The sequence below is a fragment of the Pseudomonas sp. FG86 genome (genome assembly GCF_057808775.1).
The window spans coordinates 54,975-111,148 of the sequence record NZ_JBMDIS010000009.1 but is presented as its reverse complement, the minus strand read 5'-3'; the positions used below and the strand labels follow the sequence as shown (position 1 = coordinate 111,148).

General features: G+C 60.6%; 57 protein-coding genes and 1 tRNA gene (2 of these 58 cut by a window edge). 26 read left to right on the top strand and 32 right to left on the bottom strand.

Annotated features, from left to right (window positions below; genetic code table 11):
• The 15 genes from ACODSV_RS09065 to nadA all read left to right on the top strand — a co-directional run.
• Nucleotides 1-568, top strand: partial view of a YebC/PmpR family DNA-binding transcriptional regulator gene (locus tag ACODSV_RS09065; RefSeq protein WP_024077148.1) — the 3' portion only. It extends 179 nt beyond the left edge of the window; only the last 568 of its 747 coding nucleotides appear in the window; the start codon falls outside the window, past its left edge; the stop codon is at nt 566-568.
• 156 nt (nt 569-724) lie between these two features.
• Nucleotides 725-1,249, top strand: coding sequence for a crossover junction endodeoxyribonuclease RuvC (ruvC, locus tag ACODSV_RS09060; RefSeq protein ID WP_024077147.1), 525 nt, complete (start codon nt 725-727; stop codon nt 1,247-1,249).
• Between the two features lie 67 nt (nt 1,250-1,316).
• On the top strand, nt 1,317-1,928 hold the full coding sequence (ruvA, locus tag ACODSV_RS09055; protein ID WP_003175802.1) for a Holliday junction branch migration protein RuvA: 612 nt from the start codon (nt 1,317-1,319) through the stop codon (nt 1,926-1,928).
• The gene (gene ruvB / locus ACODSV_RS09050) at nt 1,929-2,987 is read left to right on the top strand and encodes a Holliday junction branch migration DNA helicase RuvB (protein ID WP_024077146.1); all 1,059 of its coding nucleotides are present in this window, start codon (nt 1,929-1,931) and stop codon (nt 2,985-2,987) included.
• Between the two features lie 152 nt (nt 2,988-3,139).
• A complete protein-coding gene (gene ybgC, locus ACODSV_RS09045; protein ID WP_032890914.1) occupies nt 3,140-3,595 on the top strand; it encodes a tol-pal system-associated acyl-CoA thioesterase in 456 nt (151 codons plus the stop codon).
• Between the two features lies 1 nt (nt 3,596).
• Nucleotides 3,597-4,292 carry a protein TolQ gene (tolQ, locus tag ACODSV_RS09040; RefSeq protein WP_024077143.1) on the top strand — a complete coding sequence of 232 codons (696 nt, stop codon included), beginning with the start codon at nt 3,597-3,599 and terminating at the stop codon, nt 4,290-4,292.
• A 23-nt stretch (nt 4,293-4,315) separates the two neighbouring features.
• Nucleotides 4,316-4,768 (top strand): protein TolR, encoded by a 453-nt coding sequence (tolR, locus tag ACODSV_RS09035; protein ID WP_160384999.1) that lies wholly within the window; start codon nt 4,316-4,318, stop codon nt 4,766-4,768.
• A complete protein-coding gene (tolA, locus tag ACODSV_RS09030; protein WP_024077142.1) occupies nt 4,768-5,841 on the top strand; it encodes a cell envelope integrity protein TolA in 1,074 nt (357 codons plus the stop codon). The genes tolR and tolA overlap by 1 nt, the downstream gene beginning before the upstream one ends.
• A 17-nt stretch (nt 5,842-5,858) precedes the next feature.
• Nucleotides 5,859-7,139 carry a Tol-Pal system beta propeller repeat protein TolB gene (gene tolB / locus ACODSV_RS09025; RefSeq protein WP_041161007.1) on the top strand — a complete coding sequence of 427 codons (1,281 nt, stop codon included), beginning with the start codon at nt 5,859-5,861 and terminating at the stop codon, nt 7,137-7,139.
• Nucleotides 7,140-7,194: 55 nt separating this feature from the next.
• Nucleotides 7,195-7,695: a peptidoglycan-associated lipoprotein Pal gene (gene pal, locus ACODSV_RS09020; RefSeq protein WP_003209827.1), complete on the top strand. Its 501-nt coding sequence runs from the start codon at nt 7,195-7,197 to the stop codon at nt 7,693-7,695.
• A 6-nt stretch (nt 7,696-7,701) separates the two neighbouring features.
• Nucleotides 7,702-8,538, top strand: a complete 837-nt coding sequence (gene ybgF / locus ACODSV_RS09015) for a tol-pal system protein YbgF (protein ID WP_069076929.1) — start codon at nt 7,702-7,704, stop codon at nt 8,536-8,538.
• A gap of 164 nt (nt 8,539-8,702) precedes the next feature.
• Nucleotides 8,703-9,350 (top strand): 7-carboxy-7-deazaguanine synthase QueE, encoded by a 648-nt coding sequence (gene queE / locus ACODSV_RS09010; RefSeq protein ID WP_024077139.1) that lies wholly within the window; start codon nt 8,703-8,705, stop codon nt 9,348-9,350.
• Nucleotides 9,351-9,366: 16 nt separating this feature from the next.
• Nucleotides 9,367-10,041, top strand: a complete 675-nt coding sequence (gene queC, locus ACODSV_RS09005) for a 7-cyano-7-deazaguanine synthase QueC (RefSeq protein WP_162163619.1) — start codon at nt 9,367-9,369, stop codon at nt 10,039-10,041.
• Between the two features lie 63 nt (nt 10,042-10,104).
• Nucleotides 10,105-10,180, top strand: a tRNA-Lys gene (locus tag ACODSV_RS09000).
• A gap of 496 nt (nt 10,181-10,676) precedes the next feature.
• Nucleotides 10,677-11,735, top strand: a complete 1,059-nt coding sequence (gene nadA, locus ACODSV_RS08995) for a quinolinate synthase NadA (protein ID WP_024077137.1) — start codon at nt 10,677-10,679, stop codon at nt 11,733-11,735.
• A gap of 135 nt (nt 11,736-11,870) precedes the next feature.
• Here nadA and ACODSV_RS08990 read toward each other — a convergent pair whose 3' ends face one another.
• From ACODSV_RS08990 to arcD (ACODSV_RS08935), 12 genes are all read right to left on the bottom strand, one after another.
• The gene (locus ACODSV_RS08990; protein ID WP_024077136.1) at nt 11,871-12,359 is read right to left on the bottom strand and encodes an RDD family protein; all 489 of its coding nucleotides are present in this window, start codon (nt 12,357-12,359) and stop codon (nt 11,871-11,873) included.
• A 107-nt stretch (nt 12,360-12,466) separates the two neighbouring features.
• Nucleotides 12,467-12,679, bottom strand: coding sequence for a cold-shock protein (locus ACODSV_RS08985; RefSeq protein WP_024077135.1), 213 nt, complete (start codon nt 12,677-12,679; stop codon nt 12,467-12,469).
• 387 nt (nt 12,680-13,066) lie between these two features.
• Entirely contained in the window at nt 13,067-14,191 is a 1,125-nt protein-coding gene (gene gcvT / locus ACODSV_RS08980; protein ID WP_069076931.1) for a glycine cleavage system aminomethyltransferase GcvT, read from the bottom strand.
• Between the two features lie 39 nt (nt 14,192-14,230).
• On the bottom strand, nt 14,231-15,607 hold the full coding sequence (locus ACODSV_RS08975; protein ID WP_024077133.1) for an L-serine ammonia-lyase: 1,377 nt from the start codon (nt 15,605-15,607) through the stop codon (nt 14,231-14,233).
• Between the two features lie 173 nt (nt 15,608-15,780).
• Nucleotides 15,781-18,630, bottom strand: a complete 2,850-nt coding sequence (gene gcvP, locus ACODSV_RS08970; protein ID WP_150056014.1) for an aminomethyl-transferring glycine dehydrogenase — start codon at nt 18,628-18,630, stop codon at nt 15,781-15,783.
• Nucleotides 18,631-18,640: 10 nt separating this feature from the next.
• Nucleotides 18,641-19,024: a glycine cleavage system protein GcvH gene (gene gcvH / locus ACODSV_RS08965; RefSeq protein ID WP_024077131.1), complete on the bottom strand. Its 384-nt coding sequence runs from the start codon at nt 19,022-19,024 to the stop codon at nt 18,641-18,643.
• Nucleotides 19,025-19,437: 413 nt separating this feature from the next.
• On the bottom strand, nt 19,438-20,946 hold the full coding sequence (locus ACODSV_RS08960; RefSeq protein ID WP_024077130.1) for a sigma-54-dependent transcriptional regulator: 1,509 nt from the start codon (nt 20,944-20,946) through the stop codon (nt 19,438-19,440).
• A gap of 189 nt (nt 20,947-21,135) precedes the next feature.
• A complete protein-coding gene (locus ACODSV_RS08955) occupies nt 21,136-21,498 on the bottom strand; it encodes a DUF5064 family protein (protein ID WP_024077129.1) in 363 nt (120 codons plus the stop codon).
• An 18-nt stretch (nt 21,499-21,516) separates the two neighbouring features.
• Nucleotides 21,517-22,446 carry a carbamate kinase gene (gene arcC, locus ACODSV_RS08950; protein ID WP_024077128.1) on the bottom strand — a complete coding sequence of 310 codons (930 nt, stop codon included), beginning with the start codon at nt 22,444-22,446 and terminating at the stop codon, nt 21,517-21,519.
• 171 nt (nt 22,447-22,617) lie between these two features.
• The gene (locus tag ACODSV_RS08945) at nt 22,618-23,628 is read right to left on the bottom strand and encodes an ornithine carbamoyltransferase (protein WP_024077127.1); all 1,011 of its coding nucleotides are present in this window, start codon (nt 23,626-23,628) and stop codon (nt 22,618-22,620) included.
• 69 nt (nt 23,629-23,697) lie between these two features.
• Complete coding sequence (gene arcA, locus ACODSV_RS08940) at nt 23,698-24,954, bottom strand: arginine deiminase (protein ID WP_024077126.1); 1,257 nt, start codon at nt 24,952-24,954, stop codon at nt 23,698-23,700.
• 24 nt (nt 24,955-24,978) lie between these two features.
• Nucleotides 24,979-26,406 carry an arginine-ornithine antiporter gene (arcD, locus tag ACODSV_RS08935; RefSeq protein WP_454843163.1) on the bottom strand — a complete coding sequence of 476 codons (1,428 nt, stop codon included), beginning with the start codon at nt 26,404-26,406 and terminating at the stop codon, nt 24,979-24,981.
• Nucleotides 26,407-26,852: 446 nt separating this feature from the next.
• Here arcD (ACODSV_RS08935) and arcD (ACODSV_RS08930) point away from each other — a divergent pair, with 446 nt between their 5' ends.
• Entirely contained in the window at nt 26,853-28,280 is a 1,428-nt protein-coding gene (gene arcD / locus ACODSV_RS08930) for an arginine-ornithine antiporter (protein ID WP_024077124.1), read from the top strand.
• A gap of 185 nt (nt 28,281-28,465) precedes the next feature.
• On the opposite strand, the gene ACODSV_RS08925 is transcribed toward arcD (ACODSV_RS08930), so the two are convergent.
• From ACODSV_RS08925 to ACODSV_RS08895, 7 genes are all read right to left on the bottom strand, one after another.
• Nucleotides 28,466-29,815, bottom strand: a complete 1,350-nt coding sequence (locus ACODSV_RS08925; protein ID WP_150055627.1) for a CoA transferase — start codon at nt 29,813-29,815, stop codon at nt 28,466-28,468.
• 40 nt (nt 29,816-29,855) lie between these two features.
• On the bottom strand, nt 29,856-31,199 hold the full coding sequence (locus tag ACODSV_RS08920; RefSeq protein WP_024077122.1) for a sensor histidine kinase: 1,344 nt from the start codon (nt 31,197-31,199) through the stop codon (nt 29,856-29,858).
• Nucleotides 31,200-31,266: 67 nt separating this feature from the next.
• Nucleotides 31,267-31,731, bottom strand: a complete 465-nt coding sequence (locus ACODSV_RS08915) for an LTXXQ domain-containing protein (RefSeq protein ID WP_024077121.1) — start codon at nt 31,729-31,731, stop codon at nt 31,267-31,269.
• 166 nt (nt 31,732-31,897) lie between these two features.
• Nucleotides 31,898-32,575 carry a response regulator transcription factor gene (locus ACODSV_RS08910; RefSeq protein WP_024077120.1) on the bottom strand — a complete coding sequence of 226 codons (678 nt, stop codon included), beginning with the start codon at nt 32,573-32,575 and terminating at the stop codon, nt 31,898-31,900.
• A 7-nt stretch (nt 32,576-32,582) separates the two neighbouring features.
• Nucleotides 32,583-32,990 (bottom strand): SH3 domain-containing protein, encoded by a 408-nt coding sequence (locus ACODSV_RS08905; protein ID WP_150056203.1) that lies wholly within the window; start codon nt 32,988-32,990, stop codon nt 32,583-32,585.
• A 106-nt stretch (nt 32,991-33,096) separates the two neighbouring features.
• Nucleotides 33,097-33,396: a YciI family protein gene (locus ACODSV_RS08900; RefSeq protein ID WP_024077118.1), complete on the bottom strand. Its 300-nt coding sequence runs from the start codon at nt 33,394-33,396 to the stop codon at nt 33,097-33,099.
• Between the two features lies 1 nt (nt 33,397).
• Nucleotides 33,398-33,994, bottom strand: a complete 597-nt coding sequence (locus tag ACODSV_RS08895; protein ID WP_024077117.1) for a septation protein A — start codon at nt 33,992-33,994, stop codon at nt 33,398-33,400.
• Between the two features lie 87 nt (nt 33,995-34,081).
• Between ACODSV_RS08895 and ACODSV_RS08890 the strand changes: the two genes are divergently transcribed.
• The 5 genes from ACODSV_RS08890 to rluB all read left to right on the top strand — a co-directional run bounded on the left by ACODSV_RS08890 (nt 34,082) and on the right by rluB (nt 38,940).
• Complete coding sequence (locus tag ACODSV_RS08890; protein WP_150056201.1) at nt 34,082-34,945, top strand: PHP domain-containing protein; 864 nt, start codon at nt 34,082-34,084, stop codon at nt 34,943-34,945.
• A 13-nt stretch (nt 34,946-34,958) separates the two neighbouring features.
• Nucleotides 34,959-35,588, top strand: a complete 630-nt coding sequence (locus ACODSV_RS08885; protein ID WP_024077115.1) for an L-threonylcarbamoyladenylate synthase — start codon at nt 34,959-34,961, stop codon at nt 35,586-35,588.
• A complete protein-coding gene (locus ACODSV_RS08880; RefSeq protein WP_024077114.1) occupies nt 35,589-36,407 on the top strand; it encodes a segregation and condensation protein A in 819 nt (272 codons plus the stop codon).
• 12 nt (nt 36,408-36,419) lie between these two features.
• On the top strand, nt 36,420-37,388 hold the full coding sequence (scpB, locus tag ACODSV_RS08875; RefSeq protein WP_150095277.1) for an SMC-Scp complex subunit ScpB: 969 nt from the start codon (nt 36,420-36,422) through the stop codon (nt 37,386-37,388).
• A 307-nt stretch (nt 37,389-37,695) separates the two neighbouring features.
• Nucleotides 37,696-38,940, top strand: a complete 1,245-nt coding sequence (gene rluB / locus ACODSV_RS08870; RefSeq protein ID WP_024077112.1) for a 23S rRNA pseudouridine(2605) synthase RluB — start codon at nt 37,696-37,698, stop codon at nt 38,938-38,940.
• A 190-nt stretch (nt 38,941-39,130) separates the two neighbouring features.
• Here rluB and ACODSV_RS08865 read toward each other — a convergent pair whose 3' ends face one another.
• Both ACODSV_RS08865 and ACODSV_RS08860 read right to left on the bottom strand, forming a co-directional pair.
• Nucleotides 39,131-40,090: a CgnE/CgnB domain-containing protein gene (locus ACODSV_RS08865; RefSeq protein ID WP_150056086.1), complete on the bottom strand. Its 960-nt coding sequence runs from the start codon at nt 40,088-40,090 to the stop codon at nt 39,131-39,133.
• A 73-nt stretch (nt 40,091-40,163) separates the two neighbouring features.
• A complete protein-coding gene (locus ACODSV_RS08860; RefSeq protein ID WP_003237751.1) occupies nt 40,164-40,301 on the bottom strand; it encodes a hypothetical protein in 138 nt (45 codons plus the stop codon).
• A gap of 646 nt (nt 40,302-40,947) precedes the next feature.
• Here ACODSV_RS08860 and ACODSV_RS08855 point away from each other — a divergent pair.
• Nucleotides 40,948-42,369, top strand: coding sequence for an amino acid permease (locus ACODSV_RS08855; protein ID WP_102623785.1), 1,422 nt, complete (start codon nt 40,948-40,950; stop codon nt 42,367-42,369).
• A gap of 84 nt (nt 42,370-42,453) precedes the next feature.
• Here the strand turns inward: ACODSV_RS08855 and ACODSV_RS08850 are convergent, their stop codons facing one another.
• The gene (locus ACODSV_RS08850) at nt 42,454-42,828 is read right to left on the bottom strand and encodes a c-type cytochrome (RefSeq protein WP_024077109.1); all 375 of its coding nucleotides are present in this window, start codon (nt 42,826-42,828) and stop codon (nt 42,454-42,456) included.
• 69 nt (nt 42,829-42,897) lie between these two features.
• Between ACODSV_RS08850 and arfB the strand changes: the two genes are divergently transcribed.
• Nucleotides 42,898-43,311, top strand: coding sequence for an alternative ribosome rescue aminoacyl-tRNA hydrolase ArfB (arfB, locus tag ACODSV_RS08845; protein ID WP_024077108.1), 414 nt, complete (start codon nt 42,898-42,900; stop codon nt 43,309-43,311).
• On the opposite strand, the gene ACODSV_RS08840 is transcribed toward arfB, so the two are convergent.
• The 3 genes from ACODSV_RS08840 to ACODSV_RS08830 all read right to left on the bottom strand — a co-directional run bounded on the left by ACODSV_RS08840 (nt 43,308) and on the right by ACODSV_RS08830 (nt 45,466).
• Nucleotides 43,308-44,504 carry an MFS transporter gene (locus ACODSV_RS08840; RefSeq protein ID WP_024077107.1) on the bottom strand — a complete coding sequence of 399 codons (1,197 nt, stop codon included), beginning with the start codon at nt 44,502-44,504 and terminating at the stop codon, nt 43,308-43,310. The genes arfB and ACODSV_RS08840 overlap by 4 nt on opposite strands.
• Nucleotides 44,505-44,608: 104 nt before the next feature.
• Nucleotides 44,609-44,791 carry a hypothetical protein gene (locus ACODSV_RS08835; RefSeq protein ID WP_024077106.1) on the bottom strand — a complete coding sequence of 61 codons (183 nt, stop codon included), beginning with the start codon at nt 44,789-44,791 and terminating at the stop codon, nt 44,609-44,611.
• 363 nt (nt 44,792-45,154) lie between these two features.
• Entirely contained in the window at nt 45,155-45,466 is a 312-nt protein-coding gene (locus ACODSV_RS08830; RefSeq protein ID WP_069076941.1) for an Mpo1-like protein, read from the bottom strand.
• Between the two features lie 160 nt (nt 45,467-45,626).
• On the opposite strand from ACODSV_RS08830, the gene ACODSV_RS08825 reads away from it, so the two are divergent.
• On the top strand, nt 45,627-46,685 hold the full coding sequence (locus ACODSV_RS08825; protein WP_069076942.1) for an AraC family transcriptional regulator: 1,059 nt from the start codon (nt 45,627-45,629) through the stop codon (nt 46,683-46,685).
• Here the strand turns inward: ACODSV_RS08825 and ACODSV_RS08820 are convergent.
• The 7 genes from ACODSV_RS08820 to ACODSV_RS08790 form a co-directional block, all read right to left on the bottom strand.
• On the bottom strand, nt 46,642-48,096 hold the full coding sequence (locus ACODSV_RS08820; protein ID WP_024077102.1) for a TrkH family potassium uptake protein: 1,455 nt from the start codon (nt 48,094-48,096) through the stop codon (nt 46,642-46,644). The two genes, ACODSV_RS08825 and ACODSV_RS08820, sit on opposite strands and share 44 nt — an antisense overlap.
• 248 nt (nt 48,097-48,344) lie before the next feature.
• Nucleotides 48,345-49,688, bottom strand: coding sequence for an imelysin family protein (locus tag ACODSV_RS08815; protein ID WP_024077101.1), 1,344 nt, complete (start codon nt 49,686-49,688; stop codon nt 48,345-48,347).
• Nucleotides 49,689-49,814: 126 nt separating this feature from the next.
• Nucleotides 49,815-51,866, bottom strand: a complete 2,052-nt coding sequence (locus tag ACODSV_RS08810) for a putative bifunctional diguanylate cyclase/phosphodiesterase (protein WP_150095313.1) — start codon at nt 51,864-51,866, stop codon at nt 49,815-49,817.
• 238 nt (nt 51,867-52,104) lie between these two features.
• Entirely contained in the window at nt 52,105-52,278 is a 174-nt protein-coding gene (locus tag ACODSV_RS08805) for a hypothetical protein (RefSeq protein ID WP_158244156.1), read from the bottom strand.
• Between the two features lie 149 nt (nt 52,279-52,427).
• Nucleotides 52,428-53,024, bottom strand: a complete 597-nt coding sequence (sodB, locus tag ACODSV_RS08800) for a superoxide dismutase [Fe] (RefSeq protein WP_024077098.1) — start codon at nt 53,022-53,024, stop codon at nt 52,428-52,430.
• Between the two features lie 178 nt (nt 53,025-53,202).
• Complete coding sequence (locus ACODSV_RS08795) at nt 53,203-53,802, bottom strand: LysE/ArgO family amino acid transporter (protein WP_069076944.1); 600 nt, start codon at nt 53,800-53,802, stop codon at nt 53,203-53,205.
• Nucleotides 53,803-53,807: 5 nt separating this feature from the next.
• Nucleotides 53,808-54,209: an ACT domain-containing protein gene (locus ACODSV_RS08790; RefSeq protein WP_150053883.1), complete on the bottom strand. Its 402-nt coding sequence runs from the start codon at nt 54,207-54,209 to the stop codon at nt 53,808-53,810.
• Nucleotides 54,210-54,307: 98 nt separating this feature from the next.
• Here ACODSV_RS08790 and ACODSV_RS08785 point away from each other — a divergent pair, with 98 nt between their 5' ends.
• The gene (locus tag ACODSV_RS08785) at nt 54,308-55,201 is read left to right on the top strand and encodes a LysR family transcriptional regulator ArgP (RefSeq protein WP_024077095.1); all 894 of its coding nucleotides are present in this window, start codon (nt 54,308-54,310) and stop codon (nt 55,199-55,201) included.
• Between the two features lie 52 nt (nt 55,202-55,253).
• Nucleotides 55,254-56,174, top strand: the 5' portion of a protein-coding gene (locus ACODSV_RS08780; protein ID WP_150053884.1) for an NAD-dependent epimerase/dehydratase family protein. The gene runs 78 nt beyond the window's last position; 921 of the gene's 999 nt are visible here — the first part of the coding sequence; its start codon is at nt 55,254-55,256; its stop codon lies beyond the right edge, outside the window.

The window sequence follows — 56,174 nt, the reverse complement described above, 5'->3', positions numbered from 1 at the left end:
CATGAGCCGCGACATCATCGACCGCGCCGTGGCCCGTGGTGCCGGGGCGGCCGATACCGACGACATGGTCGAGCTTACCTACGAAGGCTACGGCCCGGGTGGCGTGGCGGTGATGGTCGAGTGCATGACCGATAACCGCAACCGTACCGCGGCGGCGGTGCGCCATGCGTTCAGCAAGTGCGGGGGTAACCTCGGCACAGACGGTTCGGTAGCCTACCTGTTCGAGCGCAAGGGGCAGATCTCCTTCGCACCGGGTGTGGATGAAGATGCGCTGATGGAAGCGGCAATGGAGGCGGATGCCGACGACGTGGTGACCAATGAAGACGGCTCCATTGACGTGTTCACCTCGTTCGCCGGGTTCTACGCCGTGCGTAACGCGCTGGAAGCGGCCGGTTTCAAAGGTACCGACGCGGAAATCGTGATGCTGCCAACCACCAGCGCCGAGCTGGACCTGGACGGCGCGCAGAAAGTACTGAAGATGCTGGATATGCTCGAAGACCTGGATGACGTGCAGAACGTGTATTCGAATGCCGACATCCCTGAATCTGTAGCCGAACAGCTAGGCTGAAGGGCGATGTAGTTTTAAATGTGGGAGGGGGCTTGCCCCCGATAGCGGTGGTTCAGTCGATTGAGAGATAACTGACACACTGCCATCGGGGGCAAGTCCCCTCCCACATTGGGCCTCCCTGTATCAAAAATTGTGTTTACCCGACCTGCAGGCCTTATGACTTTAATCCTAGGTATCGACCCCGGTTCGCGCATTACCGGCTTTGGCGTGGTGCAACACACCCCGCGTGGCTGCGTCTATGTCGCCTCGGGCTGTATTCGTACCGGCGCGGGCGAGTTGGCTGAGCGCTTGCAGATCGTCTATCGCGGCGTGCGTGAAGTGATCCAGACCTACGGGCCAGTGACCATGGGCATCGAAAAGGTGTTCATGGCCAAGAATGCCGACTCGGCCCTCAAGCTCGGCCAGGCCCGTGGCGCTGCCATCGTGGCCGGTGCCGAGGAAGGCATGGAAATCGCCGAATACACCGCGACCCAGGTCAAGCAAGCAGTGGTTGGCACGGGGGCGGCGAATAAAGAGCAGGTGCAGATGATGGTGATGCACATGCTCAAGCTCACCTCAAAACCGCAGATCGATGCCTCCGACGCCCTGGCCATTGCCATTTGCCATGCGCACACGCGCTCCAGCCTGCTACCGCACGGCTTGGGGACGGCACGCAGTCGTGGCGGGCGCCTGCGTCTCTGATAGCATCAGCGCAATCGTTATTTCCGGTCAGGCCTCGATCTGACCCCACGCTTTAAGGATCTGAACCGTGATTGGACGCTTGCGCGGCACCCTGGCTGAGAAACAGCCGCCGCACCTGATTCTGGATGTCAACGGGTTGGGGTATGAGCTGGAAGTGCCCATGACTACCCTGTATCGCCTACCGTCGGTCGGTGAACCCATAACGCTGCACACCCACCTGGTGGTGCGCGAAGACGCGCAACTACTCTATGGTTTCATCGGCAAGCGCGACCGCGACTTCTTCCGCGAGCTGATTCGCCTCAATGGCGTGGGGCCGAAGTTGGCCCTGGCGTTGATGTCGAGCCTGGAAGTGGACGAACTGGTGCGTGCCGTTTCGGCCCAGGACACCTCGGCGTTGACCAAGGTGCCGGGCGTGGGCAAGAAAACCGCCGAGCGCCTGCTGGTGGAGCTCAAGGACCGCTTCAAGGCCTGGGAAGTGGTGCCGAGCATGTTCGCCCTGGTGCCGAACCAGCCGGATATGCCGGCAGGCCAGGTGGCCAGCGCTGAAAGCGATGCCGTCAGCGCGCTGATCTCCCTGGGCTACAAGCCGCAGGAGGCGAGCAAGGCGGTGTCGGCCATCAAGGACAAGAACCTGAGCAGCGAAGACATGATCCGCCGAGCCCTGAAGGGAATGATTTAAGTGATTGAAGCTGATCGTCTGATCGCGGCCACGGGCCCCCGTGACCGCGAAGAAATCCAGGACCGTGCCATCCGGCCCCTGAGCCTGGCCGACTACATCGGCCAGCCTACCGTGCGCGAGCAGATGGAGTTGTTCATCCAGGCCGCGCGCGGGCGCAGCGAGTCCCTGGATCACACCCTGATCTTTGGCCCGCCGGGGCTGGGTAAAACCACCCTGGCCAACATCATTGCCCAGGAAATGGGCGTGTCGATCAAGTCGACTTCCGGCCCGGTGCTGGAGCGTCCTGGCGACCTGGCGGCGCTGCTGACCAATCTTGAACCCCATGACGTGTTGTTTATCGACGAAATCCATCGGTTGTCGCCGATCGTCGAGGAAGTGCTGTACCCCGCCATGGAAGACTTCCAGCTCGACATCATGATCGGCGAAGGCCCCGCGGCCCGATCGATCAAGCTCGACCTGCCGCCGTTCACCCTGGTGGGGGCGACCACGCGTGCGGGCATGCTGACCAACCCGCTGCGAGACCGTTTCGGTATCGTTCAACGTCTGGAGTTCTATAGCACCGCAGACCTGGCGACCATCGTCAGCCGTTCGGCCGGCATTCTCGGCCTGCCCCTGGACCCGGAAGGCGCGTTTGAAATCGCCCGTCGGGCCCGGGGCACGCCACGTATTGCCAACCGCCTGCTGCGCCGCGTGCGTGATTTTGCCGAGGTGCGGGCCAAGGGGCATATCACCAAGCCGGTGGCCGACCTGGCCTTGAACCTGCTGGATGTGGACGAGCATGGCTTCGATCACCAGGATCGACGTCTACTCTTGACCATGATCGAGAAGTTCGACGGTGGCCCGGTGGGGGTAGACAGCCTGGCCGCGGCCATCAGTGAAGAGCGCCATACCATTGAAGATGTGCTGGAACCGTACCTGATCCAGCAGGGCTACATCATGCGCACGCCAAGGGGGCGGGTGGTCACGCGCCATGCCTATTTGCACTTCGGGTTAAACATTCCGTCACGATTGGGTGAGATGCCCGTGGTAGACGAATTCCTGGATGCAGTGGACGATTAAAAAGACCACGTGGATCGATTTATTCAAGGTTTGTGCTGTCCTAGTGGCTGGTGTCGTCATTCAGTCACTGGAAATATTCTCGAACGCAAAAAGCGAGAATGAAAAAACAGTTGCTAAGCCGGATTGGCAACCTGAGGAGTAAGCACTAGAGTATGCGCGCGCAAAACGGGGATCAGTCGTTCGCACATCGCTGTCGCGTTTATTACGAGGACACCGATGCCGGCGGTATCGTGTATTACGTCAATTACCTCAAGTTCATGGAGCGGGCTCGAACCGAGCGGCTACGGGAGCTGGGCTTTGCCCAATCCCAGCTGGCAGGGGAGGACCTGTTATTCGTCGTGCATTCCAGCGAGGCTCGCTATCACGCGCCGGCGCGACTGGACGACGAACTGCTGGTCAGCGCTGAAGTAATCGAATTGAACCGTGCCAGCCTGCGATTCAAGCAGCAGGTCAGGCGGGCTACGGATGCAACGCTGCTCTGCGAGGGGCAGTTCCTGGTGGCGTGTGTACGCACCAACAGTTTGAAACCTCGGGCCATTCCCGAAACTCTACGTGCGGCCTTTGCCGCCGTGAGCGGCGCGGGTAAACAATCAAAGCAGGAGATTTAGCGTGGAACCTACCGTCGTCGACCATTCCTCCATGTGGAGCCTGGTCAGTAATGCCAGTGTCGTGGTTCAACTGGTGATGCTGATCCTGGTAGCCGCATCGGTTACCTCTTGGGTCATGATTTTTCAGCGCAGCAACCTGCTGCGTGCCGGTCGACGTGCCCTGGAGAGCTTCGAAGAGCGCTTCTGGTCGGGTATCGACCTGTCCAAGCTCTACCGCCAGGCCGGCAGCAACCCAGATCCGGATTCGGGCGTCGAGCAGATCTTCCGCGCCGGCTTCAAGGAATTCTCCCGTCTGCGCCAGCAGCCAGGCGTTGACCCGGAAGCGGTCATGGAAGGCGTGGCCCGTGCCATGCGCGTGGCCATCTCCCGCGAAGAAGAGAAGCTGGAGCAGAGCCTGCCGTTTCTCGCCACCGTCGGTTCCGTCAGCCCGTACATCGGCCTGTTCGGTACCGTGTGGGGGATCATGAACTCGTTCCGTGGCCTGGCCCAGGCCCAGCAAGCGACCCTGGCCACCGTGGCCCCGGGTATCGCCGAAGCCCTGGTCGCCACCGCGATCGGCCTGTTCGCCGCTATCCCCGCAGTAATTGCCTACAACCGTTTTGCCGCGCGCGGCGAGACCTTGATCAGCCGTTACTACACCTTCGCCGATGAATTCCAGGCGATCCTGCACCGTAAAGTGCACACCAGCGAAGAATAAGCAGGTACTCCCCGATGGCTTTAATCACTCGAGCTCGAACCAAGCGCAAGCCGGTCGCCGAGATGAACGTAGTGCCTTACATCGACGTGATGCTGGTGCTGCTGGTGATCTTCATGGTGACCGCGCCGATGCTCAACCAGGGTGTGAAAGTTGATCTGCCCAAGGTTTCCAGCGAAGCCTTGCCCCAGGACAACAACACCCAGGTGCTGACCATTTCGATCAAGGCTGACAAGACCTACTACTGGAACCTTGGCAGCGAAGTCGATACCCAGAAGCAGCAGGACAAGGCCCTGACCTTGCCGGCGATGACCGACGCAGTGACCAAGATCATTCGCTCCGGCAACGAAGGCGGCAAGCACACCCAAGTCTTCATCCGCGGTGACAAATCGGTCGACTACGGCTCCGTCATGGGCGCCATGGGCGGGCTGCAGAAGGCCGGCGTCGGCAACGTTGGCTTGATTACCGAGGCGCCCTGATGCACCAACAGCGAGAGCCGTCCGCCTCGGAAAGCTACTTCTGGCCTAGCGTCTGGGCAATTGCCCTGCATGTCCTGGTGTTTGGCATGTTGTTCGTCAGCTTTGCCATGACCCCGGACCTGCCGCCAGCCAAGCCGATCGTGCAGGCGACCCTGTATCAGCTGAAATCGAAAAGTCAGGCCACTACCCAGACCAATCAGAAGATTGCGGGTGAGGCCCAGAAGTCGGCTGCGCGCCAGACTGAAGTCGAGCAGATGGAACAGAAGAAGGTCGAGCAGGAAGCGGTGAAGGCTGCTGCGGAACAAAAGAAAGAAGAGGCGGCTCAAAAGGCCGAGGAATCGAAAAAGGCTGACGAAGCGAAGAAGGCCGACGAGGCGAAAAAGGCTGATGAAGCCAAGAAAGCCGAGAAAGCTGCCGAAGCTAAAAAAGCTGAAGAGAAACAATTGGCTGATATAGCCAAGAAAAAATCTGAAGAAGAAGCCAAAAAAGCAGCCGAAGAAGAGGCCAAGAAAAAGGCCGCTGAAGACGCCAAGAAAAAGATTGTCGAGGACGCGAAGAAGAAAGCCGCCGAAGACGCCAAGAAAAAAGCTGAAGCAGACGAGGCGAAGAAGAAAATCGCCGACGACGCGAAGAAGAAAGCTGCCGCCGACGCCAGCAAGAAAAAGGCCCAGGAAGCAGCGCGTAAATCCGCCGAAGACAAAAAGGCCCAGGCCTTGGCAGATTTGCTTTCCGACACGCCTCAGCGTCAGCAAGCATTGGCCGATGAACGTGGTGATGAAGTCGCGGGCAGTTTCGACGACCTGATTCGGGCACGAGCAGCAGAAGGCTGGACACGTCCACCTTCGGCACGCAAAGGCATGACAGTAGTGCTGCAGATCGGCATGTTGCCGGACGGTACGGTGACTTCGGTCAGCGTGGCCAAGTCCAGTGGTGACGGTTCGTTCGACAGTTCGGCGGTTGCCGCGGTCAAGAACATTGGCCGGTTGACCGAGATGCAGGGAATGAAACCAAGCGACTTCGCTCCCTATCGTTCATTCAAGATGACATTCACACCTGAGGATCTAGCCTTGTGAGAAACCTTCTTCGAGGAATGCTTGTCGTTATTTGCTGTATGGCAGGGATAGCGGCGGCGGATGAAAAGAACATCCTGGTCACCAGCGGTAGCGATCGGGCCACCCCGATCGCGGTTGTGCCGTTCGGCTGGCAGGGCGGCAGCGTGCTGCCGGATGACATGGCCCAGATCGTCAGCGACGACCTGCGCAACTCCGGTTACTACGCGCCGATTCCGAAAGGCAACATGATCAGCCAGCCTACCCAGGCCAGCGAAGTCATCTTCCGTGACTGGAAGGCCGTGGGTGCCCAGTACCTGATGGTCGGCAACATCCAGCCTGCCGGCGGTCGCCTGCAGATCCAGTACACATTGTTCAACGTGGCCACCGAGCAGCAGGTATTGACCGGCAGCGTGTCGGGCACCGCCGAACAACTGCGGGACATGGCCCACTACATCTCGGACCAGTCGTTTGAAAAGCTCACCGGTATCAAGGGTGCTTTCTCGACGCGCATGCTCTATGTCACTGCTGAACGTTTCTCTGTAGACAACACCCGCTACACGTTGCAGCGTTCGGACTACGACGGTGCGCGCGCCGTGACCTTGCTGCAGTCCCGGGAGCCGATCCTGTCGCCGCGCTTTGCGCCGGACGGCAAGCGTATTGCCTATGTGTCTTTCGAACAGAAGCGTCCGCGTATCTTCGTCCAGCACATCGATACTGGCCGTCGTGAGCAGATCACCAACTTCGAAGGCCTCAACGGTGCACCTGCCTGGTCGCCGGATGGTTCGCGCCTGGCATTCGTACTGTCCAAGGACGGTAACCCGGATATCTACGTGATGAACATGGCTTCGCGCCAGATCACTCGCGTCACCAGCGGCCCAGGTATCAACACCGAACCGTTCTGGGGTAAAGATGGCTCGACCATCTATTTCACCTCCGACCGCGGTGGCAAGCCACAAATCTACAAATCGAGCATTGGCGGTGGGGGCGCGGAACGCGTGACCTTTATCGGTAACTACAACGCCAATCCGAAGCTTTCGGCTGATGAAAAGACGTTGGTGATGATTCACCGTCAGGATGGTTTCACTAATTTCCGGGTTGCGGCCCAGGATTTGCAGCGCGGAACCGTAAAAATCCTTACAGATACCAACCTTGATGAGTCAGCCACTGTTGCGCCCAACGGCACCATGGTAATCTACGCCACCCGCCAGCAGGGCCGGGGAGTCTTGATGCTCGTGTCCATTAATGGACGCGTAAGGCTCCCGCTTCCTACCGCACAAGGCGAAGTCAGAGAACCATCCTGGTCCCCTTACCTGAACTGACGCGGCGCTACAAAAAGATTTGCTTAACACACTGGGGTTCATTAGGAGTTTCACGATGGAAATGCTGAAGTTTGGTAAGTTTGCTGCTCTGGCTCTGGCTCTGTCCGTAGCCGTTGGTTGCTCGTCTAAAGGCGGCGACAATGCCGGTGAAGGCGCAGCTGTTGATCCAAACGCTGGTTACGGTGCTAACACTGGTGCAGTTGACGGCTCCCTGAGCGAAGAAGCTGCTCTGCGCGCAATCACTACTTTCTACTTCGAATACGACAGTTCGGACCTGAAACCAGAAGCCATGCGCGCTCTGGACGTTCACGCGAAAGACCTGAAAGCTAACGGCGCTCGCGTTGTTCTGGAAGGTAACACTGACGAACGTGGTACTCGTGAGTACAACATGGCTCTGGGCGAGCGTCGTGCGAAAGCCGTTCAGCGCTACCTGGTACTGCAAGGTGTTGCTCCAGGCCAACTGGAACTGGTTTCCTACGGTAAAGAGCGTCCAGTTGCTACTGGCCACGACGAGCAGTCCTGGGCTCAAAACCGTCGCGTCGAACTGCGTAAGTAATTCGTCATGCGAACGTGCCGTCGTGCTCTAACTGTACTGACTCTCAGCCTCGCGCCGCTCTCGGTGTGGGCTGCGGCTCCTGTGGTCGATAGCAACTCTGGCTATAACAATAGCGGAAGTGCTTATCCGCCAGCGGGTTATGGCACGAACGGCGCCTATGCTGGGGGGGCGGCTACGTCAGCCCCCTCGGCACAGGGCGAACTGTTCAACCAGCTGCAACGCATGCAGGATCAATTGTCGCAGCAACAAGGCGCCATTGAGGTTTTGCAGAACCAAGTGAACCAGCTGAAGCAAGAAGGCCTGGAGCGATATCAGGATCTTGACCGACGTATTGGAGCCGGCGTTACACCTGCCGCAACTCCTGATAATTCTTCTACCGGTGGCGCACCCAGTGCCGCCGCCGGTGGTGCAGCAGCAGGGGCCGCGGCCGCCAGCCAAGCCCCTGCCGCCAGCAGTGAACCGGGTGATCCGGCGAAGGAAAAGCTGTATTACGATGCCGCCTTCGATCTGATCAAAGCCAAGGATTTCGACAAGGCCAGCAAGGCTTTCACCGCATTCCTCGGTCGTTACCCAAACAGTCAGTACGCAGGCAATGCCCAGTACTGGTTGGGTGAGGTAAACCTGGCAAAGGGTGATTTGCAGGGGGCAGGCCAGGCATTTGCCAAGGTCAGCCAACTCTACCCTAAGCACGCCAAGGTGCCGGACTCGCTGTACAAACTCGCTGACGTAGAACGCCGCCTGGGTCATACCGACAAGGTCAAAGGCATTCTGCAGCAGGTGGTTGCCCAGTATCCGGGTACTTCCGCTGCCCAGTTGGCCCAGCGCGATCTGCAACGCTTGTAAGCGATGCAGCCCGTTTGGAAGAAACCCGCGCCTGGCGCGGGTTTTTTCGTTAGAATCCACGCCCTTTTATGAAACACGCTTCCTGGGGTTTACGCGTTGGCGGAATTCCTTGAAGTGCCTGACGGAGGCGGACAGCCTGTTTAGCTGTTACGCCCGTGGCGACTATGCAAGACACATTACGCATCACCGAAGTTTTTTACTCGTTACAGGGTGAAACGCGCACCGCTGGCCTGCCCACAGTATTTGTGCGCCTGACCGGCTGCCCATTGCGTTGCCAATACTGTGACAGCGCCTACGCCTTCAGTGGCGGCACCGTGCGCACCCTCGATGACATCCTCGAGCAGGTTGCCAGCTATCGACCGCGCTACGTTTGTGTGACGGGTGGCGAGCCGCTGGCGCAGCCAAATGCCATTCCCCTGCTCAAGCAGCTGTGTGACGCCGGTTACGAAGTGTCCCTGGAGACCAGTGGTGCCCTGGACATTTCCGCGGTAGACCCGCGCGTAAGCCGCGTGGTCGACCTGAAGACCCCAGGCTCCAAAGAGGCGCATCGCAACCTCTACGAGAACATCGATCTGCTGACGGCCAACGACCAGGTCAAGTTCGTGATCTGTTCCCGCGACGACTACGATTGGGCGAGCTCCAAGCTGATCCAGTATGGCCTGGACCGTCGCGCGGGCGAGGTGCTGTTCTCGCCGAGCCACCACGACCTGAACGCACGCGACCTCGCCGACTGGGTGGTGGCTGATAACCTGCCAGTGCGCCTGCAATTGCAGCTGCATAAATATCTTTGGAACGACGAGCCAGGACGCTGAAATGACTGAACCTACGATTGCTCAAAAACGCGCTGTCATCCTGTTGTCCGGTGGCCTGGACTCCGCCACCGTGGTCGCCATGGCACAGGCTGAAGGTTATACCTGCTACACCATGAGCTTCGACTACGGCCAGCGCCATCGCGCCGAGCTGAACGCTGCTGCCCGTGTTGCCCGTGAGATGGGCGTGGCCGAGCACAAGGTGATTGGCCTGAACCTCAACGGCATTGGTGGCTCAGCCCTGACCGACAGCAGCATCGATGTGCCGGAAGCGCCGAGTGAAGGTATCCCGGTGACTTACGTGCCAGCACGCAACACCGTATTCCTATCCCTGGCCCTTGGCTGGGCAGAGGTACTGAATGCCCGCGACATCTTTATTGGCGTCAACGCGGTGGATTACTCCGGTTACCCGGATTGCCGCCCGGAGTTCGTGGAGTCGTTCGAGCGCATGGCCAACCTGGCCACCAAAGCCGGTGTCGAAGGGCAGGGCTTTCGCATCCTGGCGCCGCTGCAAAACCTGAGCAAGGCCGATATTGTGAAGGCTGGTGTAGGACTAGGCGTCGATTATTCGCTGACTGTTTCCTGCTACCAGGCAGACGATGACGGCCGTGCTTGTGGGAAATGTGACAGCTGCCGACTGCGTGCTGAGGGCTTCCAAGCGGCCGGAATTACGGACCCAACGCGTTATTTCTGATTTATTTCAAATAAGGTGTTGAATAATCCTTAGAAATCAGTATTATACGCGCCACCACACAGCGGGTCGTTAGCTCAGTTGGTAGAGCAGTTGGCTTTTAACCAATTGGTCGTAGGTTCGAATCCCACACGACCCACCATTTTTGGCGGTTTAGAAAATCCGGAAGGCCCACGCAAGTGAGGATTTCCGGGTTTTTTTTTGTCTTGTGAAAAAGTCGATGTGTAATATGCCGTCCGTGAGATGCCGAGCCATACGGCCCCGTGGAGAAGGCGATTCTCGCCCTCCAGCGGTCGGCTCATGCGGCCCTTGACGAGCTTTTGTAACAGCAAGGCTAGTGTCTCGGTCGCGTACCGCTTCTGACGTTTGTCGCCTGGCCTGAATCAACCCTGTCGGCGTTGAGCGAGATAAAAAAACGGGAAACACCAGCGATGGTGTTTCCCGTTTTTTTACCCGCTTATCACGGCCTCGAACGCCAGATTAGGCTTTTGAAACCATTCGATATTCTGTAGCCTTGCCCAGCTTCACTTTAACCCGTGCTTGATGAACACCCTCACTTCGTCCGGCGGCGCCCGAAGGGCTCCAGAGCCGGTGGTACACTCGACTTTCGCGCAACTGCGCCTGCAGGTCTTGCGAACATGACGCAAATTTCCGAACGCCTACTGGTTCAAGCCCACCTCGACGCCAAGCAGCCCAAGGTCCTCAGTGCCGATGAAGAGGCTGGCCTGCGTACCGCCATCGCCGCCGAGCTGAAAGCTCAGGACGCGGTGCTGGTCGCTCACTTCTACTGCGACCCGGTGATTCAGGCCCTGGCCGAAGAAACCGGCGGCTGTGTCTCCGATTCCCTGGAAATGGCACGCTTCGGCGCCGCCCACCCGGCCAAGACCGTGCTGGTCGCCGGTGTGCGTTTCATGGGCGAGACCGCCAAAATCCTTACCCCTGAAAAACGCATCCTGATGCCGACCCTGGAAGCCACGTGCTCCCTCGACCTGGGCTGCCCAGTGGATGAGTTTTCGGCGTTCTGCGATCAGCACCCCGAGCGCACCGTGGTGGTGTATGCCAACACCTCGGCGGCGGTCAAGGCGCGGGCGGATTGGGTGGTGACCTCCAGTTGTGCGCTGGAAATCGTCGAAAGCCTGATGGATAACGGCGAAACCATCATCTGGGGCCCGGACAAGCACCTGGGTACCTACATCCAGCGCCAGACCGGAGCCGACATGTTGTTGTGGGACGGTGCCTGCATTGTCCATGAAGAGTTCAAGTCCAAGCAGTTGGAAGATATGAAGGCGCTGTACCCGGACGCCGCGATCCTGGTGCACCCGGAGTCGCCGACGTCGGTGATCGAGTTGGCGGATGCGGTGGGTTCCACCAGCCAGTTGATTGCCGCGGCGCAGCGTCTGCCCAACAAGACCTTCATTGTCGCCACCGACCGCGGCATCTTCTACAAGATGCAGCAGTTGTGCCCGGACAAGGTCTTTGTCGAAGCGCCTACCGCCGGTAACGGCGCGGCATGCCGCAGCTGTGCACACTGCCCGTGGATGGCGATGAATACGCTGGAGCGCACCTTGCAGTGCCTGCGTGAGGGCAGTAACGAGATCTTCGTCGAGCCTTCGGTGATCCCGCAGGCGGTGCGGCCGCTCAAGCGCATGCTGGATTTCACTCAGGCTGCGCGCCTGAAGCTGGCCGGTAACGCCTGAAACGAAGCGAGCTCGGTTAAAAATGTGGGAGGGGGCTTGCCCCCGATGACGGTGTGTCAGTCAATAGAAATATTGAATGTAGAGCCGCTATCGGGGGCAAACCCCTCCCACATTTTGATTTCAGCAGGCAGGGAGTTATTTCTTTTGCTTCGGAATTCTCACCAACTGCGTATCCGAGTAGATGTCATGCCAGCTGCGTTTCTGCTTGTCGAACAACGACCAGATAAACCCCAGCCCCACGCACAACCACGACGCAATCGACACCACAAAGCGTAACAGCGCCTGCCACAGGCTGATCCGCGAGCCGTCGGCGTTCTGTACGCGCACGCCCCACACCTGCATGCCCAGGGTCTGCCCGGAATGGGTCCAGAATTTGGCGAAGAAGCCAAACAGCACAAAGAACAGAATGGTCGACAGCAGCGGGTCGCCGTCCAGCGCGCCGGACTCGGTGAGAGTGCGCATTTTCGCTTCGCCCACGAATGCGATCCACACCAGTTTGTAAAGGAAGGCGGTGACGATCAGCAGTGCGGTGCACAACAGGAAGTCATAGAACATCGCTGCCAGGCGACGGCCCAGGCCAACGGCGGGGAACTCGCCTTGGGGGCTCAGCAGGGGTTTTGACATGGCAGGGCTCTCTGGAGAAAAAATGCATTTTACGGGGCAATGCCCCTGCGGCGCCCATAAAAAAGCCCCTGATGGTGACATCAGGGGCTTTTTGTCGCAGGGAAGTATCAGCCTTCGGCGATCACTTCATCAGCTTGCATGCCTTTTTGCCCTTGCACAGCAACGAAAGTCACTTTCTGGCCTTCTTTCAGGCTCTTGAAGCCGTTGCCCTGAATAGCGCGGAAGTGTACGAACAGATCCGGACCGCTTTCTGGAGTGATAAAACCAAACCCTTTTTCGTCGTTAAACCACTTGACGGTACCGCTCTTACGTTCAGACATTTTCTTATTTCCTTGACGCTAAAAATTGATGACAGCCCCTTCGCATGAAAGAGTACTGGGCTGGGTTGCAGGAAAGTAAGAGACGTCGAACGGGTTGTAGCAAGCTTTGGCTACTGCCCAGGTCAGGTTCCAAGCGACCCATGCAAACACAGTGGACAAACTCTACGACAACTAATGCAGAAAAAACAAGCCCTGCCAAAAGCCCAGGTTTTGCTTGGCCTCATGACACTTCGTTGAATAATGTGGAAGCGACTTATTCGATAGAATGGGTCACTTGTTATAGGTTAATTCCTTTAACAAAGACTATCGTTGCTGCACTGTTTTATGGCGGTTGCGTTACAGATTAGTGCACATTAACGCAACCGCGTTACTTATAGGAACAGTCAATCAGCCACGATAGTAACGCTGCGGCACAAATGGCATTTTACTTACACGAAGAGGTACCTTTTTCCCACGCACCAGCGCAGAGACTTGGGTATCCAGCGCGATGAATGCACTGTCCAGGTAACCCATGGCCAGTGGGCCGCCCAGGCTCGGGCCAAAGCCACCGCTGCATACGCTGCCGATCACGGTGCCGTGTTCATCGACGATCTCTGCGCCTTCACGTACGGGGGTGCGCTCCTGGGGCAGCAGACCTACGCGCTTGCGGCTGACGCCGGCCTGCTGCTGGGTGAAGATGCGATCGGCGCCCGGGAAGCCGCCGGCACGTGCACCGTCAGCCCGACGGGCCTTGGAAATCGCCCACAGCAGGCTGGCCTCGATCGGCGTGGTGTCGGTATTCATGTCATGACCGTACAGGCACAGGCCGGCTTCCAGGCGCAGCGAGTCACGCGCACCCAGGCCGATCGCCTGTACTTCGGTTTCGGCGAGCAGGCTGCGTGCGAGGCTTTCGGCGTTGGCGGCCGGCACCGAGATTTCAAAGCCGTCTTCGCCGGTGTAGCCCGAGCGGCTCACGTAGCAGTCCACGCCCAGCAGGCGCAGGGAGGCGAACTGCATGAAGGTCATCTGCGTGACTTCAGGTGCCAGGCGAGCCAGTACCTTCACCGCAGCCGGGCCTTGCAGGGCCAGCAGGGCGCGCTCTTCGAACAGCGGCTCAATGCTGCATTGGTCGCCGATCCGCGCACGCAGGTGCGCCAGGTCCTGGTCCTTGCAGGCGGCGTTGACCACCAGGAACAGCTCGTCGTTACCCAGGTTGGCGACCATCAGGTCATCGAGGATGCCGCCCTGGTCATTGGTGAACATGGCATAGCGTTGCATGCCCACCGGCAGGTCAATGATGTCGACCGGTACCAGGGTTTCCAGGGCCTTGGCGGCATTGGCGCCGGTGAGGCGGATCTGGCCCATGTGGGACACGTCGAACAACCCGGCCTGTTCACGGGTGTGCAGGTGTTCCTTCATCACGCCCAGTGGGTATTGCACCGGCATGTCATAGCCGGCGAAAGGCACCATGCGCGCGCCCAGCTCGATATGCAGGGCGTGCAATGGGGTTTTCAACAGGGTTTCGGTGGACATATTCAGCTCCTGAAAAACGTACTGGCGCGCAGTTGGGCGTCAGCACTCGATAATGTTGACCGCCAAACCGCCACGGGCGGTTTCCTTGTATTTGCTTTTCATGTCGGCGCCGGTCTGGCGCATGGTGCGGATGACCTTGTCGAGGGACACAAAGTGCTGCCCATCGCCGCGCAGGGCCATGCGCACGGCATTGATCGCCTTGACCGAACCCATGGCATTGCGCTCGATACACGGTACCTGTACCAGGCCGCCAATCGGGTCGCAGGTCAGGCCGAGGTTGTGTTCCATGCCGATCTCGGCGGCGTTTTCCACTTGGGAAACGCTGCCGCCCAACACTTCGCACAGTGCGCCGGCCGCCATGGAGCACGCCACGCCGACTTCGCCCTGGCAGCCAACTTCGGCCCCGGAGATCGACGCGTTTTCCTTGTACAAAATGCCGATGGCGGCGGCGGTGAGCAGGAAGCGCACCACGCCGTCTTCATTCGCGCCCGGGATAAAGCGCATGTAGTAATGCAGCACTGCCGGCACGATCCCGGCAGCACCATTGGTGGGCGCCGTGACCACGCGGCCGCCGTTGGCGTTTTCTTCGTTGACCGCCAGGGCGTACAGGTTGACCCAGTCGAGTACCGACAGCGGGTCGCGCAGGGCCGATTCGGGGTTCTTGCACAGTTGGCGATGCAGGGCAGCGGCGCGGCGCTTGACCTTCAAGCCGCCCGGCAAGATGCCTTCGTTGCGACAACCAGCGCTCACACAGTCCTGCATCACTTGCCAGATCTTCAGCAAGCCGGCGCGGGTTTCTGCTTCAGGGCGCCAGGCACTTTCGTTGGTCAGCATCACCTGGCTGATGGACAGCCCGTAGGTGGCGCAATGGCCAAGCAAGTCCTTGGCGTGCTTGAAGGGGAAGGTCAGGGGGGTGGTGTCTTCGACGATCCGGTCGGCGCCGGCGGCGTCTTCATCCACCACGAACCCGCCGCCGACCGAGTAGTACTCGCGGCTGCGAATCTGGATACCCGCGGCGTCAAAGGCCCGAAAGATCATGCCGTTGGGGTGGTAGGCCAGGGGTTTGCGAATCATTGCCAGGTGTTCTTTCTCGTTGAACGCAATGCTGTGTTCGCCGAGCAGGTTCAAGCGACCGTCGCTGCGCATCTGCGCCAGGCGTGCGGCCACGGTTTCGGTGTTCACGGTGTCCGGGTGTTCGCCTTCCAGGCCCAGCAGCACGGCCTTGTCGCTGCCGTGGCCTTTACCGGTGGCGCCGAGGGAGCCATAGAGTTCCACCTTGATGCCGGCGGTGGCGCTCAGCAGGTTGTCCCGCTTGAGGCCCTCGACGAATCGAGCGGCCGCGCGCATAGGGCCGACGGTGTGGGAGCTGGAGGGGCCGATGCCAATCTTGAACAGGTCGAACACGCTTAACGACATGAGTTGTTCTCCGGTTTCTTATTGTTCTTGAGGTCATACGCGGTCAAGTGTGGGAGGGGCGGTGCGACGATTCGACTTGCCCCCGATGAGGGTGTGTCAGTCACCCGATCTATCAACTGACACTCTGCCATCGGGGGCAAGTCGAATCGTCGCACCGCCCCTCCCACATTTGATTACGCGTAGCTCTCGATCGAAGGGCAGGCGCATACGAGGTTGCGATCGCCAAACACGTTGTCGACCCGGCCAACCGGTGGCCAGTATTTGCCTTCGATCAACGAAGCCACCGGGTACACCGCCTGTTCTCGGCTGTATGGGTGGCTCCATTCGCCCACCAGTTCCGCCGCGGTGTGCGGGGCGTTTTTCAGTGGGTTGTCGTCCTTGTCCAGGGTGCCGTTTTCCACCGCGCGGATTTCTTCGCGGATGGCGATCATCGCGTCGCAGAAGCGGTCCAGTTCTTCCTTGGATTCACTTTCGGTGGGCTCGATCATCAAGGTGCCGGCGACCGGGAACGACATGGTCGGTGCATGGAAACCGAAGTCGATCAGGCGCTTGGCCACGTCATCCACGCTGATGCCGCTGCTGTCTTTCAGCGGGCGCAAGTCCAGGATGCATTCATGCGCTACCAGGCCGTTGCTGCCGGTGTACAGCACGGGGTAGTGCTCTTCCAGGCGACGGGAGATGTAGTTGGCATTCAGGATCGCCAGTTGCGACGCACGCTTGAGGCCCGCACCGCCCATCATGCTGATGTACATCCAGGTAATCGGCAGGATGCTTGCGCTGCCAAACGGCGCTGCGCACACCGCGCCTTCCTTGCGCGCCATGGCCGCGTGGCCCGGCAGGAATGGCGTGAGGTGCGATTTGACGCCAATCGGGCCGACGCCCGGGCCGCCACCGCCGTGGGGGATGCAGAAGGTCTTGTGCAGGTTCAGGTGGGACACGTCGCCACCAAACTTGCCCGGTGCGCACAGGCCGACCATGGCGTTCATGTTCGCGCCGTCGATGTACACCTGGCCGCCGTTGTCGTGGACGATCCCGCAGATTTCGCGGATGCCTTCCTCGAACACACCGTGGGTGGACGGGTAGGTGATCATCAGCGCGGCGAGGTGTTCGCGGTGCTCGATGGCCTTGGCACGCAGGTCTTCGATATCCACGTTGCCCCGGGCATCGCAGGCGGTGACGACCACGCGCATACCGGCCATGTTGGCGGTGGCCGGGTTGGTGCCGTGTGCCGACGATGGGATCAGGCAGATGTCGCGACGGGCTTCGCCACGGCTCTGGTGATAGGCGCGAATGGCCAACAGACCGGCGTACTCACCCTGGGAACCGGCGTTCGGTTGCAGGGAGATCGCGTCGTACCCGGTGGCCGCGCAGAGCATGGCTTCCAGGTCAGAGGTCAATTGCAGGTAGCCGGCGCTTTGCTCGGCTGGGGCGAAGGGGTGCAGGGCACCGAATTCAGCCCAGGTCACCGGGATCATTTCGCTGGCGGCGTTGAGCTTCATGGTGCATGAGCCCAGCGGGATCATGGTGCGGTCCAGTGCCAGGTCCTTGTCGGCCAGCTTGCGCAGGTAGCGCATCAGCTCGGTTTCCGAGTGATAACGGTTGAATACCGGGTGGCTGAGGATCGGCGACTGGCGCAGCAGCGCGGCGGGCAGGGTGCTGTCGACGCTGGCCGCCAGGGCGGCGAAGTCCGGCAGGGCCTTACCGTCGGCCAATACGCTCCACAGGGTCTCGATATCGGCCTGGGTGGTGGTTTCATCCAGCGACAGGCCCAGTCGCGCAGCGTCCACGACCCGCAGGTTGATACGTTGGGCGCGGGCTTTGTCGTGCAGCGCGGCGGTGTGAGTGCCGGTGGCCAGTGTCAGCGTGTCGAAGAAGGTGGCTTGTTCAACCTGAAGGCCCAAGGTGGTCAAGCCCTTGGCCAGGATCGCGGTCAGGTGGTGAATGCGCTGGGCGATCTGGGTCAGGCCTTTAGGGCCGTGGTACACGGCGTACATGCTGGCGATGTTGGCCAGCAGCACTTGGGCGGTGCAGATGTTGCTGGTGGCTTTCTCGCGGCGGATATGTTGCTCGCGGGTCTGCATGGCCAGGCGCAGGGCCGGCTTGCCGAAGCGGTCGACTGATACACCGACCAGACGCCCCGGCATATCGCGCTTGAACGCATCCCTGGTGGAGAAGTACGCTGCGTGCGGGCCACCGAAGCCCAGCGGCACGCCGAAGCGTTGCGCGCTGCCAATGGCCACGTCGGCGCCGAACTCACCCGGTGGGGTCAGCAGGGTCAGGGCCAGCAGGTCGGCGGCTACCGCCACCAGCGCATGGGCGGCATGGAAGCGTTCAGCCAGTTCACGGTAGTCGAACACGTCACCGTTGCTGGCCGGGTATTGCAGCAGTGCCCCGAAGAACGGGCTGACGTCGGTCAGTTCGCGCTCATCGCCCACCACCACATCGATGCCCAATGGCTCGGCACGGGTGCGCAGCACATCGAGGGTTTGCGGGTGGCTGTGGATCGAGGCAAAGAAGGCATTGCTGCCTTTGTTCTTGCTCAGGCGCTTGCAGAAGGTCATCGCTTCGGCGGCCGCGGTGGCTTCGTCGAGCAAGGAGGCGTTGGCGATCGGCAGGCCGGTGAGGTCGCTGATCAGGGTCTGGAAGTTCAGCAGCGCTTCCAGGCGGCCTTGGGAGATTTCTGGCTGGTACGGGGTGTAGGCGGTGTACCAGGCCGGGTTTTCCAGGAGGTTGCGCAGGATCGGCGACGGCGTATGGCAGTTGTAGTAGCCCTGGCCGATATAGGTCTTGAACAGTTGGTTCTTGCCTGCGATCGCCTTGATCCTGGCCAGTGCCTCGGCTTCGCTCAGGCCGTCTTCCAAGCCAAGCACGCTGGTGCCCTTGATGCTTTCCGGGATCACGCTGGCGCTCAAGGCTTCCTGGGAGTCAAAACCCAGGCTGGCGAGCATCTGCTGCTCATCGTCCTGGCGCGGGCCGATATGGCGGGCGATGAATTCGTTGGCGGTGCTCAGGTTGATACTCATGGCGCGCTCCTCAGGCTTCGGCGTTGGCTTTGATCAGACGGTCGTACGCGTCCTGATCCAACAGTTTAGCGATAGCCTCGGCATCGGCCGGTTTAAAGCGGAAGAACCAGCCTTCGCCCATCGGGTCTTCGTTGACCAGTTCCGGGCTGCCGTCGAGCTTGTCGTTCACTTCCAGCACTTCACCGTCCAATGGCATGTATACGCCGCTGGCGGCCTTGACCGACTCAACGGTGGACGCTTCGGCGCCCTTGGCGTAGGCCTGCAACTCTGGCAGTTGCACGAAAACCACATCACCCAGCGCGTCCTGCGCGAAAGCGGTGATACCCACGGTGACGCTGCCGTCAGCTTCGGCGCGCAGCCATTCGTGATCTTCAGTGAAACGCAACTCGCTCATGGAAACTCCTCGGGGCCAGATTCGTCTGGTGGACGGGATTGGAATAATGGGGAGTTGCTTAGCAATATTGCGGCCAACGTTATTAAATCGTTAAAAATCAATAAGTTAATAAAATTGGTTATGACGTTATGCGTTTTGCCTGTAGCGATTTCGCTACAGTCCGGCCGTCTAAAAAAAGCCTATGTGGATCAAAGCCTTGCATGGCGCGTAAAAAACAGGGTTGTAGCGATATCGTTCCACTGTAGCGCTTTCAGTACAGTGGATGTCGTTCTCAGACCCTTTTTTGAAACGCGACCCTGTAGGCGCGAGCTTGCTCGCGAAGATCGTCAACGATGACGCAAGCAGCCTGGATGAACGCAGCACCCTTGGGGCTTTCGCCAGCAAGCTTGCGCCTGCAGTGGGCAGAGCCCGGCTCAGGGCTTGTTCGGGATGCCGTACTTGCGCAGGCGATGGGCGATAGCGGTGTGGGAGGTTTGCAGGCGGCTCGCCAGTTGACGGGTCGAGGGGTAGCTGGTGTAGAGCTTCTCCAGCAGGTTGCGCTCGAAATCGTCCATAGCCTGTTCCAGGCTGTCGACCTCGCCATCGCTTTGGCGGGCGACCGAGGTGCCGGCGATATCCAGGTCACCAATGTCCACCAGGCTGCTTTCGCAGATGGCAGCTGCGCGGAAGATCACGTTCTGCAACTGCCGCACATTGCCCGGCCAGCGGTTGCCGAGCAGCGCCGGATACGTGCCGGGCGCCAGGCGGCACACCGGTCGCTGGATCTGGGCACAGGCCTGCTGCATGAAGTAGCGCGCCAGCAGCAGGATGTCCTGGCCGCGCTCGCGCAGGGGCGGCACTTCGACGTTGAGCACGTTGAGCCGATAGAACAGGTCTTCGCGAAAAGTCCCCTCGCTGACCATCTTTTCCAGGTCGCGGTGGGTCGCGCTGAGGATGCGCACATTGACCTTCACTTCGCGATCACCGCCGACCCGGCGAAAGCTGCCGTCGTTGAGAAAGCGCAGCAACTTGGCCTGCAGGTACGGCGACATCTCACCGATCTCATCCAGGAACACCGTGCCCTGGTTGGCCAGCTCCATCAGCCCCGGCTTGCCACCGCGCTGGGCGCCGGTAAACGCACCGGGGGCATAACCGAACAGTTCGCTTTCGGCGAGGTTCTCCGGCAGCGCCGCGCAGTTCAGCGCCAGGAACGGTGCGCTGTACCGCGCACTGATGGCATGGCAGGCGCGTGCCACCAGTTCCTTGCCGGTACCGGTCTCGCCCTGGATCAACAGCGGTGCATCCAGCGCGGCCACCCGCTGCGCGCGCGCCTTGAGGGTGCGGATCACCGGGGACTCGCCCAACAGTGCATCGAAGCCTTCGGCATGGTCGTGGTGCAGCGCAGACAATTGCTCGCCGATGCGGTTGGGCTGATAGAGCGTGAGCAGGGCGCCGGCATCGGTGATCGGGGTGGCATCCAGCAACAGGGTCTGGCCGTTGACGTTGATTTCGCGCAACGGCAAACGAAAGCCCTGTTCCAGCAAGGTGTCCAGCAACGCGGGGTCATTGAACAGCTCGGCAATGCTTTCCCCGGCCGGCTCGCGGCCATACAGGGCGATCAACGCCGGGTTGGCCAGCAGGATCGTGCCGGCGCTGTCCAGGGCCAGTACCGGGTCGGTCATGGCCGCCAGCAGGGCGTCGAGTTGCAGGTGGCGACGTTGGCCGGGGAGGATGTCGACCACGGTGACCGACTGGACGCCGTGCACGCTGAACAGCGCATCGCGCAACTCTTCAAGGACTTCGGCACTCAGGGTCGGCGCGTCGATGTAGACGTTGGGCGGCACCATTTCCACGGCATCCAGGTTGAGATTGCGCCCACCGAGCAAGGCCAGGACTTCCTGGGTGATGCCGACGCGGTCGATGAAGCTGACGTGGATACGCATGGGGCGCTAACAATTCTGGGGAGCGAGAGGCGGCAAGTATGCCTTGGCGCGGATGGAGATCAAAATATGGGAGGGGCGGTGCGACGATTCAACATGCTCCCGATGGCGGTGTGTCAGTCAGCTGGTCCACCGCCATCGGGAGCAAGCCCCCTCCCACATTTTGAGCAGTGTTGTGTCAGTGCAACCGGGTTATTCCAAGTGTTCAGGCTTGATCGGGTCGCCGGATTTAACATCCAGTTGATGCCGTACATCCTCGAACATCTGGTCGTACTGTTTGTGCATCGATCCATTCAACACGGCGATCTTCGGCATGCCGTATTTCTGCGCGATGTTCATCGCATGCCGCGCAAAGTCGAAGGCCTGGTCCTTGGGCAGGAAGAACTCTTCCTTGAGGTCCTTGCCCTGCACCGAGCCGTGCAGCTTGAACAGCATGCCCTTGCCTTCCTTTGGGTCCTGGCTGATTTCGTAGTCAATACACAGGTTGTAGCTGTAGTCCTGGGTATTCAGCGCGTGACGTTCAACGTGCAAGTGACCGGGTTCAAAGGTGGCCATAGGCGTATCTCCTCTACTTCACAGATAGGTGATGCCAGGTGTTGCCGTGCTGATGCGTGTGCCGGCACTGCCCTGGACGATGGCTTCGATGTCGGAGAGTGAACCGATCACTGCGGTTTTGCCAGTCTGGCGGGCGAACTCGCAGGCTGCTTGCACCTTGGGCCCCATGGAGCCGGCGGCGAAACCGAGTCTTTCCATTTCATCCGGGTGGGCCTGGCCGATAGCCTTCTGGGTCGGTTTGCCAAAGTCGATATACGCCGCGTTGACGTCGGTGGCGATCACCAGCAAATCGGCTTCCAGTTGCGATGCCAGCAGCGATGAGCACAGGTCTTTGTCGATGACCGCTTCAATACCCTTGAGCTTGCCGTCTTCGCCATACATCGTTGGAATACCGCCGCCGCCGGCGCAGATCACGATGCTGCCCTTTTCCAGCAGCCATTGGATCGGGCGAATTTCAAAGATGCGTTTCGGCCGCGGGCTGGCCACGACGCGGCGGTATTTATCGCCATCCGGGGCGATCGCCCAGCCTTTTTCAGCGGCCAGTTGCTCGGCTTCGGCCTTGGAGTACACCGGGCCTATGGGCTTGCTGGGGTGCTGGAAGGCCGGGTCGTTGGCGTCCACTTCGACCTGGGTGAGCAGGGTGGCGAAGGGCACTTCGAAGTCCAGCAGGTTGCCCAGTTCCTGTTCGATGATGTAGCCGATCATGCCTTCGGTTTCCGCACCGAGCACGTCCAGCGGGTAGGGCGATACGCTGGTGTAGGCCGCAGCCTGCAACGACAGCAGGCCGACCTGCGGGCCATTGCCGTGGGCGATGACCAGCTCGTTGCCGGGGTGGATCTTGGCGATCTGTTCGGTAGCGATTCGGATATTGATGCGTTGGTTGTCCGCTGTCATGGGTTCACCACGGCGGAGCAGGGCGTTACCGCCCAGGGCTACGACGATACGCATAATGCAATCCTTCTAGAGTTCAGCTTGTGAACACAGGACTAAGTTGTGGAAGGGAGCTTGCTCCCGCTGGCGGGCTAACATTCAATACTTGTGTCAACTGATACACCGCTATCGGGGGCAAGCCCCCTCCCACATTTTGACCGTGTTCCTACAGTAGGGGCTGTGTCGAAATCAGATATCCGCCAGCGCCGACACCAGGATCGCCTTGATGGTGTGCATGCGGTTTTCCGCCTGCTCAAAGGCAATGTTGGCCGGCGACTCGAACACTTCTTCAGTCACTTCCACACCATTGGCCAGGTTCGGATAACGCGCGGCGATGTCCTTGCCGACCTTGGTCTCGCTGTTATGGAACGCCGGCAGGCAGTGCATGAACTTCACGCGCGGGTTGCCCGAGGCTTTCATCATCTTGGTGTTGACCTGGTACGGCAGCAGCTGCTCGATACGTTCGTCCCACGCCTCCACCGGCTCACCCATGGAGACCCAGATATCGGTGTGGATAAAGTCCACGCCTTTGACCGCTTCTTTTGGGTCTTCGGTGATGGTGATACGCGCGCCGCTTTCTTCGGCAAAGGCCTGGCACTGCTTGATGAAATCTTCATGGGGCCACAGGGCTTTTGGCGCGCCGATGCGCACGTCCATGCCCAGCTTGGCGCCGATCATCAGCAGCGAATTGCCCATGTTGTAGCGTGCGTCACCCAGGTAGGCGTAGCTGATGTCATGCAGCGGCTTGTCGCTGTGTTCGCGCATGGTCAGGGTGTCGGCGATCATCTGGGTCGGGTGGAATTCAGCGGTCAGGCCGTTGAACACCGGCACGCCGGCAAACTTGGCCAGCTCTTCGACGATTTCCTGCTCGAAGCCACGGTATTCAATGGCATCGAACATGCGGCCGAGCACGCGGGCGGTGTCTTTCATGCTTTCTTTGTGGCCGATCTGCGACGACACCGGGTCGATATAGGTGACGTGAGCGCCCTGGTCGTGGGCTGCCACTTCGAACGCGCAGCGGGTACGGGTCGAGGTTTTTTCAAAGATCAGCGCGATGTTCTTGCCTTGCAGGTGTGGACGCTCGGTGCCGGTGTATTTGGCGCGCTTGAGGTCGCGGGACAGGTCCAGCAGGTAATGCAGTTCGCGGGTGGTGTGGTGCATCAGCGACAGCAGGCTGCGGTTGCGCATATTGAAAGCCATGGTGGATCTCCTTCTGTTCAGGTTATCCCCTGGGCCGACGCCTTATGAGCGGCGGCCAAGGTTTGAAAGTTAGTAGTCGATAGGGTCGCGGATGATCGGGCAGGTCATGCAATGGCCGCCGCCACGGCCCCGGCCGAGTTCACCGGCGCTGATGGTGATGACTTCCACGCCGGCCTTGCGCAGCAGGGTGTTGGTGTAGGTATTGCGGTCGTAGCCGATCACCACGCCCGGTTCCACGGCGACCACGTTGTTGCCGTCGTCCCACTGCTCGCGCTCGGCAGCGAAGCTGTTGCCACCGGTTTCGACGACCCGCAGGGCCTTGAGGTTGAGTGCTGCGGCCACGGTTTCGAGGAAGTTGGTTTTCTCCCGTTGAATATCGATGCCGTGTGGCTTGCTCTCGTCAGGGCGCAGGGTGAAGGGCACGATCTGGCTGACCACTTCGGGGAAGATGGTGACCAGGTCGCGGTCGCAGAAACTGAACACGGTGTCCAAGTGCATCGCCGCGCGGGATTTTGGCAGGCCGGCAACGATCACCCGTTCCACGGCTTTGTTCTTGAACAGGTTGCGCGCCAACTGGCCGATGGCCTGGTGGGACGAGCGCTCGCCCATGCCGATCAACACCACGCCATTGCCAATCGGCATGACGTCGCCACCTTCCAGCGTGGCGGCACCGTGTTCCTGGTCGGGGTCGCCATACCAGATTTGGAAGTCGGCGTTGGTGAACTCGGGGTGGAATTTGTAGATGGCGCTGGCCAGCAGGGTTTCCTGACGTCGCGCCGGCCAGTACATCGGGTTGAGCGTCACGCCGCCGTAGATCCAGCAAGTGGTGTCGCGGGTGAACTGGGTGTTGGGCAGCGGCGGCAGAATGAAGCTGGCGTGGCCGAGGAAGTCGCGGAACATCTCGATGGTTTTGCCACCGAAGCTGCTCGGCAGGTCATCGGCCGACACGCCACCAATCAGGAACTCGGCGATCTTGCGTGGCTCCAGGCTACGCAGCCAGGAACCGACTTCATCGACCAGGCCCAGACCGACAGTGTTGGAGGTGATCTTGCGCTCCAGGATCCAGTCCAGGGCTTCGGGGTTGGCAACGATATCGGTCAGCAGGTTGTGCATTTCCAGCACATCAATGTCCCGCTCGCGCATCTTGGTGACGAAATCGAAATGGTCGCGCTTGGCCTGGGCCACCCACAACACGTCATCGAACAGCAATTCATCACAGTTGTTGGGGGTCAGCCGCTGGTGGGCCAAACCTGGGGAGCACACCATGACTTTGCGCAGTTTGCCGGCTTCGGAATGTACGCCGTACTTCACTTTTTCCGTGGTCATTACAGATCCTCCAGTGAGCAACAATTACATAGTCAGGAAGCCGGCGTAGAGCCCATAGGCGGCCACCAGGGCGCCAATGACCACTGCGACGAAAATCAGCTTCTCGACGTTGGTGAAAATCGGTTTGCCCAGTTCATGCTTGGCCTTGGCGAACAGGATCGCGCCGGGGGCATAGAGCAGGGCGGAGAGCAGCAGGTATTTGGTGCCGCCGGCATACAGCAGCCAGACCGCATAGATCAGCGCGATCGCGCCGATGACCAGGTCTTTCCTGCGTTCGCCCGCGGCGTTTTCGTAAGTCTCGCCACGTACCGCCAGCAGCAGCGCATAGGCAGCGGACCACAGGTAAGGCACCAGGATCATCGAGGTGGCGAGGTAGATCAGCGACAGGTAGGTGCTGGCGGAAAACAGCGTGATCACCAGGAATACCTGGACCAGCGCGTTGGTCAGCCACAGGGCGTTGGCCGGCACATGGTTGGCGTTTTCGCGGCGCAAAAACTCCGGCATGGTGTGGTCCTTGGCGGCGGCGAACATGATCTCCGCACACAGCAGCACCCACGACAGCAACGCACCGAGCAGCGAGATAACCAGGCCGACACTGATCAACACGGCGCCCCAGTGGCCCACGACATGCTCCAGCACGGCAGCCATCGATGGGTTCTGCAACTTGGCAAGTTCCGGTTGGGTCATGATCCCGAGGGACAGCACGTTCACCAGCATCAGGAACAGCAGCACGGTGATAAAGCCGATCACGGTGGCCTTGCCCACATCCGAACGTTTTTCGGCACGCGCCGAGAAGATGCTCGCGCCTTCGATGCCGATGAACACCCACACGGTGACCAGCATCATGTTGCGCACCTGGTTCATGACGCTGCCCAGGTCCGGGTTTTTCAGGCCCCAGATGTCAGCGGTGAAGATGTCCAGCTTGAACGCGAACACAGCAATCAGCACGAACAGCACCAGCGGCACGACCTTGGCGACGGTGGTCACCAGGTTGATGAACGCTGCCTCCTTGATCCCGCGCAGTACCAGGAAATGCACGGCCCACAGCAGGATCGAGGCGCCGATCACCGCGGCTGGGGTGTTGCCCTCGCCAAAGATCGGGAAGAAGTAACCGAGGGTGCTGAACAGCAGCACGAAGTAGCCGACGTTGCCCAGCCAGGCGCTGATCCAGTACCCCCAGGCGGACGAGAACCCCATGTAGTCGCCAAACCCGGCCTTGGCGTAGGCATATACGCCGCCGTCGAGGTCGGGTTTGCGGTTGGCCAGGGTCTGAAACACGAAGGCGAGGGTCAACATACCCACGGCCGTGATGACCCAACCAATCAGGACAGCGCCAACATCGGCACTGGCCGCCATGTTTTGCGGCAGGGAGAAGATCCCGCCGCCAATCATTGAGCCCACGACAAGTGCAACCAGTGCACCGAGTCGAAGTTTTCCGGCAGATTCAGACATTGCATAACTCCAATGCAGGAGAAGAGAGACCACAGAATAATTCCGTGCGCTATTCAAACAGCTGACTCAGATCACATCATTGGCACATTCCATTGTGAATTAATGACTTAGGCTGAAAAGCCGAGGGCAGTACTTTTCTTCGCAAAGGCGCTTTCCAGAGCGATCTGTGCGGTGTGGTCAATCTTTTAGTGCAACGTGTGGACGTTTGAAGCTAGTCCTTTTTGCTGAATGTGCAAACTTTTCCAAAAGGCGACAATAAGTAGCTTGGAGGCGACAAAGTATTCGTCGTATTTAAATTCTAAATAAGCCTAAACTATGAAAACTGTCATGCCCTTGAGTTATGAGCGTGGCAGTTTTATCGCGGTCTTTAATAAACGCTACACTCGCTGAGTTAATTAGTTGAGTGCACGGTTGTCAGCTCAAACGTTATTGATTCAGGAGTCTGCATGTCTCAACCGGTCCAAAAACTTCGGCTGGGTGCCCTGATTGCCCTGGTGGTGGGGTCGATGGTGGGGGGCGGGATCTTCTCCCTGCCACAGAACATGGCCGCCCGCGCAGAAGTGGGCGCGATATTGATCGGCTGGGGCATCACCGCCGTGGGCATGTTGACCCTGGCGTTCGTGTTCCAGACCCTGGCCAATCGCAAACCGGGATTGGATTCCGGGGTGTATGCCTATGCCAAGGCCGGTTTCGGCGACTACATGGGGTTCTCGTCCGCCTGGGGGTACTGGATCAGTGCGTGGATGGGCAACGTCGGCTACTTCGTGTTGCTGTTCAGCACCCTCGGTTACTTTTTTCCGGTGTTCGGAGAGGGCAACACGCCGGTGGCCATCGGTTGCGCGTCGGTGCTGCTATGGGCTGTGCATTTCCTGGTACTGCGTGGGATCAAGGAGGCAGCGTTCATCAACCAGATCACCACCGTGGCGAAGATCGTGCCGCTGCTGCTGTTTATCGTGATCGCTGCCGTGGCATTCAAGGCGGATATTTTCACCCGTGATATCTGGGGCCTGGGCAACCCGCAATTCGGCAGCGTGGTGGACCAGGTGCGCAACATGATGCTGGTGACGGTGTTCGTGTTTATCGGCATCGAAGGCGCCAGCGTGTATTCGGCGCGGGCGGAGAAACGCTCGGACGTGGGCCGCGCGACCGTGATCGGGTTTCTTGGCGTGCTGGCGCTGCTGGTGCTGGTGAACCTGCTGTCCCTGGGCATCATGAGCCAGCCGGAACTGGCGCAATTGCAGAACCCATCCCTGGCCGGCGTGCTGGAGCATATTGTCGGCCCCTGGGGCGCATTGCTGATCAGCATCGGCCTGGCGGTATCGCTGGTGGGCGCGTTGCTGTCATGGGCGTTGCTCTGTGCGGAAATCCTCTACGCCACTGCCCATGACAAGACCATGCCGGCCTTCCTGAAAAAGGAAAACGCCAACCAGGTGCCGGTCAATGCGCTGTGGCTGACCAATGTGATGATCCAGTTGTTCTTGGTGATTACGCTGTTTTCCCACAGCACCTACACCACCCTGATTTACCTGGCCTCGTCGATGATCCTGGTGCCTTACCTGTGGTCTGCGGCCTACGCGGTGCTATTGAGCGGGCGCGGCGAAACCTATGAAGGCGCCCCTCACCATCGCATCAAGGACCTGCTGATTGGCTTGATCGCTTTGGGCTATGCCGTGTGGCTGCTCTACGCCGGGGGCTTGAAATACCTGCTGCTCTCGGCGTTGCTGTATGCCCCTGGGGTGATTCTGTTCGCGCTGGCCAAGCGTGAGCAGGGCCAGCCCTTGTTCAGCCATGTGGAAAAAGGCATTTTCGGCTGCGTGATCGCCGGTGCGGGGTTGGCGGCGTACGGGCTGTATAGCGGGGTGTTGTCGTTGTGAGGCTGGCGTACAGCCGCCCGATGACAGGGCGGCCATGGTGGGTTTCTAGCGGCGCGGCATTTGCGGACATCGCTGGGTCGGGGGATTGATAGTGGCTGTGCTGGCCTCATCGGGGGCAAGCCCCCTCCCACAGGATGACTGAGGCTCGAACGTGGGAGGGGGCTTGCCCGATGGCGATCTTCAAGTCACCACCGAGGCCGGCGTGAACCCAGTTCCCCAGCCGGCAAATCCCACTGCAACGGCGTGCCGCTGATGCTCAGTGGCGCCAGCAAACGGTGGGCCTGACCCCAGGCTGTTTGTTCCACCACCTGACCCTGATCGTCCGGTTCTTCGGCTCGCAACGCCGGCTGCTCTGGCACCTGTCCCGCATCGACCAGCAACTTCGCTGTCCGCGCCAACGATAACCGCGCCGAACCGCCATGGCCCGTGCTCAAGCGCTCGCGCAACGCCTGGATCGCACTGGCCGCCATCAAATACCCGGTGGCATGGTCCAGCGCCTGCAACGGCAGCGGCACTGGTTTATCCGCCTGTTTCCAGGCCATGCCCGCCTCGGCAATGCCGCTGCTCATCTGGACCAGGCTGTCGAAACCGCGACGATTGCGCCATGGGCCGCTCCAGCCGTAGGCGTTGAGGCTCACATCGATCAGGCCGGGCGCGATGGTTTGCAGCTCAACAGCGGTGTAACCCAGTTGCTCCAAGGCATCGGCACGGTAGCCGTGGATCAGGATGTCGGCTTGTTTGAGCAGGTTTTCGAACACCTGCCGGCCTTCGAGGCTTTTCAGGTCGAGGCGTGTACAGCGTTTACCCAGGGTCATTTCCGGCACCACGCCGGGTTCGTTCCACGTGGGTGAGTCGATGCGCAGCACATCGGCGCCCAGGCCCGCGAGAAAACGACTGGCCACGGGGCCCGCGAGGACGCGGGTCAGGTCCAGCACCTTGATCCCGCCCAGCGGGCGCGCTACCGAGCCGAGCCAGGGGCTGGCGTGGGGGCTTGCGAAGGTCTGGCGCTGCACCAACTGCTCGGCATTCACCGCCATCCCCTGCGGATGGGTTTGCCAGGCTTGACGGGTGCGCATCTGCGCCGCACAACCGCCAGCCTCGACAATCGCCTGTTCCAGTTCGGCGGCGTTCCACGCGGCGACCTTGCTCGCCATTTCGGTGCGGTCAGCGACCTTGCCCAGTATGCGTTCGGCGGCGGCACGGTGATGGGGCGCGTTGGTGTGCAAGCGAATCCAGCCATCGGCGCTGGCATAGTCGCCGGCCACCGGGTCCCACAGTGGCGGCACTTGCCAGCCCACCGGGCGAATCGAGGAAGAGAACCAGAAGGAGGCCAGGCGTCGGTCCACGCTCACACTGGGCAGGCGCCCGGTCTGTTGCTGGATCAGTTGGGCGACGGCCTGGCCGGCGGCACCGATGCTGGCGCTGGCCAGGTCGGTCACGGCGAAGGTCGAGGGCAGGGCGCCGGCCTCGGTCAGGGGCAGCGGGGTTTGCGGCAGATCGAGTGCGGCTTGGATGGGAGTCAGCAGGTCAGTCATCAAAGGCCCTCCGTAAGAGAAGGGCCACTATAGAAGATCCTCACATCGGTGTGACAACTCCCGGCTCCAGCGGCAGGTCAATGCTGGCGATAAAACCACCGTCGGGGTGATTGGCCAGGATCAGGCTGCCGCCGTGGCGTTCAGCGGCGCGACGGGCAATGGCCAGGCCCAGGCCATGGCCCTGCGCAGTCTGGCCGGGCGCGCGGTAGAACGGTTCGCCCAACTGGCTCAGGTGTTCGGCATCGACGCCTGGGCCATGGTCACGCACGCTGATCAGAATGCGTTCGCCCTGGTGTTGGGCCTGCAACTCGATGGGCAGTCCCTGTGGGTTGAAGCGCTGGGCATTGCGCAGCAGGTTATCCACCGCGCGTTCGATCATGGTCGGCCAGCCTTTGAGATGCAGGTCGGCGTCAGCCGTCAGTTGCACCACCTGGTCCGGTGCGCTGAGCTGGGCGTCTTTTTGCAGGGTCTTGAGCAGCGGGATAAGGTCGACCTCCTCGGCGCTGGCGTTGTCGGCATCGACCCGGGCCAGCACCAGAATCTCACTGATCAGCGCTTCCAGGCGGTCGCATTCACGCGTCAGGCGCGGCCAGAGCTTTTCCCGTTCCTCAGGGCTGGCCCGTTCAGCCAGCGCCAGGGCGATCCGCAAGCGGGCCAGGGGCGAGCGCAGTTCGTGAGACACGTCGCGCAGCAATTGGCGCTGGCTGCCGATCAAGCTTTGCAGGCGTGCGCCCATGCGGTTGAAGTCGGTGGCGAGCACGCCGAATTCATCGCGGCGGTTGGCCAGTTGCGCCAGGCTGTTTTGCTGGTAGGTGGCCTGGCCGAGGTCATGCACCGCACCGCGCAGGCGGCTTAAGGGGCGGGTAATGGACAGTGTCACCAACAGGCTGAACAGCGTGAGCACCACCAGCGCGATCGCCAGTGCGCTCAACGGCCACAACAGGCTGTTACGGTGCCAGGCATCCAACTCCGGGTGGGGGATGCGGTAGATCAGCAGGTAGGTGTCACCGGTTTTTTCGCTGGTGTACTCGGCGGTCAGGCGCCGCCAGGGCAGGTGGCCGTCCTTGCTGTCGTTCTGCCGGGCCTCGAAGGCGGCGGCGCGTCGCGGGAAGGTGCCGCGCACCACGGGCTCGCCGCTTTCGTTGAGCACTTGCACGTCGATGTGGTACTGGCGCTTGCGCTGTTGCAGCAGGTCTTGGGCGGCGTCCTCGCCCTGGGTTTCGTAGAGTTGGGTCCACTCTTCGGCCAGGTTATTGAGGCCGGGATGGCGGCTGAGAATCCAGGCGTCCTGGTTGAGCATATGCCCAAGCAGGATCGACAGCCCGGCAACCAAGGCGATGGCCAGCCAGAAACTGGCCAGGATGCGCCAGAACAATGAACGCACAGGAAACCCTCAAACAGGAAAAGCCCAGTGGCGTGAGCCGCTGGGCTGGGGGAGTGACGCTAACGCATTATTGCGCTTTTTGCGGCTGTTGCGCCTTCCAGGCCTGGAATTCCTTCCACTCGGCACGGCGCTGTTCTTGCTTCTTGACGATTTCGTCGAATTTTTTCTGCTGGTCGGGCTTGAGCACGGCACGGATGTCGGCCTGGGTTTTCTGTCTGCCGGCTGCGATTTCATCCTGCATGGCTTTCTGGTCAGCGGCCGGGAGTTTGTCCAGGTACTTTTTGACCAGGTCTTTGCGAGCGTGCCATTGGTCACCCATCAGCCTGCCGATCTGCTCGCGCTGTTCCTTGCTCAAATCCAACTGGCTGAATGGGCCACCCTTGCCACGCGGGCCGTGTTCACCGCCGTGGCCCGGGCCACCCATCATGTGGCCTTCAGGGCCGCCCATCGGGCCTGGACCTTCGGGCATCGCGGCCATGGCAACGGTCGGCAGGGCGGCGGCGAACATCAGAGCGATTAGGGTCTTGCGCATGGTGATTCTCCTGTCTCTATTCCGGTGAGTCCGGATGTGAGTAGATTACGGAGATCAAGGTCAGCGGCGGTCAGGTGTGGGTAAAGCTTGGGTAAAGAGGGTTTTGTCGCGAACTGACAAAACCCTGTAGGAGCGAGCTTGCTCGCTCCTACAGGGGCGGGGGGGGTTAGAGGCTGTAGTAGTAACCGCGACTGCGCAGCGCCACGATCCGTGGCCGTCCGTCCGGGTGCGGGCCGATCTTTTTGCGCAGGTTGCTTACATGCATGTCCAGGCTGCGATCGTAAAGGGTCAGCTTGCGGCCGAGGGCGATCTGCGCCAGTTCCTGCTTATCCAGCGGTTCGCCGGGCTGGCGCAGCAAGGCTTCCAGCAGGCGGCTTTCGGAGACGGTGAGGGTGAATTCCTGTTCATCGATGCTGACTACGCCGCGCACCGGGCTGAAGCACAGGTCGCCCAGTTCAAGCTGGGTCGACACGGCGGCCGGGTGGCTGCGGCGCAATACCGCGCGCAGGCGGGCAGTCAATTCGCGGGGGTCGCAGGGCTTGGCCAGGTAATCGTCGGCACCCAGTTCCAGGCCGAGGATACGGTCCAGCGGTTCGCCCCGGGCCGAGAGCATCAACACCGGCAGCTCCGGGTGGTCGTTGCGCAATTGCTTGAGCAGCTCCAGGCCGCTGCCGTCGGGCAGCATCACATCGAGCACCACCGCCGCTGGGGCGCTGTCGGCCAATGCTTTGCGGGCGCTCAAGCCGTCGTGGCAGGCGCGTACCTGGAAGCCTTCCTGGCCCAACCAACTGGTCAGCAGCTCACAGAGCTCCTGGTCATCATCTATCAGTAGCAGCTCGCTCATGACTCACTCAATTTAGCCATTGTCGACGACGACGGTGTCCACCGCTGGCGAAGATCCCGCACAGCAAGGCGATCAGCGCGACGGCCCCACCGGTGACGAACCATTGCTGTTGCTCGGTCAGCCATCGGGTCAAGCCGCCACCCTCTGTTTCTTTGAGTTGCTGGACCAGGCGTTGGTTCTCTTGGCGCAAGCGACTCAGTTGAGCGCTTTCGCGGGCCGCATCGGCCGTTTGCAGTTGCTTGCTCAGTTCTTCGCGCAGTCGTTCGCTTTCTTTCAAGCGTTGCTGCAATTCGGTGATCTGGCTGCCGGCACTCAAGGACAGGGGCGTAGAACTGCCGGTGCTCGAGGTTTCTTCAGCGTGGGCCGTAGCCCCGATCATTAACACTGCCAACAGACACAACTGACGTAAGCGCATCGGAACTCCTGATTCCACACGAATATTCAGAACGTTGTCGGCAGGTTACCGAGAATAATGAGCAAATAGGAGTGCGCCGAACCGATTGGGTTCGGCGCGACCCGAATCAAGGCAGGACTTGCTTGAACGGTTTGACCACGACGTCGGCGTAGACGCCGGCTGCGACATAGGGGTCGGCCTTGGCCCAGGCCTGGGCGTCGGCCAGGGAAGCGAACTCGGCGACGATCAGGCTGCCGGTGAAACCGGCGTCGCCCGGGTCGTTGCTGTCAACGGCCGGGTGCGGGCCGGCCAGCACGATGCGGCCTTCGGCTTGCAGCACTTTCAGGCGCTCGACATGGGCCGGGCGCACGGACAGGCGTTTTTCCAGCGAGTTGGCAACATCGGTAGCAATGATGGCGTAGAGCATGTCAATCCTCGGTTTTCGGCGTGGTGGGCTCGGTGTCATGCAGGTGACGCGACAGGTAGATGCCCTGACCGACCAGGAACAGCACGGTCATGCCCAGGCTGCCGAACACTTTGAAGTCGACCCAGTAGTCCTGGAAGGTAAAGGCCACGAACAGGTTGGCGGCGCCGCAGAACAGGAAAAACACGATCCAGGCCACGTTCAAGCGGGTCCAGACCGGCTCCGGCAGGGTCAATGCATGGCCCATGATCCGCTTGATCAGCAGGCGATCCCCGATGAAGTGGCTGCCGATGAATGCGAGGGCAAACAGCCAGTTCACCACCGGGGCTTTCCATTTAAGGAAGGTTTCGCTGTGGAAGGCCAGGGTCAGGCTACCGAAGACCAGGCACGCCACCAGGGTCAGCCATTGGCTTTTTTCCAGCTTGCGCTGGGAGATGAAGATGGCGCCGTAGACCACGATGGAGCTGATGATCAGCACCGCGGTGGCGCTGTAGATGCCTCCGACGGTCAGCTCATGGCCGGCGAGATCGATGACCCTGGGGTCGAGTTTGTAAACGATGAAAAACAGCAACAGCGGGATGAAGTCGATGAATTGTTTCACAGTAAGAGCCAGAAGCTGGATGTGGCGGCATAATAACAAACATCCTTGGTAGCGAAAGCGCCAGCTGACTTGAGGTTACACTCCCCCGTGAATGTTGATTTGCACTGCCACAGCACGGCCTCCGACGGCGCCCTGGCGCCCGCGGTACTGGTTGCGCGTGCGTTTGAAAAAGGCGTGCGAGTCCTATCGTTGACCGACCACGACACCCTCGAAGGCCTCGATGAAGCCCGCGAGACGGCGCATGCCCTGGGCATGCAACTGGTCAACGGCGTGGAATTGTCCTGCACCTGGGGGGGCGCCACCATTCATGTGCTGGGCTATGGCTTCGATCAAAAAGCCCCGGCGCTGGTCGAGGCCATCGCCCAATTGCACGATGGCCGTTGGCTGCGGTCCGAAGAAATAAGTCGCAAGCTCGGCCTTAAAGGCATGCCCAACGCCCTCGACGGCGCCCGGGCCATCCAGCAGGAACTGGGTGACAGCGGCAACGCGCCGGCCCGTCCGCATTTTGCCGACTGGATGGTGCGTGAAGGGTTTGTCAGGGATCGCGCCGAAGCTTTTCGCAAATGGCTGGGCGCCGGCAAGTTGGGCGACGTCAAGCAACACTGGCCAACCCTGGAAGACACCGTCGAGACCCTGCGGGCCTCCGGGGCCTGGGTCAGCCTGGCACATCCCTGGCATTACGATTTCACCCGCAGCAAGCGCCGCAAGCTGATTGGCGACTATATTGGTGCGGGCGGCCACGCGATTGAAGTGGTCAACGGGCATCAACCCGCCGAACAGGTAGGCAGCCTGGCGATTCTTGCCCGCGAATTTGGTCTGCTGGTCAGTGCCGGCAGTGACTTTCATGGCCCAGGCGGCTGGTCCGAGATTGGCGAGTATCGCCCCGTCCCGGAAGACTTGCCGCTCTTGTGGGGGCGATTCAAGCATGACCCCATTACTGCCACCGTCTGAACAGGTAGAACACGTGAGTCAATTCTTCCAGATTCATCCGGAAAATCCCCAGGCGCGCCTGATCAAGCAGGCTGTGGAGATCATCCGCGCCGGCGGCGTGGTGATCTATCCAACGGATTCGTCCTACGCCATTGGTTGCCAGATTGGCGACAAGAACGCGGTCGAGCGTGTCCGGCGCCTGCGGGGCCTGGACAAGAACCACAACTTCGCACTGATTTGCAGCGACCTGTCCCAATTGGGCCTGTTCGCCAAGGTCGACACCGGCACCTTCCGCCTGCTCAAGGCCCACACGCCGGGGCCCTACACCTTTATCCTCAACGCCACCCGCGAAGTGCCGCGCCTGCTGCTGCACCCCAAGAAGCGCACCATCGGCCTGCGCGTGCCGGAACATCCCATTGCCCTGGCCCTGCTGGCCGAGCTGGGTGAGCCGTTGATGAGCGTGTCGTTGATCCTGCCCGGCGAAGCCGAGCCGCTATACGACCCCTACGAAATGCGCCGCCTGTTGGAAAAACACGTCGACCTGATCATTGACGGTGGTTATGGCGGCAACAAAGCCTCCACCGTGATCAACCTGGCCGACGGCGAGCCGGAAGTGGTGCGTGTCGGCTGCGGTGACCCGACTCCGTTTATGGTCGAGGCCTGAATGTCGGCCGTGGAAACCGTCGACAGCCAGGCCGGCGCCCAACAGGAACTGCCGTTCGCCATGGTGTACGGCCAGGCGGTCATGGAAATGCCGCTGGACCTGTACATCCCGCCGGACGCCCTGGAAGTCTTCCTTGACGCCTTCGAAGGCCCGCTGGACTTGCTGCTGTACCTGATCCGCAAGCAGAACATCAACATCCTCGACATTCCGGTGGCGGAAATCACCCGCCAGTACATGGGCTATGTCGAGCTGATGCAGTCGGTGCGCCTGGAGTTGGCCGCCGAGTACCTGGTGATGGCTGCCATGCTCGCCGAGATCAAGTCGCGCATGCTGCTGCCGCGTTCGGAAACCGTCGAGGCTGAAGAAGACGACCCGCGTGCCGAACTGATCCGCCGCTTGCAGGAGTACGAACGCTTCAAGGCCGCCGCCGAAGGCATCGACGGCCTCAGCCGCGTGGGCCGCGATGTGCTGGTGCCCAAGCTCGACGCCCCGGAGGCCCGAGCGCGCAAATTGCTGCCGGACGTGAGCCTGGAAGAGTTACTGATGTCCATGGCCGAGGTGCTGCGCCGTGGCGATATGTTTGAACACCACCAGGTCAGCCGCGAGGCCCTGTCGACCCGCGAACGCATGAGCGACGTGCTCGAACGCCTCAAGGGCGGTGGCTTCGTGCCGTTTGTCGAGCTGTTCACAGCCGAAGAGGGGCGCCTGGGGGTGGTGGTGACCTTTATGGCGATCCTCGAACTGGTCAAGGAGTCCTTGGTCGAGTTGGTCCAGAATGAGCCTTTTGCGGCTATCCACGTGCGGGCGCGAGCCGAATAAAGAGCTGAATCGATGAATCTGACTGAACCCCGCGAACTGGCTCCGTTGCTGGAGGCCTTTCTCCTGGCCTCGGGTAAGCCGCAATCCCTGGAGCGCCTGTTCGAACTCTTTGAAGAAGCCGAACGCCCTGAGCCCCCGGTCTTTAAAAAGGCGCTGGAGATTTTGCGCAAGTCCTGCGATGGCCGCGCCTTTGAACTGCGCGAAGTGGCGTCGGGTTACCGCCTGCAGATCCGTGAGCAGTTTTCCCCGTGGGTCGGCCGCTTGTGGGAAGAACGCCCGCAGCGCTATTCCCGCGCGATGCTCGAGACCATGGCGCTGATTGCCTATCGCCAGCCGATTACCCGGGGCGAAATCGAAGACGTGCGCGGCGTGGCGGTCAACAGCCATATCGTCAAGACGCTGCTGGAGCGCGAGTGGATTCGCATCGTCGGCTACCGCGATGTGCCCGGCAAGCCGGCGATGTTCGCCACTACCAAGGTATTCCTCGACCACTTCAACCTGAAAAACCTCGACGACTTGCCGCCGCTCGCCGAACTGCGCGAGATGGAAGCCGAGCCGGTGCTCGACTTCGACGACGCGCCGGTTCCGGCCAGCCTGCAGGAACTGGCCGATGCCACCGCCGAGCCGGAGGAGCCAAAGGACGAAACCAGCTTCCACACCCTGTTGCTGGAACTGGACGACATGGAGCAGGGCATCAAGACCGACTTCGACGACTTGTTGCGTGACGGCGCATCCGAACCGGACGCCCAGGTAAACGTCGAAACCGAGCCGGTGGTCGAAGTCGAAATTGAACCTGAACCTGAACCTGAACCTGAAGCAGAGGCCGAGGCCGAGGAAGACATCCTCGGCGTCGCCGAAGCCCGGGAAAAACTCCTGGCCGCCGTCGCCGCCCTCGAACAACCGCCGTTGAGCGATGAAGAAGACGAAGCCCGCGCGCTGGCCGAAGCCATCGAGAACGAGCGACGTCAGCTAGAAGACTGACACCGCCCCATGTGGGAGGGGGCTTGCCCCCGATAGCGGTGTGTCAGTCTCAATGTCCTTCACTGAACCACCGCTATCGGGGGCAAGTCGAATCGTCGCACCGCCCCTCCCACATGGGTTCTGTGGTGCCCTGGGCACCACCGGTCGGCGGAAAGACCACTGACCTGGCGCTTATCGACTAGTCTCTGATGCGCAACGCGCAGCATGCGCGTATGATTCGCGACCCTTTGCCGACGTATTCGGCCAAAGCCCCGCTTTCAACACTCTTCAGGCCACGCCTGAATCGACCCACCGGGAGGTGCTTAAGATGAACGACAAAGACCAGAACGACAGCCAGGAAATCGGCCCAGCAGGCGAAAAACTGCAAAAGGTGCTGGCACGTATCGGCGTGGGCTCGCGCCGCGACGTCGAAGCCTGGATCACCCAGAAGCGCATCAAGGTCAACGGCGTAGAGGCCACCCTTGGCCAGCGTGTCGACCTGCACGATGCAATCACCATTGATGGCAAGGTCATCAAGCGTGAAGAGGCTGCCGAATCGGTACGCCGCGTCATCATGTACAACAAGCCCGATGGCGAAATCTGCACCCGTGACGACCCGGAAGGCCGTCCGACCGTGTTCGACAAGATGCCAAAGCCCAAAGAAGGCCGCTGGATCAATATCGGCCGTCTCGACATCAACACCACCGGCTTGCTGATGTTCACCACCGACGGTGAGTTGGCCAACCGCCTGATGCACCCGTCTTACGAGATGGACCGTGAATACGCGGTGCGTGTACGCGGTGAAGTCGACGACGAGATGATCGAACGCCTCAAGGCTGGCGTGGTACTGGAAGACGGCCCGGCCAAGTTCACCGACATCAAGCAGGCTCCAGGCGGCGAAGGCTTTAACCACTGGTACCACTGCGTGGTGATGGAAGGTCGTAACCGTGAAGTTCGTCGCCTGTGGGAATCCCAGGGCCTGGTGGTCAGCCGCCTGAAGCGCGTGCGTTTTGGCCCGGTGTTCCTCAACTCCGACCTGCCAATGGGCCGCTGGCGCGAAATGAGCCAGTACGAAGTCGACATCCTCAGCGCCGAAGTTGGCCTGACGCCGGTCGCCATGCCGCAGATGAACGCCAAGAGCAAAGACAAGCTCGAGCGTATGCAGCGTAAATCGTCGCGCCCTGTGGCCCGTACCGAGCGCGTTGCGCGCACCCTGCGCCCGGCACTGAACGCACCGGCAACCGGCGGGCGTATTTCCCGTGAGCCGCAGATCGAAGGCGAGCGCCGCCCAACGGCTCCGTCGCGCCAGGAAGGCGAGCGTGCACCACGCGCACCGCGCCCGGCAGGCCGTGGTGAAGCACCTGCTGGTGGTCGCAGTAATCGCGGTGAGGCCGGTCGCGGTGCGCCATCGGATCGTCCGGCCGACAGCGCCAACACCAAACGCCCAGCCAAGCCAGCGCCGAAAAAGCGCCCTGGCCTGAAACTGGTCGCAGACGAGCCGTCGGGCAAGCGCCGTGGCGCTCCGGCGGGTTCCGGTCAGCGTCCAGGCTTTGGTCGCAAGAAGCCGCAGTGATGTAAGCGCTGCACACCAACGCCAACCCTAGGGTTGGCGTTTTTTTTGCCTTGGAATACAGGCAAAAAATGTGGGAGAGGGCTTGCCCCCGATAGTGGTGTATCAGCTTGCCAATCCGGCGACTGATGCACCGCTATCGGGGGCAAGCCCTCTCCCACATTTGGATCTTCATCCTTTTCAAGGTCGGTGCTCAGAACGCGAACGTGCCGTCAAACACCGGTTTGTCATCCAGGGCCAAGACCCCACTGGCAAAGATCAGATCCAGGTGATGGCTGCCTTTCTGCCCGCCGCCCAAGCCCAGGTGCAAGCCGCAATGGCGCTCCTCGAACCCGGCATTGCGGGCGTACAGATCCTTGACCCCCTCATTGGTGCCGATCCCCAGCTCTTCCACCCGGCGGTTGGAGGGGTTGGCATTCAGGTATTTGTTGAAATCCTCCGCGAGCCCCGGCACTTCACTGGCCACGCTGCAGATGGTCGAGTTCTCGATCCACAACTCCAAGGGTGATTGCAGTACACCGTATTTGCGCGCAAAGGGGATGGTGCTGAGGAAGGTCCCCATGAACCGCACTTGGCCATTGATCGCCTCGCTGTGGGTAGCGATCTCGCCGGGGGCCAGGTCGTGGTTGCCGATACCGTTGATATTGGTCCACTTCTTGATGCTGCTCAGCGGCGCTTCCAGGCGCGAGCCGTGTTCGTCGGTAAAGCTCAGCACCGTGGCCTGGGACATGCGCCGGATCAGCGTGGCATTGAGGTCGGCGATACGCTGCGGTTCGACGCTGAAGGTGTCGTAGAAATAGTCGCCGTAATCCTTGAACAGCAGGGATTTCTTCCAGTGTTCAGCCATGACCTCATGCAAGGCGCGAATAAAGTCCGGGCCTTCGGCGCGTGGGTTGGGCAAGGTCGAGGAGTCGTACAGAAACAGGTACAGGTCGCAGGCTTCGATGGCCTGGGCCAGGTGGTGGCTGGGCGCCAGGTCCAGGCGTTGTACCTGGAAGTTAAAACGGGCGGCACTGCCGTGGGTGATGGCCTGGGCAATGGCGTCGTAGCGTTCGGTATGGCCCAGTAACACGGTCGGGCGGCTCAGGCCGATAAGGGCCGGGTGATGCGCGAGGTAGTAGAGAAAGTGTTCGACGGCGCGGGCCTTGTCCATGACGTATGTCCTTCTGTGCCTTGGGTAAGGGGGCAGGTGCCGTGCACAGCACCTGCCGGATGCCTGCCGCGTGTTAGAAAGGCCACATCGCGGTGCCAAAGGGCACAACGGCGTCGGCTTGCATCATTTCAACGGCTGCCTCGTGGGTCGGTGCTTCAAACCAATCGTCAAGTTGCAGTTCGGTTTCCAGGTCTTTTTCCAGTGCTTGCATGGTGTATCTCCTAGAGGACGTTGTTTGAGAACGGCTTGCCAGCGGCTTCGCTGGGCAAGTGAAAGAACCTAGGTGAGAGTGTTTGGTAATGCAAAAAATTTATTGACACGGTTTCATTTGCATTTTTTGTTCTGTTTTTTCAGGGCATCGATTTATTCAGAAAAAACAGTTGGCTAGCTGACACGACAGGTCAGCAATTTCCTGGCGACAATTTTCTGCTGAATGACGGATAAGCGTGCCTGTAACGCTGGGTTTCCGCGGTGTAACAATAAATTTACGATATTGGCCGGGCATTTCTCAGCCTCGCCAAGCTGTAAGGAATACCTGACAGATTGTCGCGCACGCTCTGCGACGGCCTCCCGAAGCTGTCGAGCGGTGTACAATGCGCCGCGTTTTACTGTGACCCCCTTGCGTAACCACGCAAATGGCCAAGACCTCAGGGTGACTCGCCCTGATCATTCCGCCTGGCCACGAGCCAGTCGGGTTCGATTTCGTCACAGATAAAAACAAACAGGTGACGCATGACCGTTAGAACGACGCTGTACTCCTGGTGCCTGCGCTGGGGTTTGAGCGGTGCTGCTTGAGTCGGTAATTCAAGCCAGCAACGTGCATTCAACATCATCAAACCTTGCGTGAGACCCTTTTCATGAGTGGACCCCATTCTTCTTCAGGCGAGCTGAAACGCGGCCTGAAAAATCGGCATATCCAGTTGATCGCCCTCGGTGGTGCCATCGGTACCGGCCTGTTCCTGGGCTCGGCCGGGGTGCTCAAATCCGCCGGCCCGTCGATGATCCTCGGCTATGCCATCTGCGGCTTTATCGCGTTCATGATCATGCGCCAGCTCGGCGAAATGATTGTCGAAGAGCCGGTCGCCGGTTCTTTCAGCCACTTTGCCCACAAGTACTGGGGCGGTTTCGCCGGCTTCCTGTCGGGCTGGAACTGTTGGATCCTGTACATTCTGGTGGGCATGTCGGAGCTGACGGCTGTCGGCAAGTACGTGCATTACTGGTGGCCGGAGATCCCGACCTGGGTGTCGGCGGCAGCGTTTTTCGTGCTGATCAATTTGATCAACCTGGCCAACGTCAAAGTCTTCGGTGAGGCCGAATTCTGGTTTGCCATCATCAAGGTGGTGGCCATCGTCGGCATGATCGCCCTGGGCAGTTACTTGCTGGTCAGCGGCAGCGGCGGCCCACAAGCCTCGGTGAGCAACCTGTGGGAACATGGCGGCTTCTTCCCCCATGGCGTCGGCGGGTTGGTGATGGCCATGGCGATTATCATGTTCTCCTTCGGCGGCCTGGAAATGCTCGGCTTCACCGCTGCCGAAGCCGACCAGCCACGCACCGTGATCCCCAAGGCAATCAACCAGGTGATCTACCGCATCCTGATCTTCTACATCGGCGCCCTGGTGGTGCTGTTGTCGCTGACGCCGTGGGACAGCCTGCTGGCGACCCTCAACGCGTCCGGCGATGCCTACAGCGGCAGCCCGTTCGTGCAGGTGTTCTCGATGCTGGGCAGCAACACCGCCGCGCATATCCTCAATTTCGTGGTGCTGACGGCGGCGCTGTCGGTGTACAACAGCGGCACCTACTGCAACAGCCGCATGCTGCTGGGCATGGCCGAGCAGGGCGATGCGCCCAAGGTGTTAGCGAAGATCGACAAGCGCGGCGTGCCAGTGCGTTCGATCCTCGCTTCGGCGGCGGTCACGCTGGTGGCAGTGTTGATGAACTACTTGATCCCGCAACACGCGTTGGAGCTGCTGATGTCCCTGGTGGTGGCCACGCTGGTGATCAACTGGGCGATGATCAGCTTCTCGCACTTCAAGTTCCGCCAGCACATGAACCGCACCGGCCAGGTGCCGCTGTTCAAGGCGTTGTGGTACCCGTATGGCAACTACGTCTGCCTGGCGTTCGTGGTGTTTATCCTGGTGATCATGCTGATGATTCCGGGGATCCAGGTATCGGTGTACGCGATCCCGGTGTGGGTCGCGTTCATGGCGGTGTGTTACGGGATCAAGAACAAGCGCAGTGCTGAAGCCGCGTTGAGCGCAGCGAGTGCGACACTGAAGTAAACAGGCGCACGTCTAAAGAAAACCCCGCACCCTGTATTCCTCTGTCGGGAACTCAGGGCGCGGGGTTTTTGAATGTTGAAGTCGTCAACTTTTTGAAATCACACCGCTCATGTATTCGTTCAAGTCGCGCAAGTCCTTGACGTTCCAGGCATGCGGCGCGACCTTCACCCCATTCTCGCGCAGCGTTTTTGGGATCAGGTCTCCATTCGGGCGGAGTATGACCGAAGACACAATAACGCCCGGATAAGCCGCCAGCCGTTTTTTGAAGGCCGGGGTTGTAAGGTCAGGTGTGGGCGGGTTGCTTTTCTTGGCCAACGGCCCCGTTGCCTTGAGGTCTGGCCCGTGGCACATGGCGCATCGCTGTGAATAGAGGTTTTTGCCATTGGTATTGTCTGCAAGGGACAGTGGCGTTTGAATGAGTGATAAGGTGCCGAGCAAAATGATCAATAGTATTTTCATGTTCATGCGTCCTTGTTGTTGATGTTGTTGTCCGAGTTGGGCGTGTCCGTTGCCTAAGGTTTTTGATCGATGCTGGTGATATCCAATAATGTGCAGCTACCCGATGCCGAGATCGAGCTGACTGCCATCCGCGCCCAGGGCGCCGGTGGTCAGAACGTCAATAAGGTGTCGAGCGCGGTGCACCTGCGGTTTGATATTCCAGCATCGTCGTTGCCGGATTTCTACAAGGAGCGGTTGCTGGCGCTGCGTGACAGTCGGATCACCAGCGAAGGGGTGCTGGTGCTCAAGGCCCAGCAATATCGGACCCAGGAGCAGAACCGCGCCGATGCGCTGGAGCGCCTGGTGGAGTTGATCCTCAGCGCCACCAAGGTCGAGAAGAAGCGCCGCCCCACCAAGCCCACGCTGGGTTCGAAGAAGCGCCGCCTGGAATCCAAGACCAAACGCGGCAGCATCAAGGCCGGGCGCGGCAAGGTCGATTTCTAGGCGCCGCGCGACTCACGGGCCTTGGGCGCTTGCCGGTACAGGTAGACACTCAGCAGCAACCCTCCCAGGGCGGCAAGGGCGGCGAACAGGAAGATCGAGGCGAAGCCGAAGCCTGCCGCCACGGCCCCGGCCAGCGGGCCGGTAATCCCCAGCGACAAGTCGATAAACAACGAGTAAGCCCCTACCGCCGAACCCCGGCTGGACGCGGGCACCAGGTTGACCGCCTCCACCCCGAGCGCCGGGAACACCAGGGAAAAGCCGAAGCCGCTCAACGCCGCCCCAGCCAGGGCCAGGTGGGCATCCGGCGCCAGCCACAGCAACAACAGGCCAAGGATCTCCACTGACAGGCAGGCGATCGCCACGCGAAAGCCGCCAATCCGGTTGATTAAATTGCCGAACAACAGGCGGGCGCCGATAAAGCTGGCACCGAACAGGCTCAAGGCCCACACCGCGTTATCCCAGTGCTGGGTGGTGTAGTACAGGGTGATAAAGGTGGCGATGGTGCCAAAGCCGATGGAGCCCAGGGCCAGCGCGCAACCGTGGGGCAGGACCCGACCCAGCACGTTCATGAACGGCAGGCGCACCCCGGCCACAATCGGCGCCGCTTCCTTGGGCCAGGCCAGGGCGACGCCGATGACCGCCAGCAGAATGATGCTGACCCCCATGCTCCACAACCCGAGATGACTGACCAGCAGCACCCCCAACGGTGCGCCGACCGCCAGCGCGCCGTAGCTGGCGATGCCGTTCCATGAGATCACCTTGGCGGTATTTGTCGCGCCCACACGGCCAATGCCCCAGCCGATGGCGCCCGAACCGACCAGGCTTTCAGCACTGCCCAAGACCAGGCGGCCGATCAGCAGGCTGCCCAGGCTCAAGGCCGGCAGGCTGGAAAACCAGGCTGCGAGCAACATGAACACGCCGCTCAGGCCGCAGCCCACCAGCCCGATCAATACCGCACGCTTGCTGCCCAGGTTGTCGATGATGCGCCCGGCGTAGGGGCGGCTCAGTAAGGTGGCCAGGTATTGCACGCTGATCACCAGCCCGGCGATCACCGCGCCATAGCCCAGTTCACTGTGGACATAGCCGGGCAATACGGCGAGGGGGATGCCGATGTTCAGGTAGCCGATGAAGGTGAACAACACGATGGAAACAACTTGCAGCGTGACCGCCATGGGGCGCTGGGTATCTGGCATGGGAGAGGTCCACTGTCGCAGCAGGTAAAGATAGGCTGCTAATGATACCGGGGCTTTGGTCCGCGCAGGGCGGTAAAACGCAAAAACCTCAGATCAAAAAGACCTCAGGCTCGAGCGGGGGCCAGCAATTGGGTGGTGACCAGGGCGGCCAGCGCATTTTCCTGGGTACCGAAGCGCTTGAGCAAAACGGCTTGTTTGTCCGCGCTGAGGCGGTTCCAGACGTCGACCATCTGCAAGGCCGTATCAAGCACGGCGGTGTCGCGGCTGTCGGGAGGGGTATCGGTCATGGTGGGGATCTCGGGCAATTCAGGCAGTGTGGAAAGCGCTCAAAGGTGCGCTTTCCACACGGTCTGGTACGGCGTCAGTCCTGGCTTTTGCTGTCGACTGGTTTTGCTTCTTTGGCCTCAGGCTGCTTCGCGCTGGCCTGCTGCGGGGTTGGCTGCTCAGTTTCGTGCAGGCTTGGGAAGGGGAGATTAGGTATCTCGTGCATCGTCGTCGCTCCTCGCAAGGTCTGTGGTTTTCAATCGCAGGTGATTCCGCGCTCTCAAAAAGCCTTGGCAGGATACAGCACTGTAAATGACAAAAAGACTTTTATATCGACGGATGTGCGAGCCTTGATTTTTTTACGCAAGTGACAAGAGGCCGCACGGCTAGAACGGCACCTTGCCGAGGATCATGTCGCGGTACATCACGAAATCCCCCAGCAGGCTGTAGAACGGGTGCTGGAAGGTCGCCGGCCGATTCTTTTCGAAGAAGAAGTGGCCCACCCAGGCGAAGCCATAGCCGGCGATGGGCACCGCCAGCAACAGGCCCAGGGAGCCCTTGCCCACCGCATACGCCAAAAAGCCAATCACCAGCGTGGTCCCGATGAAGTGCAGGCGCCGGCACGTGCTGTTGGCGTGCTCCGCCAGGTAATAGGGGTAGAACTCGGCAAAGCTGTTGAATCGCTTGATGTTTTCCACGACGGGCGGCCCTTTGATTGTTATGCCGCCCAACAGATGTTCGGCGGGGAGCTTATTTGAGTCTAGAGTGATCAGTGGTAACAGCCAGTGACAATAGATGCCACTTTAGTATCCTTGGCTTCCTGGCTGCTGGTTGAGCCTGCTTTTTTAAGAAGACGCCATGAGCGAACGAACAACTTCTGCAAGCTGGGCGATGGGGATAGTCAAGGCATTGGAAATGGACGGCCTGGATTGCCGTGCCTTGTTCCAGCAACTGGGCCTGGACTACGCCGCCCTCAACGACCCCGATGCGCGTTTTCCGCAAGACTCCATGACGCGGCTCTGGCAGCGCGCGGTTGAGTTATCGGGCAACCCCGCGATCGGCCTGAACATGGGCAAGGTGGTGCGCCCGGCGTCGTTCCATGTGGCCGGCTATGCGCTGATGTCCAGTAACACCCTGGCCGAAGGTTTTATGCGCCTGGTGCGTTACCAGCGCATCATTGCCGAAAGTGCCGACCTGAGTTTCCGCCTGTTACCCGAAGGTTATGCGCTGATCCTCACGGTTCATGGCGATCACCTGCCACCGACCCGGCAAAGCGCCGAAGCGTCGCTGGCCTGTGCATTGGCATTGTGCGGCTGGCTGACCGGTCGCACCCTGCAACCGCGCAAGGTGCTGTTGCAAGGCGAGCAGCCCGCGAACCTGGCGCCCTACAGGCAAGCGTTCCATGCCCCACTGGAGTTCGACGCGCCCTACGACGCGTTGATCTTCGAGCGCGCCGACATGGACGCGCCGCTGCCCACCGCTAACGAGGCCATGGCGCTGTTGCACGATCGGTTTGCCGGTGAATACCTGGCGCGCTTCTCGGAAAGCCGTGTGACCCACAAGGCTCGGCAGGTACTGTGCCGCCTGTTGCCCCAGGGTGAGCCCAAGCGCGAAGTGGTGGCCCAGACCCTGCACCTGTCCCAGCGCACCTTGCAACGGCGTTTGCAGGAGGAGGGCACCAGTTTCCAGACCTTGCTCGACGACACCCGTCGCGAACTGGCCGAGCAATACCTGGCGCAGCCGAGCATGACCCTGCTGGAAATTGCCTACCTGTTGGGGTTTGCTGACCCGAGCAACTTCTTTCGCGCGTTTCGCCGCTGGTTCGATAGCACGCCCGGCGAGTACCGGGCGCGTCTGTTGGAAACCTCGACGGTCAGTGACGCCAGAACGCAGGAATACACAGAACAAAGACTGTAATGATCTCCAGCCGGCCCAGTAGCATGCCCAGCGACAAAATCCACTTGGCCGCATCCGGCAGGCTGGCGAAGTTGCCGGCCGGGCCGATGGTTTCCCCCAGGCCCGGGCCTACGCCGGACACGGTGCTGGCGGCGCCGGTCAGGGCCGTCATCCAATCCAGGCCCAGCAGCGACAAGGCCAGGGCGATCATGCAGATGGTGATCGCGAAGAAGAACGAGAACGTGAGGATCGAGCGTACGATTTCTTCGTCGAGGCGGTGGCCGTTGTACTTCTGCTTGATCACCGCGCGCGGGTGAATCAGTTGGTTCAAGTTGGCCTTGAGCAGGATATAGGCGACCTGGAAACGGAAGATCTTGATTCCGCCCGCCGTGGACCCCGAGCAGCCGCCGATAAAGCCCAGGTAGAAAAACAGCATTAGTGAGAAGTTGCCCCACAGGCTGTAGTCCCCCAGTGCAAAGCCCGTCGTCGTAACCACCGACGTCACGTTCAGCGCCACATGGCGCAGGGCATCCAGCCAATGCAGGTTGGTGGTCCACCAGTACCAGGTGCCAAGCACCAGCCAGGTCACCAATAACAAGGCGAGCAAACCCTGCACCTGCTGATCCTTGATCAACGCCCGGCGGTTGCCGCGCAACGTGGCGACATACAGGGTGAACGGCAGGCTGCCGAGGATCATCACCACCACCGCCACCCAGTGCACGGCCGGCTGTTTCCAGTGGGCCAGGGACTCATCGGAGGTGGAAAAACCGCCGGTGGAAATCGCCGACATCGCATGGTTGATCGCATCGAACAAGCCCATCCCGGCCCACCAGAACGCCAGGCTGCCGAGGATGGTGATGCCTACGTATGCCGCCACGATCAGCCGCGCCACCATGTGCGAACGCGGCATGACCTTCTCCGAGCGGTCCGAGGATTCGGTCTGGAACAGGCGCATGCCACCGATGCGCAGCAGCGGCAGGATCGCCACCGCCATGCCGATAAAGCCGATACCGCCGAGCCAGTGCAGCAGCGAGCGCCATATCAGGATGCCCGGCGACATGCTGTCCAGCCCGCTCAGGACCGTGGAACCGGTGGCGGTGATACCGGACATGCTTTCGAAGAAGGAGTCGGTGTAGCTGATGTGTTGGGTCAGCAAAAAGGGCAGCGCGGCGAAGATGCACACCACCACCCAACTGCTGACAGTCAGCAGGTACATGTCTCGGGGCCGCAAGTGCACATGCTCCGGGCGCCCGGGGATTACCAGGACCAGGCCGGCGACAAAGGTGATCAGGCTGGCCCACAGGAACGAGGGCAGGTCTTGGGTGCGCTCGAACAGCACCAGGGTGGCCATGGGCACAACCATGGCGATCGCGAGGGTGATCAGGAAGATGCCGATGATGAAACCGATGATGCGTAGGGTCGGCAACGCCATGAAGTGAGCTCGGGTGAAAGGAGAGAGGCGCCATTCTACCTGGGGTGCAGGGCATGTAAACCGGGCCGTCGAGACGATGCAGGTCAACTGTGGGAGGGGGCTTGCCCCCGATAGCGGCCTGTCAGTGAAGGAAGTACCTGCTGACCCACCGCCATCGGGGGCACCCCCCTCACACATGGGGTCTGTGGTAGAAGACATAGCGCAAAAAAAAGGCGACCCGAAGGTCGCCTCATTCAACACGGCACGGATCAGAACTCGTGATCAGCGTTATCCGGGTTCAGGTCGCTGATGCCCAGCTTGCCTGCAGCGGCTTCGATCGAGCCGGTCTGCTTGACCAGCGCAGCGATGGCGTCACGCACGATCTGGTTGCCCGCGTCGTTACCGGCAGCGATCAACTGGTCGTAATGTTCACCCTTGTTGGCATGATCAACCATGACCTGGATCTTCGCTTCGGTCGCGGCCAGGTCGGCCTTCAGGGCGCTATCGGCCGCCGGATCGACCTTGGCCACCAGCGACGACAGGCTGGCGCCCGTCATCTTGGTGCCGTCGACTCGGGTGTATTCGCCCAGGTAGACGTTGCGGATGCCCTTGGCGTCATAGAAGTGCGAGTTGTGGGTGTTGTCGCTGAAGCAGTCCTGCTCGTCTTCCGGCGAGTTGGCCTCCAGGGAAACCTTCATGCGCTCGCCAGCCAGTTCGCCCAAGGACAGGCTGCCCATGCCGAACAGCATTTTGCGCAGGCCGTCGGTGGCAGGTTCTGCCTCCAGGGTGGCGCGGTAGTTGTCTTCGACGTTGGGTTTCCAGTTGCCGACCATTTCTTCCAGGTCGCTGACCAACAGTTGGGTCACGGCGCGCAGGTAAGTGCGGCGACGCTCGTTGTGGCCGCCCGTGGCGCCGTCGCCCGTCATGTAGTCCGATGCAGGGCGGTTGCCGGCACCTGGGCCGGTGCCGTTCAGGTCTTGGCCCCACAGCAGGAATTCGATGGCGTGGTAGCCGGTGGCGACGTTGGCTTCGGAACCGCCGAGCTCATTGAGGCTGGCGAGTTTTTCCGGGGTGATGTCCTTCACGTCGACCTTGTCTTCGCCCACCTGGATCTCGGTATTGGCAATGATGTTGGCGTTGGCGCCTGGGTTACCCAGGGCGTGTTCGTAGGATTTGTCGGTGTAGTCGATCAGGCCTTCGTCCAGGGGCCAGGCGTTCACTTGGCCTTCCCAGTCGTCGATGATGGTATTGCCGAAGCGGAACACTTCGCTCTGCAGGTACGGTACGCGTGCAGCGACCCAGGCGGCACGGGCGGCTTTCAGGGTCTGGTCGTTCGGATTGGCGAGGAAGGTGTCGATCGCGGTCTGCAGGGTTTTCGCGGTGGATTCGGCGTCGCTGTAGACCGCGAATACCATGTCGGCGTAATGCGCGACCACAGCCTTGGCGGCTGCTTCGTCGACCTGGCCGGCAGGGGTGGCAGCCGCTGGAGCGGTAGTGCTGGCAGCCGGGGTCGGCGCCTGGGGCGCAGCGGCTTTGTCTTTACCTTCGCCGCAACCGGCGAGAGAAATGGCAATGGCCAGCAGACTGGCGGTGGCCAGGGGCATACGAATCATGGCGAACATCCTGCTTCGGTTGTTAATAGGGCGCGCGGGGCCGCGCAAAACTGCAACATAATGCGAAAGATTTGCATTTTGTGTAAAGGCTTAAACGAGGGAAATATTCAGTATTGTTTTATCGGCTCAAAGAATGGCTGCGTTATTGCGCTCGGACTGCTTCAAATAAGCTGCCAATTCCCGCGCTGGCAGCGGTTTGCTGTAGTGATAGCCCTGACCCTCGTGGCAGCCTTCGGAGATGATATAGGCCTCTTGCTCCGCGGTTTCCACGCCCTCGGCGATCACCTGCATGCCCAGGCTTTTGCCCAACTGGATGATGGCGCGCACGATGGTTGCATCGTCATCGTCGTCCAGCAGGTCCTGAACGAAGCTCTTGTCGATCTTGATCTTGTCCAGGGGCAGGCTTTTCAGGTAGCTCAAGGATGAATAACCGGTCCCGAAGTCATCGATGGCGATCAGCGCACCGGAACGGCGCAGGCTCAGCAGGTGCTGGGCGGCGGTGCTGATGTCTTCCATCAGGCCGGTCTCGGTCACTTCCAGTTCCAGGCTGCGCGGCGGCAAGCGGTAGATCTGCATGAGGTTATTGACCACTCGCGGCAGCTCGGCGTGGTGCAACTGCACGGTGGACAAGTTGACCGCCATGCGCAGGCCGGTGAAGCCCTGGTCATGCCATTCGCGCAGTTGCCAGCAGGCCTGGTCGAGCACCCATTCGCCAATGGGGATGATGGTGCCGTTCTGTTCCGCCAGCGGGATAAACAAGTCTGGCGGTACCAGGCCATGCTCCGGGTGCTGCCAGCGGATCAATGCCTCGACGCCGACCACACGGTGGTCGCGATAGCTGATCTGCGGCTGGTACACCAGGTGGAACTGGTCGCGGCTCAGGGCGTCGCGCAGGTCTTTTTCCAGTTCGCGGCGACGGCGCATTTCGCTGTCGACGCTGGCGATATAGAACTGGTACCGGTTGCGCGAGCGGCTCTTGGCCAAGGTCATGGTTTGTTCGGCTTTTTGCAGCAGCTTTTCGGTGCTGTCGCCGTCTTCCGGGAACAACGTGATGCCAATGGTGGCGCGCAGGCGGATCAGCTCATGGTCGAGGGCGAATTCCGCTTCCAGGTCATCGAGGATGCTTTGCGCCAGTTCAGCGGCTTCGTACGGCTGGTCGATATCGGCCTGCACCAGGGCAAACTGGTCGCCGCCGAGGCGGGCAAGCGCACCGAGGCGGCCACTGTGGGCGCGCAGGCGGTCGGCCAGGGCGAGCAATAATTTGTCGCCGGCCTGGTAGGTGAACTGCTCGTTGACACTTTTAAAGTCGTCCAGGCCCACGCACAACACGGCCACGCGGCGCTGCCGGCGGCCGGCGTCGATCAGGATCTTGTCCAGTTGCTCCTGCAGTTTCTGGCGGTTCGGCAGGCCGGTGAGAAAGTCGTATTGGGCCATGCGCAGCAGGCTGGATTCAGCTTCGTGGCGCAGGTGGGTATTGCGTTCGATGGATTCGAGCAACTGATTGGCGGTGTTGATCCACAGCCCCAGTTCGTTGCGTTCGTGGCCCTTGAGCTGAGGGATCTTGTGTTCGCTGGGCCGGTCGGGGTTGATCGACGTCAGGTGCTCGATAATCCGCGACAACGGTTTGGTCAGCAGCCAGTGGTACACCAGGTACAGCACCAGGCCCATGGCCAGGGCGCGCAGCACACCGGAAATGAAGATGATCACCGAATTGACAATAAACCCCTGGCCATAGGTGGCTGTGTCGAGGGTGATGCTCAGGTCGCCGTAATATTCGCTGTAGGGGCCTTTGCCGACCAGGGCGGTGGTGAATGTGCGTTCCTGGCCGAGGATCAAGTCGGTCAGCCAGCGGCTGGGGGATTGCTGCATGGCGCGGCTTTTTTCCGCGAGCATGGTTTCGTTGGGATGGCCGATGGAGGCCATGCGCACCGCGTCGTCCTGAAACAGCCCCTCGATCACTTGCATGCCCATCTCGCGGTCCAGGCTATAGACGGCCTGGGTCGAGGGGTCGCGAAACATATCGAGGATGCGCTGGGCATCACTGGCCACGGCCTGGCGTGTCTTGTAGGCATCGAAGACGATCTGCGCGACGCTCAGCGCCACACCCACGATCAATGCCGACAGCAGCACAACCCGTAACAACTTCACCGACAAGCTGTTTTTGAGTTCCAGCTTCAAAGGGTCATTCCTTGTTCCATGCGGGTGGCCTTCAATATGCCATGAGTATTGGCAATCTGGTGAGGGCAGTCAAAGGGACATTAAGAGCAAGAGCCCAATCGACGTTTTGGCTGGATAAACGCGAGACGCGGCAGGTTATCTCATGGCTTGTCTGAAGTGGGCGAGGAGAGGGGCGGGCGCTGCAAGCCCCACTGGGAAAAAAGCGGAGGAGCTGCGCCTTTATTATTCGCAGAGTGTCTTAAAAACTAATCGGACCCTGTGGCTGTTGCTCTTCGCCGCCGATCTTCGCGCCGTCGCCGGCTGTGTCCATTGCTTTATTGGCCATGTCCATTGCGTCTTTTGCCAGATCCATCCCCGTCCCCAGAAGGCCCATTATCATTGAGATTGCACCTGCTCCCGATATCGGATCCATCGTCATTCCTCACACTTGATTAAGAGGTTCATTCCTCCTATCGCTTGTGTGGCGAATTCTGTTGTTGGGTTCCCGTGCTTGTGGCCTGTCTATCCTGCGCCCGTAAAAAAGCCCGGCAATTGCCGGGCTCTTTCTACTGCAAGGGTTGCTTAGGCAGTGAAGGTCTTGCCTTCGAACTGCTCAGCCACGAACTTCCAGTTGACCAGGTTCCAGAACGCTTCCACATACTTTGGACGGGCGTTGCGGTAGTCGATGTAGTAAGCGTGTTCCCAGACGTCGCAGGTCAGCAGCGGGGTGTCGCCGCTGGTCAGCGGGTTGCCGGCGCCGATGGTGCTGGCCAGGGCCAGGGAACCGTCAGCCTTTTTCACCAGCCAGCCCCAACCGGAACCGAAGGTGCCGACGGACGTCTTGGTGAACTCTTCCTTGAACTTGTCGAACGAACCGAACGAAGCGTTGATCGCTTCAGCCAGTGCGCCGGTCGGTTGGCCACCGGCGTTTGGCGCCAGGCAGTTCCAGTAGAAGGTGTGGTTCCAGACCTGAGCGGCGTTGTTGAAGATACCGCCCGAAGAGGATTTGACGATCTCTTCCAGGGTCTTGCCTTCGAACTCGGTGCCAGGCACCAGGTTGTTCAGGTTCACGACATAGGTGTTGTGGTGCTTGTCGTGGTGATATTCCAAGGTTTCCTTGGAGATGTGCGGCTGCAGGGCATCGTGTGCGTAGGGCAGCGGCGGCAATTCGAAAGCCATGATGATTCTCCTAATCAGGTCAGTTGCGGTGAGCGCAAGGCCGATCACGGGCGGCCAAACAAGCGCCGGGGAGTTTGTACTCTTTGCGGCGCAGGGTCCGGATCATAGCACCGGGGGTACTGCAAAACCACGCAACAACTGTGTGGGATAGAGGTTCCAGAGCGTTTTGGAATATTCGTCATGCAGCAATCAATTGATAAGCGACGCTGAACATCATCGCGGCCACCAGCAGGTCCAGCAGGCGCCATGTTGCCGGGCGTGCCAGCCAGGGTGCCAACCAGGCCGCGCCGAGCGCCAGCGTGGCGAACCACAGGAACGAAGCGCTGGCTGCGCCGGCGACGTAGGCGCCGGGTTCGGTCTGCTGCGCGCCGAGCGAGCCAATCAGCAACACCGTGTCCAGGTATACATGGGGATTGAGCAGCGTCACCGCCAGGGCACTGAGCATGACCGCGCGTAATGAACGCACCTTGAGGTTGCCGCCTTGCTCCAGGCTTTGTCTGGAAAACGCCCGGCGCAACGCCAGGGTGCCGTACCACAGCAGGAACGCCGCCCCGCCCCAGCGGGCAATTGCCAGCAACAGCGGGTTCTGCGCCAACACCGTCGCCAGGCCGAAAACCCCGGCGGCGACCAGAATCGCGTCGCACACCACACACAATGCCGCCACTGGCAGGTGATGTTCACGGCGCAGGCTCTGCGCCAATACAAATGCGTTTTGCGTGCCGATCGCCATGATCAGGCCCAGGGCCACCAACAGGCCATTCAGATAGCTTTGCCACATAAGGTTTACTCCGCGTTCGCCGCCAAATGCCGTAGTACGTCCATGGCGCGTTCGGCATCCGCATGGCCGACAAACAGGTGATCGTGGTAATACCCGGCAATCACGTTGCAACTGATGCCGGCCTTGCCCAGCGCGCCGGCGAAGGCGGCGGTCAGGCCCACCGCCTCCAGGGCCAAATGCACATTCAAGGTGATCCAGGCCGCCACATAGTCGAAGGGCAGCCCGGCCAGTTCGGCTTGCTGGCGTTCCAGGATCAGCGTCAGGCCTTGCGGTTCGCGAAAGCTGCCGATCACCTCGCAACCCGCAGGGATACGGTGGTCGGGCAGGGTGCAGAACACATACTCACCCGTGTTCAACTGCGGGCTCATGCTGCGCAGCAGGGTCGCCAGGGCGGTTTCGCCAGCCATGTGAGGTTCCTTTTAAAGAGAGACGCAATGCTGGCTATTCTCATGGGACGAGCTGTATAAGAAAAACCAATATTGCTGATCGCTCATTAGAGAAACTGATGTTCGACTATAAATTGCTCTCCGCCCTGGCGGCGGTGGTGGAACAGGCCGGGTTCGAACGCGGCGCACAGGTGCTGGGGCTGTCGCAGTCGGCAATCTCTCAGCGCATCAAATTGCTGGAAGCGCGGGTCGGCCAGCCGGTGCTGGTGCGGGTTACGCCGCCGACACCCACCGATATCGGCCGGCGCCTGCTCAACCATGTGCAGCAGGTGCGGTTGCTGGAGCGTGACCTGCAAAGCCAGGTGCCGGCACTGGACGAAGAGGGCATGCCCGAGCGCCTGCGTATCGCCCTGAATGCCGACAGCCTCGCCACTTGGTGGGCCGAGGCCGTCAGCGAGTTTTGCGCCGAGCAGCATTTGTTGTTGGACCTGGTGGTGGAAGACCAGACCGTTGGCCTCAAACGCATGCGCGCCGGCGAAGTGGCGGCTTGCATTTGTGCCAGCGAACGCCCGGTGGCCGGTGCACGCAGCTTGTTGCTGGGGGCAATGCGCTATCGGGCGTTGGCCAGCCCGGCCTTTATTGCCCGGCATTTCCCGGCTGGCGTGCGTGCCGATGAACTGGCGCGCACGCCCGCCTTGGTGTTCGGCCCTGATGATTTCCTGCAACACCGTTACCTGGCCTCCCTTGGGGTAGAAGGCGGTTTTGAACATCATTTATGCCCATCATCCGAAGGCTTCATTCGCTTGACTGAAGCCGGGCTCGGCTGGGGCCTGGTGCCGGAGTTGCAGGTGCGCGACCAGTTGCAAAAGGGCGTGTTGCTCGAGTTATTGCCAGATAAGCCCATCGATGTACCGTTGTACTGGCATCATTGGCGCAGTGGCGGGCAACTGCTGGGCTTATTGACCGACCATCTGGCTCAGGCCTGTGGTCAATGGTTGGTGCCGTTGGAGTGATGGCCGGCGTCAAGGCAGCAGCGATGAAAAACGAAAGAACACGGGGTAATACATGAAAATTCTGGTCACCGGCGCAAGCGGCTTCATCGGCGGGCGCTTTGCGCGTTTCGCCCTGGAGCAGGGCCTGGACGTGCGGGTCAACGGGCGGCGCGCCGAAGGTGTGGAACACCTGGTACGGCGCGGCGCCGAGTTTATCCAGGGTGATTTGAATGACGCCGACCTGGTGCGCGACCTGTGCCGCGATGTCGAAGCCGTGGTGCATTGCGCCGGCGCTGTCGGGTTGTGGGGGCGTTATCAGGATTTCCATCAAGGCAATGTGCTGGTGACCGAAAACGTGGTCGAAGCCTGCCTCAAGCAACGGGTCAGGCGCCTGGTGCACCTGTCGTCGCCGTCGATCTACTTCGACGGGCGCGATCACCTCGGGCTGACCGAAGAGCAGGTGCCCAAGCGTTTCAAGCACCCCTACGCCGCCACCAAGTACCTCGCCGAGCAGAAGGTGTTCGGCGCCCAGGAGTTCGGCCTTGAAGTACTGGCCCTGCGCCCGCGTTTTGTCACCGGCGCCGGCGACATGAGCATCTTCCCGCGCCTGCTGAGAATGCAGCGCAAGAACCGCCTGGCCATCGTCGGCGACGGCCTGAACAAGGTCGATTTCACCAGCGTGCACAACCTCAACGAAGCGCTGCTCAGCGGCTTGCTCGCCACCGGTTCGGCGCTGGGCAAGGCCTATAACATCAGCAACGGGACGCCGGTGCCGGTGTGGGATGTGGTGAACTACGTGATGCGCCAGATGGGGATGCCTCAGGTTACCCGTTACCGGTCGTATGGCTTGTCCTACAGCGTAGCGGCGTTGAACGAGGCGTTTTGTGCGATGTGGCCCGGGCGTCCGGAGCCGGCGTTGTCGCGCCTGGGCATGCAGGTGATGAACAAAAATTTCACCCTCGACATCAGCCGGGCCAGGCATTATCTGGACTAC

Bases quoted from the DNA above. Each gene is read 5' to 3' on its own strand.
- ACODSV_RS08790 (WP_150053883.1), bottom strand. From the start codon at position 54,209: ATGGCTGGCGAAACCGCCCTGGCGACCCTGCTGCGCAGCATGAGCCCG.
- ACODSV_RS08945 (WP_024077127.1), bottom strand. From the start codon at position 23,628: ATGGCTTTCAATATGCGCAACCGCAGCCTGCTGTCGCTGATGCACCAC.
- ACODSV_RS08860 (WP_003237751.1), bottom strand. From the start codon at position 40,301: ATGCAAGCACTGGAAAAAGACCTGGAAACCGAACTGCAACTTGACGAT.
- ACODSV_RS08960 (WP_024077130.1), bottom strand. From the start codon at position 20,946: ATGCGTATCCACGTCAGCTTCATCGACCGCGTCGGCATCACCCAGGAA.
- ACODSV_RS08820 (WP_024077102.1), bottom strand. From the start codon at position 48,096: ATGGCGTTGCCGACCCTACGCATCATCGGTTTCATCATCGGCATCTTC.
- ACODSV_RS08910 (WP_024077120.1), bottom strand. From the start codon at position 32,575: ATGAGCGAGCTGCTACTGATAGATGATGACCAGGAGCTCTGTGAGCTG.
- ACODSV_RS08990 (WP_024077136.1), bottom strand. From the start codon at position 12,359: ATGTCAAAACCCCTGCTGAGCCCCCAAGGCGAGTTCCCCGCCGTTGGC.
- arcC (WP_024077128.1), bottom strand. From the start codon at position 22,446: ATGCGTATCGTCGTAGCCCTGGGCGGTAACGCCCTGCTCCGCCGTGGT.
- arcD (WP_024077124.1), top strand. From the start codon at position 26,853: ATGTCTCAACCGGTCCAAAAACTTCGGCTGGGTGCCCTGATTGCCCTG.
- ACODSV_RS08915 (WP_024077121.1), bottom strand. From the start codon at position 31,731: ATGCGCAAGACCCTAATCGCTCTGATGTTCGCCGCCGCCCTGCCGACC.
- ACODSV_RS08925 (WP_150055627.1), bottom strand. From the start codon at position 29,815: ATGACTGACCTGCTGACTCCCATCCAAGCCGCACTCGATCTGCCGCAA.
- ACODSV_RS08905 (WP_150056203.1), bottom strand. From the start codon at position 32,990: ATGCGCTTACGTCAGTTGTGTCTGTTGGCAGTGTTAATGATCGGGGCT.
- arfB (WP_024077108.1), top strand. From the start codon at position 42,898: ATGCTGGTGATATCCAATAATGTGCAGCTACCCGATGCCGAGATCGAG.
- ybgF (WP_069076929.1), top strand. From the start codon at position 7,702: ATGCGAACGTGCCGTCGTGCTCTAACTGTACTGACTCTCAGCCTCGCG.
- tolB (WP_041161007.1), top strand. From the start codon at position 5,859: ATGCTTGTCGTTATTTGCTGTATGGCAGGGATAGCGGCGGCGGATGAA.
- ACODSV_RS08795 (WP_069076944.1), bottom strand. From the start codon at position 53,802: ATGTGGCAAAGCTATCTGAATGGCCTGTTGGTGGCCCTGGGCCTGATC.
- ACODSV_RS08805 (WP_158244156.1), bottom strand. From the start codon at position 52,278: ATGGATCCGATATCGGGAGCAGGTGCAATCTCAATGATAATGGGCCTT.
- pal (WP_003209827.1), top strand. From the start codon at position 7,195: ATGGAAATGCTGAAGTTTGGTAAGTTTGCTGCTCTGGCTCTGGCTCTG.
- ACODSV_RS08880 (WP_024077114.1), top strand. From the start codon at position 35,589: ATGTCGGCCGTGGAAACCGTCGACAGCCAGGCCGGCGCCCAACAGGAA.
- gcvT (WP_069076931.1), bottom strand. From the start codon at position 14,191: ATGTCCACCGAAACCCTGTTGAAAACCCCATTGCACGCCCTGCATATC.
- ACODSV_RS08840 (WP_024077107.1), bottom strand. From the start codon at position 44,504: ATGCCAGATACCCAGCGCCCCATGGCGGTCACGCTGCAAGTTGTTTCC.
- ACODSV_RS08900 (WP_024077118.1), bottom strand. From the start codon at position 33,396: ATGCTCTACGCCATCATTGCTACCGATGTTGCCAACTCGCTGGAAAAA.
- ACODSV_RS08825 (WP_069076942.1), top strand. From the start codon at position 45,627: ATGAGCGAACGAACAACTTCTGCAAGCTGGGCGATGGGGATAGTCAAG.
- gcvP (WP_150056014.1), bottom strand. From the start codon at position 18,630: ATGAGTATCAACCTGAGCACCGCCAACGAATTCATCGCCCGCCATATC.
- ACODSV_RS08955 (WP_024077129.1), bottom strand. From the start codon at position 21,498: ATGGCCACCTTTGAACCCGGTCACTTGCACGTTGAACGTCACGCGCTG.
- ACODSV_RS08865 (WP_150056086.1), bottom strand. From the start codon at position 40,090: ATGGACAAGGCCCGCGCCGTCGAACACTTTCTCTACTACCTCGCGCAT.
- scpB (WP_150095277.1), top strand. From the start codon at position 36,420: ATGAATCTGACTGAACCCCGCGAACTGGCTCCGTTGCTGGAGGCCTTT.
- gcvH (WP_024077131.1), bottom strand. From the start codon at position 19,024: ATGAGCGAGTTGCGTTTCACTGAAGATCACGAATGGCTGCGCGCCGAA.
- ACODSV_RS08815 (WP_024077101.1), bottom strand. From the start codon at position 49,688: ATGATTCGTATGCCCCTGGCCACCGCCAGTCTGCTGGCCATTGCCATT.
- rluB (WP_024077112.1), top strand. From the start codon at position 37,696: ATGAACGACAAAGACCAGAACGACAGCCAGGAAATCGGCCCAGCAGGC.
- ACODSV_RS08850 (WP_024077109.1), bottom strand. From the start codon at position 42,828: ATGAAAATACTATTGATCATTTTGCTCGGCACCTTATCACTCATTCAA.
- sodB (WP_024077098.1), bottom strand. From the start codon at position 53,024: ATGGCTTTCGAATTGCCGCCGCTGCCCTACGCACACGATGCCCTGCAG.
- tolA (WP_024077142.1), top strand. From the start codon at position 4,768: ATGCACCAACAGCGAGAGCCGTCCGCCTCGGAAAGCTACTTCTGGCCT.
- arcA (WP_024077126.1), bottom strand. From the start codon at position 24,954: ATGACCACGGAAAAAGTGAAGTACGGCGTACATTCCGAAGCCGGCAAA.
- ACODSV_RS08785 (WP_024077095.1), top strand. From the start codon at position 54,308: ATGTTCGACTATAAATTGCTCTCCGCCCTGGCGGCGGTGGTGGAACAG.
- nadA (WP_024077137.1), top strand. From the start codon at position 10,677: ATGACGCAAATTTCCGAACGCCTACTGGTTCAAGCCCACCTCGACGCC.
- ACODSV_RS08975 (WP_024077133.1), bottom strand. From the start codon at position 15,607: ATGTCGTTAAGCGTGTTCGACCTGTTCAAGATTGGCATCGGCCCCTCC.
- ACODSV_RS08835 (WP_024077106.1), bottom strand. From the start codon at position 44,791: ATGACCGATACCCCTCCCGACAGCCGCGACACCGCCGTGCTTGATACG.
- ruvC (WP_024077147.1), top strand. From the start codon at position 725: ATGACTTTAATCCTAGGTATCGACCCCGGTTCGCGCATTACCGGCTTT.
- queE (WP_024077139.1), top strand. From the start codon at position 8,703: ATGCAAGACACATTACGCATCACCGAAGTTTTTTACTCGTTACAGGGT.
- ACODSV_RS08985 (WP_024077135.1), bottom strand. From the start codon at position 12,679: ATGTCTGAACGTAAGAGCGGTACCGTCAAGTGGTTTAACGACGAAAAA.
- ybgC (WP_032890914.1), top strand. From the start codon at position 3,140: ATGCGCGCGCAAAACGGGGATCAGTCGTTCGCACATCGCTGTCGCGTT.
- arcD (WP_454843163.1), bottom strand. From the start codon at position 26,406: ATGTCTGAATCTGCCGGAAAACTTCGACTCGGTGCACTGGTTGCACTT.
- ACODSV_RS08855 (WP_102623785.1), top strand. From the start codon at position 40,948: ATGAGTGGACCCCATTCTTCTTCAGGCGAGCTGAAACGCGGCCTGAAA.